We start from the raw sequence: 56,998 nt of genomic DNA on the forward strand, positions 1-56,998 counted from the left end.
GGACGACGCCGAGGCGGACGCCTGGTTCGAGAGCCACGTGGTCCGCTACGAGGCCGCCTGGCAGCTCTTCCCCGACGCGGTGCCCGTGCTCGACCTGCTGGCCGGCACCTGCCGGCACGCGGTCCTCTCCAACTCCTCGCTGCGCCACCAGGAGCGCAAGCTGCGCACCCTGGGCGTCCGCGACCGCTTCGAGGTGGTCCTGTGCGCCGTCGAACTGGGCGTGCACAAGCCGGCCCCCGAGGCCTTCCACGCGGCGTGCGACGCGCTGTCCCTGGCCCCGCACGAGGTCGCGTACGTGGGGGACCACCCCGACATCGACGCGGTGGGCGCGGTCGCGGCGGGTCTCACGGGCATCTGGCTGGACCGCCTCGACCAGGGCGGACGGCCCGAACTGACGCGCATCAGAGGGCTGGCCGAGCTGCCCGGAGTGCTCTGGCCCGATACCCGTTTTGGAGCCCCGGACACCTTCGGGTAATGTTCTTCCTGCGCCGAGGGGAGCGGGAAGAAAAGCCCTGAACCGAAAGCGCAAGCCGAACAAGATCTCTCATCGAGGGGTTGAGTTTTGGTGGCCTATGGTGTAATTGGCAGCACGACTGATTCTGGTTCAGTTAGTCTAGGTTCGAGTCCTGGTAGGCCAGCTCGCAGAGCTCATCTGCAAAGCCCCCGTTGTGTAGCGGCCTAGCACGCTGCCCTCTCAAGGCAGTAGCGCCGGTTCGAATCCGGTCGGGGGTACAGATCCAATCCTGCGGATCACCAGGGTCGCTCCCGGTGCAGCCGCGGTGACATCACCCGGCTCCTGCCGGGTGGGATCGCTAGGGCCCCCGTTGTGTAGCGGCCTAGCACGCCGCCCTCTCAAGGCGGTAGCGCCGGTTCGAATCCGGTCGGGGGTACAAGCTGGTTGACAGCCAGTGGTCTATGGTGTAATTGGCAGCACGACTGATTCTGGTTCAGTTAGTCTAGGTTCGAGTCCTGGTAGACCAGCAGATCTCCTCGGAGATCGCGCCCCCGTTGTGTAGCGGCCTAGCACGCCGCCCTCTCAAGGCGGTAGCGCCGGTTCGAATCCGGTCGGGGGTACAAGAGCGAGGTGAGGCCCTCCGCGTGTGACGCGGAGGGCCTCACCTCGTTTCGGCGTGCCGTGGCCGAGGTCCAACACCCGCGGGGGAGCGGTGAGTTGGCCCGCCGGATCGCGGAACCGGCCGCCGCGCGGGGCCGGTGGCCGGGGACCGCGCGCGAGTCCGGGCGCCCGTGCGGACGTGAGGGCGCCTCTCGCGCCCCCGCGGCCGCCCCGGCGTCCCGGAGGTCCGCACGGGTGCGTACGGCCTCCAGCGCGGCGCCCAGGGCGTTTTCCGGCCGTTGTGGCGGCGGTTTCCGGCCCCGTACGCGACCTCCCTCGTCCCGTACGCCCCCGGACATGCCTCCGGCCGGTCGCTGCGGCGTTGGAGCGACCGGCCGGGAAGGCACTTCGAAGGAGGGCGGGGGAGCGGATCAGCCGGAGCGGCGCAGGGCCTCGCTGAGCCGGGCGGCGGCGTCGATGACCGCCTGGGCGTGCATCCGGCCCGGGTGGCGGGTCAGGCGCTCGATCGGCCCGGAGACCGAGACCGCGGCGACCACCCTGTTGGAAGGGCCGCGCACCGGCGCGGACACCGAGGCGACGCCCGGCTCCCGCTCGCCGATCGACTGGGCCCAGCCCCGGCGCCGTACGCCCGAGAGGGCCGTCGCCGTGAACCGCGCGCCCTGCAGGCCGCGGTGCAGCCGCTCCGGCTCCTCCCAGGCCATCAGGATCTGCGCCGACGAGCCCGCCTTCATGGTCAGCGTGGAGCCGACCGGGACGGTGTCGCGCAGTCCGGAGAGGCGCTCGGCCGCCGCGACGCAGATGCGCATGTCGCCCTGGCGCCGGTAGAGCTGGGCGCTCTCGCCGGTGACGTCGCGCAGGTGCGTGAGCACCGGGCCCGCCGTCGCCAGCAGCCGGTCCTCGCCGGCCGCGGCGGCGAGCTCCGCCAGCCGCGGTCCCAGGATGAACCGGCCCTGCATGTCCCTCGCCACCATGCGGTGGTGTTCCAGTGCCACGGCGAGCCGGTGTGCCGTGGGTCGAGCGAGTCCCGTGGCCGCGACCAGACCTGCGAGGGTGGCCGGACCGGACTCCAGGGCGCTCAGGACAAGGGCTGCCTTGTCCAGAACGCCCACGCCGCTAGAGTTGTCCATGAAACGATACTCCCGTCTCACTCTGTGAAACGCAAGTTCAATTTTCCCGGGAAGTTGCGAACCTGTACGGACACGGCCCGCCGCTTGGCGGGACTTGCCGCGGACGTCCGGTACGTGGGGTACGGGCGCGGGCACTCACATCTCTAGTTGCGCCGGCGCGGTGCGCCGGCCGGAGGGAAAGCGATGGGTAGGACACTCGCGGAGAAGGTCTGGGACGACCACGTCGTCCGGCGCGCCGAGGGCGAGCCCGACCTCCTCTACATCGATCTGCACCTGCTGCACGAGGTGACCAGCCCGCAGGCCTTCGACGGTCTCCGCATGACCGGCCGCGCGGTGCGCCGCCTCGACCTCACCATCGCCACCGAGGACCACAACACCCCGACCCTGGACATCGACAAGCCGATCGCGGACCCGGTCTCGCGCGCCCAGTTGGAGACCCTGCGCAAGAACTGCGCCGACTTCGGGGTGCGCCTGCACCCGCTCGGCGATGTCGAGCAGGGCGTCGTCCACGTGGTGGGCCCCCAGCTGGGCCTGACCCAGCCCGGCACCACCGTGGTCTGCGGCGACTCGCACACCTCCACCCACGGCGCCTTCGGCGCGCTGGCGTTCGGCATCGGCACCAGCCAGGTGGAGCACGTGCTGGCCACCCAGACGCTGCCGATGGCCCGCCCGAAGACGATGGCCATCACCGTCGACGGCGAGCTGCCCGACGGCGTCACCGCCAAGGACCTGATCCTGGCCATCATCGCCCGCATCGGCACCGGCGGCGGCCAGGGCTACGTCCTGGAGTACCGCGGCTCCGCCATCGAGAAGCTCTCGATGGAGGCCCGGATGACCATCTGCAACATGTCCATCGAGGCCGGTGCCCGCGCGGGCATGATCGCCCCCGACGAGACCACCTTCGCGTACCTGAAGGACCGGGCGCACGCCCCGCAGGGCGAGGACTGGGACGCCGCCGTGGCGTACTGGAGCACCCTGCGCACCGACGACGACGCGGTCTTCGACGCCGAGGTGGTCATCGACGCCGCTGAGCTGTCCCCGTTCGTCACCTGGGGCACCAACCCCGGCCAGGGCGCCCCGCTGTCCTCGGCGGTCCCCGACCCCGCTTCGTACGAAGACGCTTCGGAGCGGTTCGCCGCCGAAAAGGCCCTGGAGTACATGGGTTTGACGGCCGGGCAGCCGCTGCGCGACATCAAGGTCGACACCGTCTTCGTGGGCTCCTGCACCAACGGCCGCATCGAGGACCTGCGGGCGGTCGCCTCGGTCATCGAGGGCCGCAAAGTCGCCGACGGCGTACGGATGCTGGTGGTCCCCGGGTCCGTCCGGGTGGCCCTGCAGGCCGTCGAGGAGGGCCTGGACAAGGTCTTCACCGGCGCGGGGGCCGAATGGCGGCACGCCGGCTGCTCCATGTGCCTGGGGATGAACCCCGACCAACTGGCTCCCGGCGAGCGCTCGGCGTCCACCTCCAACCGCAACTTCGAGGGCCGCCAGGGCAAGGGCGGGCGCACCCATCTGGTCTCGCCCCAGGTCGCCGCCGCCACCGCCGTGCTGGGCCACCTGGCCTCCCCGGCCGACCTGTCCGACACCGCCACCCGTACGCCCGCTGGAGTCTGATCAGCCATGGAAGCCTTCACCACGCACACCGGCCGGGCCGTCCCGCTGCGCCGCTCCAACGTCGACACCGACCAGATCATCCCCGCCCACTGGCTCAAGAAGGTCACCCGGGACGGGTTCGAGGACGGCCTCTTCGAGGCCTGGCGCAAGGACTCCGGCTTCATCCTCAACCAGCCCGAGCGCCAGGGCGCCACGGTCCTGGTGGCCGGCCCCGACTTCGGCACCGGCTCCTCCCGCGAGCACGCCGTCTGGGCGCTGCAGAACTACGGCTTCAAGGCTGTCATCTCCTCCCGCTTCGCCGACATCTTCCGGGGCAACTCCCTCAAGAACGGTCTGCTCACGGTGGTGCTCGACCAGGCCACCGTGGACGCGATCTGGGAGCTGACCGAGGCGGACCCGGCCGCGGGCGTCACCGTGGACCTCCAGGAGCGCCAGGTCCGGGCCGGCTCGATCACCGCCGACTTCGAGTTGGACGAGAACGCCCGTTGGCGGCTGCTGAACGGTCTGGACGACATCAGCCTCACCCTTCAGAACGAAGCGGAGATCGCCGCTTACGAGGCATCACGTCCGGCCTACAAGCCCCGTACAATTACCGCCTGAGCAGCGCTTTTCCAGTACTGCGCCCCCCACCGCCCGGTGGGGGGCGCAGTCGCTTGTTGAGACCCCGTCGGGCGACAACTCGCCCCAGATGGCACAATCGGTGCATGGAACGCGACAGCCAACTCAAGTTGTACGGGGCTCTCGCCGACCAATTGAAGGAAGCGCACACAAGGGTGCGCTTACTGCAAGTCCCGGAGGGCGTAAGGATGGCGCTGTCCCGGAAGCTGCTGGTCGTCACGGCCGCGGCGAAGCACGATCTCGCAGATGCCTCAAGGCGTCTGGACCGGTTGATGAAGGACCTCGATGAGGGTCGATTCCCCGAAGGCGACTGACACCTGGAACTCCGCGACGGGTTGGCATCGTTGCGGCACTAGGGTGATTAGACCGTTTCGTGTTTGATTTGCGGTATATATCTGCCTAACGTGCGAAATAGCTTGAACACTTTCGTTCTCGCTTATGTCTCCGAAGGGGAAGACGTGAACAAGGCGCAGCTCGTAGAAGCGATTGCCGACAAGGTCGGCGGCCGTCAGCAGGCCGCGGACGCGGTCGACGCGGTCCTGGACGCGATCGTCCGCGCGGTCGTGGCGGGTGACCGCGTTTCGGTCACCGGCTTCGGTTCGTTCGAGAAGGTCGACCGCCCGGCCCGTTACGCCCGCAACCCGCAGACGGGTGAGCGCGTGCGGGTCAAGAAGACCTCCGTTCCGCGCTTCCGTGCGGGCCAGGGCTTCAAGGACCTGGTCAGCGGCTCGAAGAAGCTCCCGAAGAACGACGTGGCCGTCAAGAAGGCGCCCAAGGGCAGCCTGACCGGTGGCGCTTCGGCGACCGTGAAGAAGGCGGCGGCCAAGAAGGCCACCACCGCCAAGAAGGCGGCCGCGAAGAAGACCGCCGTCAAGAAGACCACGGCCGCCAAGACCACTGTGGCGAAGAAGGCGACCACGGCGAAGAAGGCCGCCACCGCCAAGAAGGCCGCCCCGGCGGCCAAGAAGGCGGCCCCGGCGAAGAAGGCGACCACGGCGAAGAAGGCCGTCGCCAAGAAGACCGCGCCGGCGAAGAAGGCCACGGCGAAGAAGGCGCCCGCCAAGAAGACGACGGCGCGCAAGACCACCGCCAAGAAGGCCACCGCCCGCAAGAAGTAAGCGGCGCACGGTCCAAGGGCCACTCACACGCCGGGCCGGGCTCCCCCTCGTCGGGGAGCCCGGCCCGCGGCGTTTTCCCCGCTCTCGCGCACGTCCCGTGCACACGTTTGGGGCAGTGCTCCCGAGGAATTTCCCGCCACGGCGGGGACTTCGGGCCCGGGTACGGCTTTCGCGCGGTGCGAGCACGGTCTTTGGCCGGCGTGAGCACGGCCTTTGCGTGCCCCGGGTGCGGCCTTCGGGTGGCGCGAGCACGACCTTCGGCCGGCGCGAGCGGGGCCTTTGCGCGGCCTTCGGAAGGCCATTCGAAGCCCGAAAGGGCCTCCCGGAACCCCGAAAGACCCTCAGACCCCCGCGGGGCGCCCTCAGAACGTCTGGAGCGTCACCAGCGTGATGCGCATCGACGCGCCCTCGCCCTCCGCCTCGATCCGCACCCGCTGCCCCGGACGCAGCAGCCGCAGGCCCCCCGCGTCGAAGGCCGCGGACCCGAATTCCACCGGGGTGCCGTCGTCGAGCAGCACACTCCCGGTGCGGGTCTCGGATTCGTACGTGTACGCGGTCGCCTGCATGGCCCGCAGCCTACCCGTCCACGACCGGCGCACCGGCCGCCCGCAGCAGCGCCGTACGCGGCCCCACGCCCAGCCGCAGCGCCTCGCGCAGGTCCTCGCCCGTGTCCACGTCCCGGCGTACGGAATCCACGTCGTCCAGTGCGATTTCCACCGCGCCCGACGCCGAATGGCCCCGCCGCGAGGCCCCTCCGAAAGCGGGCCGCAATTCCACCCCCGGCGCCGCCGAAAGCAATGTCGTGCCGATTCCGGCGGCATCCGCCAGAAAAGCCCTCGGGAATTGCGCGCAGACCGCCAGGACCCGGCCCAATTCGCCCGGCCGCAGCGCGGGCAGGTCCGCGTTCAGCGCCGCCACCGCGGCCCCCGGACGCGCCGCCCGCACCGCCAGCGCCCCGTGCGCCAGGGCGGCGTTGAGTCCCGCCCCGGGCCGGTCGGGCACGATCCGGGCGCCCAGCGCCGCCAGCTCGGCCGACGCGCGCGGATCGTCCGTGACGACCGCCACATCGCGCACCGCCGCGCACGCCAGCGCCGCCGCCACCGTGTCCTGGGCGAACGCCAGTGCCAGGTGCGGGCGCAGCCCGCCCGCCGCCACCGCGGCGAGCCTGCTCTTGGCCAGCCCCAGGGGCTTCAGCGGAACGATCAGTGACCAGTGCACGCGCCCATTGTGGCGCGGCCCGCAACCGGGCCGGAGCGCCGGTGCCCGGGGCGGGGCGTACGGTGTTCTCGACAGACCAGGGGCCCGGGGCGACACTTGACCCCCGGCAATCCAGTCCAGAGGAAGGTGTCCGAGTGTCCCGCCGCAGAATCGGCTTCTGGTACCGCCTGGCGGCGGTCATCGCAAAACCGCCGCTGGTGGTTCTGTTCAAGCGGGACTGGCGGGGAACGGAGCACATTCCGGCCGACGGCGGATTCATCACCGCGGTCAACCACAACTCCTATCTGGACCCGCTGTCCTACGCGCACTACCAGTACAACACCGGGCGCGTCCCCCGCTTCCTCGCCAAGGCCGGGCTCTTCAAGGGCTCCTTCGTCGGCACCATGCTCCGCGGCACCGGGCAGATCCCCGTCTACCGCGAGACCACCAACGCCCTCGACGCCTTCCGCGCCGCCGTCGCCGCCATCGAGAAGGGCGAGTGCGTCGCCTTCTACCCCGAGGGCACCCTCACCCGCGACCCCGACATGTGGCCCATGGCCGGCAAGACCGGCGCCGCCCGCGTCGCCCTGCTCACCCGGGCGCCCGTCATCCCCGTCGCCCAGTGGGGCGCCAACCTCGCGATGCCGCCGTACGCCAAGGAGAACAAGCTCAGCCTGTTCCCCCGCAAGACGCTGATCGTGCAGGCCGGACCGCCCGTCGACCTCAGCCGGTTCCTCGACAAGGAGCCCACCCCCGAGGTCCTGCGCGAGGCCACCGAGACCATCATGGCCGCCATCACCGCCCTCCTGGAGGAGGTCCGCGGCGAGAAGGCGCCCGACGCACCGTACGACCACCGCAAGGCCCGCGCCGAACAGCGCCGCAGGGCCGCCGGGGAGGGCAGGAAGTGACCAGGGCAGCCGTCTTCGGAACCGGCTCGTGGGGCACCGCCTTCGCCATGGTGCTCGCCGACGCGGGCTGCGAGGTGACCCTGTGGGGCCGCCGACAGGAACTCGCCGACGCCGTCAACACCACCCGCAGCAACCCCGACTACCTCCCCGGCATCGAACTGCCCGGCTCGGTGCGCGCCACCACCGACCCCGCCGAGGCCGCCCGCGACGCCGAGTTCACGGTCCTCGCCGTGCCCTCCCAGACGCTGCGCGCCAACCTCGCCGCCTGGACGCCCCTGCTGGCCCCCGGCACCGTCCTGGTCTCCCTGATGAAGGGGGTCGAACTGGGCACCGCCAAGCGCATGAGCGAGGTCATCGAGGAGGTCGCCGGCGTGCCCGGCGACCGGGTCGCCGTCGTCACCGGACCCAACCTCGCCAAGGAGATCGCCAGCCGGATGCCCGCGGCCGCCGTCGTCGCCTGCCGCGACGAGGCCGTCGCCCAGCGGCTCCAGACCGCCTGCCACACCCCGTACTTCCGCCCGTACACCAACACCGACGTCGTCGGCTGCGAACTGGGCGGCGCCGTCAAGAACGTCATCGGGCTCGCCGTCGGCATCGCCGACGGCATGGGCCTGGGCGACAACGCCAAGGGCTCGCTCATCACCCGCGGCCTCGCCGAGACCACCCGGCTCGGCCTCGCCATGGGCGCCGACCCGCTGACCTTCGCCGGACTCGCGGGCCTGGGCGACCTGGTGGCCACCTGCTCCTCGCCGCTGTCGCGCAACCACACCTTCGGCACCAACCTCGGCCGCGGCATGACCCTGAGCGAGACGATCGCCGTCACCAAGCAGACCGCCGAGGGCGTCAAGTCCTGCGAGTCCGTACTGGACCTGGCCCGCCGCCACGGCGTCGACATGCCCATCACCGAGACCGTCGTCGGCATCGTCCACGAGGGCAAGCCGCCCGTGGTCGCGCTCAAGGAACTCATGTCCCGCAGCGCCAAGCCCGAACGCCGCTGACGACCGGGGTGACACGCGGGCGGGGGCGCCGCGGACGCGGCCCCTCCGCCCGGTCGAACACGCAGGGTACGCTCAACCCGATATGAGCGAGAACACCTCCCAGAGCCAGCGCAAGCCGCGCGTCGCCGTCGTCTTCGGCGGACGCAGCTCCGAGCACGCCATCTCGGTCGTCACGGCCGGCGCCGTGCTGCGCGCCATCGACCGGAACAAGTACGACGTGCTGCCCATCGGCATCACCACCGACGGCCGCTGGGCGCTGACCGCGGACGACCCGGAGCGGATGTCCATCGCCGACCGCAAGCTGCCGAGCGTCGCCGAACTCGCCGAGTCCGACGAGGGCACCGTCGTGCTGCCCGTCGACCCCGCCAGCCGCGAAGTCGTCTACAGCGAACCGGGATCGGTGCCCAAGGCGCTCGGCGAGGTCGACGTCGTCTTCCCGATGCTGCACGGCCCCTACGGCGAGGACGGCACCCTGCAGGGACTCCTCGAGCTCTCCGGCGTGCCCTACGTCGGCTCCGGCGTCCTCGCCTCCGCCGTCGGCCAGGACAAGGAGTACATGAAGCGGGTCTTCCTCTCCTACGGGCTGCCCGTCGGCCCGTACGAGGTGATCCGCCCGCGCGAGTGGGAGCAGGACCCCGACGCCGCCCGCGCCAGGATCGCCGACTTCGCCGGCGAGCACGGCTGGCCGCTCTTCATCAAGCCCGCCCGGGCCGGCTCCTCCATCGGCATCACCAAGGTCGACTCCTTCGAGGGCCTGGAGGAAGCGCTGGAGGAGGCCCGCCGCCACGACCCCAAGGTCCTCGTCGAGGCGCTGCTGCGCGGCCGCGAGATCGAGTGCGGCGTCCTGGAGTTCGAGGACGGGCCGCGCGCCAGCGTGCCCGCCGAGATCCCCCCGGTCACCGACCACGACTTCTACGACTTCGAGGCCAAGTACATCGACTCGGCCTCCGGGATCGTGCCCGCCCCGCTCACCCCCGAGCAGACCGCCGAGGTCCAGCGGCTCGCCGTCGAGGCGTTCGAGGCGGTGTCCTGCGAGGGCCTGGTGCGCGCCGACTTCTTCCTCACCGAGGACGGCGGCTTCGTCATCAACGAGATCAACACCATGCCCGGCTTCACGCCGATCTCCATGTACCCGCGCATGTGGCAGGAGACCGGCGTCGGTTACGCCGAGCTGGTCGACCGGCTCATCCAGGCCGCGCTGCGCCGCAGCACCGGCCTGCGCTAGGACCCGGGGGACGGACGGAACCTAGGGGCCCTTCGGCACGGTCCGTGCCACGGGCCCCGCCAGGTCCACCAGCGGGGCCACGTCGTGCGCGAACCGCTCGTCCAGCGTGACCTCCACGTACGCCTTGCGCAGCACCGTGGTGAACCGCGGCCCCTCGCCCGCGCGCTTCTCCAGCAGCCACTGCACGTCCCGGCCCGCGTCCACGCTGTCCGCCTGGGGATCGCTCATCCGCTCGGGCCGCGGCACCCCGCAGCGCAGTACGATCGCCGCGTCCCCCCACCCGGCGGTCAGCTCCGAATCCGGCTCCGGGTCGGAGCGCTCCAGGCCCGCCACGGTCTTCGGCAGCGCCGCGTGCAGGGCACGGCAGAGCGAGGTCTCCTGCTCGGAAGGGCGGGGAACCGCGACCGTCGCCCGCGCGTCGCTGCCCGTACAGCCCGTGACGGTCAGCAGCGCCGCGGCGGCGAGGACGGCGGACAGGCGCGGGAGCCGGTGGGAAGACATCACCGGCCAAGGGTAGACGGGGGCTACAGGTGCACGACCGGGCAGGTCAGGGTGCGGGTGATCCCGTCCACTTGCTGGACCTTGGCGACCACCATGCGGCCGAGTTCGTCGACCGTGTCCGCCTGGGCCCGCACGATCACGTCGTACGGCCCGGTCACGTCCTCGGCCTGGATCACCCCCGGGATCTTGGAGATGAGCTCGGCGACGGTCGACGCCTTGCCCACCTCGGTCTGGATGAGGATGTACGCCTGTACCACGGAACCTCCAGGGCGCCACGAGGATCATGTGGGGAGAAGAAGAAACACCGGAAAGGGCCGCCACGTTATCGCGTCGCCGCGGGCCGCGGGGAGACCCGCGCACTCCGAGGCGCCCGCAGCGCGGCACGAAGAGCACAGAAGTTGACGGTACCTACAGCAGTGACGGCTCGCGACCGCAAGCACACTGGGGCAGAAGGGGCACAGGGATGAAGGGCACCGTGGGCGAGTTGGGGGAGTTCGGGCTGATCAGGGAGCTCACCTCCCGGCTCACCACCACCCCGGCGGTACGCGTCGGACCCGGGGACGACGCGGCCGTCGTCTCCGCGCCCGACCGCAGGGTCGTCGCGAGTACGGACATCCTCCTGGAGGGGCGGCACTTCCGCCGCGACTGGTCCACGGCCTACGACGTCGGCCGCAAGGCCGCCGCCCAGAACCTCGCCGACATCGCCGCCATGGGCGCCGTGCCCACCGCGCTGCTGCTCGGCCTCGTCGTCCCCGCCGAGCTGCCCGTCACCTGGCCCACCGAGCTGATGGACGGCCTGCGCGACGAGTGCCAGGTCGCCGGGGCCGCCGTCGTCGGCGGCGACGTGGTGCGCGGCGACACCATCACCGTCTCCATCACCGCCCTGGGCGACCTGCGCAACCACGAGCCGGTCACCCGCGGCGGCGCCCAGCCCGGCGACGTCGTCGCCTACACCGGGTGGCTGGGCTGGTCGGCCGCCGGGTACGCCGTCCTCTCCCGCGGCTTCCGCTCCCCGCGCGCCTTCGTCGAGGCCCACCGCCGCCCCGAGCCGCCGTACCACGCGGGCCCGGCCGCCGCCGGACTCGGCGCCACCGCCATGTGCGACGTCTCCGACGGCCTGGTCGCCGACCTCGGGCACATCGCCGAGGCCAGCAAGGTCCGCATCGACCTGCGCTCCGGGCTGATCGACATCCCCACCCAGATGAACGACATCGGCCAGGCCGTCGGCGTCGACCCGCTGCAGTGGGTGCTCACCGGGGGAGAGGACCACGCCATCGTCGCCACCTTCCCGCCCGACGTGAAGCTGCCCGCCCGCTGGAAGGTCATCGGCGAGGTCCTCAACCCCTCCGCGCTGCCCCAGGTCACCGTGGACGGCGCCCCCTGGCACTCCACCGGCGGCTGGGACCACTTCGGGGAGGGCGAGTGAAGCCCCTCAAGCCCCTGGTCCTCACCGTCGCAGGGTCCGACTCCGGCGGCGGCGCCGGCATCCAGGCCGACCTCAAGACCATGCTCGCCCTGGGCACCCACGGCATGAGCGTCGTCACCGCCGTCACCGCGCAGAACTCCCTCGGCGTCCAGGGCGCCTGGGAACTGCCGCCCGAGGCCGTCCGCGCCCAGTTCCGCAGCGTCGTCGACGACATCGGCGTGCACGCGGTGAAGACCGGGATGCTCGCCTCCGCGCCCCTGGTGCGGACCGTCGCCGGACTCCTCGCCGGACTCGACGTGCCCGTCGTCGTCGATCCCGTGGGCGTCTCCAAGCACGGCGACGCCCTCCTGGCGGCCACCGCCCTGGACTCCGTACGGCAGGAACTGCTGCCCACCGCCACCGTCGCCACCCCCAACCTGGACGAGGTCGCCCAGCTCACCGGCGTCGTCGTGGAGGGCGAGGACGACCTGCGGGCCGCCGCCGCCGCGATCCTGGAGTTCGGGCCGCGCTGGGCCCTGGTCAAGGGCGGCCACCTGCCCGGCGGCGCCGACGCCGTCGACCTGCTCACCGACGGCCGGGAGGAGCACTGGCTGCGCGCCCCGCGCCACGACAACCGGCACACCCACGGCACGGGCTGCACCCTCGCCTCCGCCGTCGCCGCGTACCTCGCCCGGGGCCTGTCCGTGCCCGAGGCCGTCCGGGCCGCCAAGGAGTACGTCACGGGCGCCATCGCCGCCGGGTTCCCGCTCGGCTCCGGCCTGGGGCCGGTGGACCACGGCTGGCGGCTGTAGGAATTCCCCGGGGGGCCCAGGAGCCCCCCGGGCACGGCAAAAAGCCGGTCCACCGAGGTGGACCGGCTTTTCAAGGGCAACCCGAGGGCTGCACTACGACATGGCGTCGCGGGGAATGACGACCCCGCGTACGCGGGGAGGTCACCTTAGCGCGAGACCTTGCCGGCCTTGATGCACGAGGTGCAGACGTTGAGCCGCTTCGGCGTCCGACCGACCACGGCACGCACACGCTGGATGTTCGGGTTCCAGCGACGAGACGTACGGCGGTGCGAGTGCGAAATGTTGTTGCCGAAGCCCGGCCCCTTGCCGCAGACGTCGCAGTTGGCAGCCACGGGACACTCCAAAGACTTCAGATGCACTTACAGTGAAATCCGGCGTGCCGGATCAGATCGAAGTGACTGAGTTGGCTTGCCGGGGAATGGCCCGATTCTCATCGGGCAACCGGAGCAGCATACATCCGCTGCGTCCGGAGTACGAAACTACCACGGTCCGCCCCGCGCCCGCCCGGGCCCCTGGTCACAGGCGTCCCGGCCGCGGTCTACCCTGCGGACAGCCCGCCCGTCAGGCCCGCCCCGGAGGTTCACCAGGTGCCGCAAGCCCCCGAAGTCCTCGACGCCCGCGCGGTACGGGCCTGGAGCTCGCTGGCCCTGGAGGCCCTGGGCCGCGAGCGCGAGGAGATCGACGCGATCAACGTCTACCCGGTCGCGGACGGGGACACCGGCACCAACCTCTACCTCACCGCCGAATCGGCCGCCCAGGCCGTGGAGGCCGTCTTCGCCGCCGACGACCCCGACCCCGTCGACGCCGTCCGCGCCATGGCGCACGGCGCCCTCATCGGGGCCCGCGGCAACTCCGGCACGATCCTGTCCCAGCTGCTGCGCGGCATGGCCGGCGTCCTCGCCGACGGGCGTGACGGAGACCACCTGGCCCGCGCCCTGGCCCGGGCCGCCGACGCCGCCCGCGACGCCGTCGCCCACCCCGTCGAGGGCACCATCCTCAGCGTCGCCCGCGCCGCCGCCGACGCCTGCACGGGCGGCGGCACCCTCACCGACGTCGCCCGCGCCGCCCACACCGGCGCCCGCGCCGCCCTCGCCGACACCCCCGGCCAGCTCGCCGTCCTGGAGCGCGCCGGGGTCGTCGACGCCGGCGGGCGCGGCCTCGTCGCCGTCCTCGGCGCCCTCGTCCAGGCCGTCTCCGGCGAAGCCGTCGCCCCCACCGCCCGCGGCCCCCGGCCCGCCCCCGCACCCGAAGGACCCTGCGAGGACGGCGGACCCGCCTTCGAGGTCATCTACCTCCTGGAGGCCGACGAAGGAGCCGTCGCCCGCCTCAGGGGCCGCCTCGACGCGCTCGGCGACTCCCTCGTCGTCGTCGGCGGCGACGGCCTGTGGAACGTCCACGTGCACGTCGACGACGCCGGAGCCGCCGTCGAGGCCGGCATCGAGGCCGGCCGCCCCTACCGGATCCGCATCACCCACTTCGGCACCGACACCGCCGCGCCCCGCGAACTCCTCCAGCGCGCCGTCGTCTCCGTCGTCCCCGGCGACGGCCTCGCCGGACTCTGCGCCGAGGCCGGCGCCACCACCGTCCTGGCCCGCCCCGGCGAACCCCCCGCCAGCGGCGAACTCGTCGCCGCCATCCGCCGCGCCCACGCCCGCGAGGTGGTGCTGCTGCCCAACTCCGCCGACCTGCGCCACAGCGCCGCGGCCGCCGCCGAACAGGCCCGCGCCGAAGGCGTCCGGGTCGCCCTCATCCCCACCCGGGCCGCCGTCCAGGGCATCGCCGCGCTCGCCGTGCACGAACCCGACCGCCGCTTCGACGAGGACGTGGTCGCCATGACCGCCGCCGCCGGGGCCACCCGCTACGCCGAACTCGCCGTCGCCGAGCACCGGTCCTTCACCTCGGCCGGGGTCTGCCAGGCCGGCGACGTGCTCGGCCTCATCGACGGCGACGTCGCCGTCATCGGCCCCGACCTCGCCGCCACCGCTGCGGCCGTCCTGGACCGGATGCTCGCCGCCGGCGGCGAACTGGTCACCCTGGTCCTGTCCGACGACGCCCCCGGCGAACTGGCCGAGGAACTGGAGCGCCGGGTGCGCGAGGGCCACCTCGCCGTGGACACCGTCACCTACCGCGGCGGCCAGGACGCGCCGCTGCTCATCGGCGTCGAGTAGCGCACGCCCACCGGGGTCGTACGACACACCCCGCCCGCCGCCCCGGCGGCACCCGGCTGCCGGGTGCTGCCCGCGGATGTCAGTGACGTGGTGTGCAATGGACGGCGTGCCCGCGCTCGACGAACCCCTCAAGAAACTGCTCGGCGCCGCCACCGCGAAGGTGATGGCCGAGCACCTCGACCTGCACACGGTCGGCGACCTGCTGCACCACTACCCGCGCAAGTACGCGGAGCGGGGCGAGCTGACGACCCTGTCCGACCTGCCGCTCGACGAGCACGTCACGGTGGTCGCCCAGGTCGCCGACGCCCGCGTGCACACCTTCAACGGCGCCAAGGGGCGCGGCCAGCGCCTGGAGGTGACCATCACCGACGGCTACGGCCGCCTGCAACTGGTCTTCTTCGGCAAGGGCGTCCACAAGCCCCACAAGGACCTGCTGCCCGGCACCCGCGCGATGTTCTCCGGCAAGGTCTCCCTGTTCAACCGCAAGCTCCAGCTCGCCCACCCCGCCTACCAGTCCCTGCAGGGCGACGCGGACGGCGACGGCGGCGAGGCGGTCGGCGCCTGGGCCGGAGCGCTCATCCCGCTCTACCCGGCCACCACCAAACTGGAGTCCTGGAAGATCGCCAAGGCCGTCGACGCCGTCCTGCCCAGCGCCGCCGACGCCCTCGACCCGCTCCCCGGGGCCCTGCGCGAGGGCCGCGGCCTGCTCCCACTGCCCGACGCCCTGCACCACATCCACCGCCCGCGCACCAAGGCCGACGTCGAGCAGGCCCGCGACCGCCTCAAGTGGGACGAGGCGTTCGTCCTCCAGGTCGCCCTCGCCCGCCGCCGCCACGCCGACACCCAGCTGCCCGCCGTCCCCCGCCGCCCCGCCCCCGACGGCCTGCTCACCGCCTTCGACGCGAAACTGCCCTTCACCCTCACCGAGGGCCAGCGGAAGGTCAGCCGCGAGATCTTCGACGACCTGGCCGCCCCCCACCCCATGCACCGCCTGCTCCAGGGCGAGGTCGGCTCCGGAAAGACCATGGTCGCCCTGCGCGCCATGCTCGCCGTCGTCGACTCCGGGGGACAGGCCGCCATGCTCGCCCCCACCGAAGTGCTCGCCCAGCAGCACCACCGCTCCGTGGTCGAGATGATGGGCGAACTCGCCGAGGGCGGCATGCTCGGCGGCGCCGAGCGCGCCACCAAGGTCGTGCTGCTCACCGGGTCCATGGGTGCCGCCGCCCGCCGCCAGGCCCTGCTCGACCTGGTCACCGGCGAGGCCGGGGTCGTCATCGGCACCCACGCGCTGATCGAGGACAAGGTCCAGTTCCACGACCTGGGCCTGGTCGTCGTCGACGAGCAGCACCGCTTCGGCGTCGAGCAGCGCGACGCCCTGCGCTCCAAGGGCAAGCAGCCGCCCCACCTGCTCGTGATGACCGCGACGCCCATTCCCCGCACCGTCGCCATGACCGTCTTCGGCGACCTGGAGACCTCCGTACTGGACCAGCTGCCCGCCGGGCGCTCCCCGATCGCCAGCCACGTCGTGCCCGCCCAGGACAAGCCGCACTTCCTGGCCCGCGCCTGGGAGCGGGTGCGCGAGGAGGTGGAGAACGGCCACCAGGGGTACGTGGTGTGCCCGCGCATCGGCGACGGCGAGGACGAGCCCAAGAAGAAGCAGGCCGCCGAGGACGAGGGCAAGCGCCCGCCGCTCGCCGTCGTCGAGGTCGCCGAACAGCTGGCCAGGGGGCCGCTCGCGGGCCTGCGCGTGGAGGTGCTGCACGGCAGGATGCAGCCCGACGACAAGGACGCCGTGATGCGCCGCTTCGCCGCCGGCGAGGCCGACGTACTGGTCGCCACCACGGTCATCGAGGTCGGCGTCAACGTCCCCAACGCCACCGCCATGGTGATCATGGACGCGGACCGGTTCGGCGTCTCCCAGCTGCACCAGCTGCGCGGCCGCGTCGGCCGTGGCTCCGCCCCCGGGCTGTGCCTGCTGGTCACCGACGCGCCCGAGGCCAGCCCGGCCCGCCAGCGCCTGGGCGCCGTCGCCGCCACCCTCGACGGCTTCGAACTCTCCCGCATCGACCTGGAACAGCGCCGCGAGGGCGACGTGCTCGGCCAGGCCCAGTCCGGCGTCCGCTCCAGCCTGCGGATGCTCGCCGTCATCGACGACGAGGAGATCATCGCCGCCGCCCGCGAGGAGGCCGCCGCCGTCGTCGCCGCCGACCCCGACCTTGAGAACCTGCCCGCCCTGCGCACCACCCTGGACGCCCTGCTGGACGAGGAGCGCGAGCAGTACCTCGACAAGGGCTGAGACACTGGCAGCCTCACGTCACACACCCGTACCCCGACCCCGTACACCGACAAGGACCGAGATGACCCGCGTGATCGCCGGAGCGGCCGGCGGACGCCGCCTGGCCGTGCCCCCGGGCGGCGGCACCCGCCCCACCTCCGACCGCGCGCGCGAGGGACTCTTCTCCACCTGGCAGTCCCTGCTCGGCACCCTGGACGGCATCCGCGTCGCCGACCTGTACGCCGGGTCCGGCGCCGTCGCCCTCGAAGCGCTCTCCCGCGGCGCCTCGCACGCCCTGCTCGTCGAGGCCGACGCCCGGGCCGCCCGGGTCGTCCGCGACAACGTCCGCACCCTCGGCCTGCCCGGCGCCGACGTGCGCACCGGCCGCGCCGAGCAGGTCGTCGCCGGACCGCCGCCGGGCGAGCCCTACGACGCGGTCTTCCTCGACCCGCCGTACGCCGTCTCCGACGACGATCTTCGGGAGATCCTGCTCACACTCCGCTCCCAGGGCTGGCTCGCCGAGGAGGCCCTCGTCACCGTGGAGCGCAGCACCAGAGGCGGTCCGTTCGGCTGGCCCGACGGCTTCGAGGCCCTACGGGCCCGTCGCTACGGCGAGGGGACCTTTTGGTACGGTCGCGCCGCCTCTACGTGCGAAGACGCACGATGACCGGACCGGAGAGCGAGGGACTTCAGTTGCGCCGCGCCGTCTGTCCGGGGTCATTCGACCCCATCACCAATGGACACCTCGACATCATTGCCCGCGCCTCCCGCCTGTACGACGTCGTACACGTCGCGGTGATGATCAACCAGGCCAAGCAGGGCCTGTTCACCGTCGAAGAGCGCATGGACCTGATCCGCCAGGTCACCAGCGAGTACGCGAACGTGGTGGTCGAGTCCCACCACGGCCTGCTCGTCGACTTCTGCAAGCAGCGCGACATCCCCGCCATCGTCAAGGGCCTGCGGGCGGTCAGCGACTTCGACTACGAGCTGCAGATGGCCCAGATGAACAACGGGCTCTCCGGCGTCGAGACCCTGTTCGTGCCGACCAACCCCACCTACAGCTTCCTGTCCTCCTCCCTCGTGAAGGAGGTCGCCACCTGGGGCGGGGACGTGTCCCACCTGCTCCCGCCGCAGGTGCACGACGCCCTGACCGAGCGCCTGGGCCGCAAGTGAGCGCCCGGGCGGGCCGCTGACGGTCCGTCACCCGGTGTCGGACGGGAGCCGACTGCCCTTACAGTCGTCCCGTCCGTCTCCAACCCGGCTGTAGTGACTGTAGGAAGTGGCGAGCACACGGTGGACGTGCAGAAGAAGCTCGACGACATCGTCGAGGTGGTCGGCAGCGCCCGGTCCATGCCCATGTCGGCGTCCTGCGTGGTCAACCGCGCCGAACTCCTGGCCCTGCTCGAAGAGGTCCGTCAGGCCCTGCCCGGCTCCCTCGCCCAGGCCCAGGAGCTGATCGGCGGGCGCGAGCAGCTCGTCGAGCAGGCCCGCCACGAGGCCGACCGCATCGTCGAGGCCGCCCACGCCGAGCGCGGCTCGCTGATCTCCGACACCGAGGTCGCCCGCCGCTCCCAGGACGAGGCCGACCGGATCCTCACCGAGGCCCGCCGGGAGGCCGAGGAGATCCGCGCCGAGGCCGACGACTACGTCGACTCCAAGCTCGCCAACTTCGAGGTCGTCCTCACCAAGACCATCGGCTCCGTCGACCGCGGCCGCGAGAAGCTCCTCGGCCGCGGCCCGGGCGACCCCGGCGACGAGGACGCCCCCGACTACAGTCCCGATCCGGCCACCCTGATCTCCCGCGCCGACGAGTACGTGGACGCCAAGCTCGGCGCCTTCGAGGCGGTCCTCTCCAAGACCCTGGACGCCGTCGGCCGGGGCCGCCAGAAGCTGCACGGCCGCATCGCCACCGACGACCTCGGCGCCCACATGGCCGCCCAGGACGCGGCCGGCGAGCAGGGCCTGACCAGCGACGCCGACTACCTGGCCGGGCTCGCCGACCCGCAGGCGCAGCTGCCGCGGCCCGACCAGGCCGCGCCCCTGGCCGCCGAGGTCCCGGCGCAGGCCGACCCGTACGCGTACCAGCCCCAGGACGCCTACGCGTACCAGCAGGACCCCTACGGCTACCCGCAGCAGTCCTACGAGGCGCACGCCGGGTACGACCCCCAGCAGGGCTACTACGGCTACCAGCAGCCCGCCGCCGACCAGGGCTACCAGGACCACCACCAGCAGCAGCACGCCCAGCAGCAGCCCGCCGCGGCACTGGACGAGACCAGCCTGTTCGACACCAGCATGATCGACCTCGAACAGCTCCGCCGCTACGAGCAGGGACGCTAGGCGCCGCTAGGCCGGAAGAGCGGATTGGGCCCAGAGCGAAGCGTCCAGTATCCTGGCTCTTCGGTCGCGCGTACGTCCGCGATCCTTGCTGCCCTCTTCGTACGGAAACGTGCGGGGACGCGGCGGCGCTCGACGATTTCGAAAGCAGGAAGAACCCTGAGCACGCGCCTCGACCACCGCAACCCCCTCGTGTTCGACACGCACGAGCTGGGGCGGCGGCCCGGTGCCCTGCAGCGGGTGTCCCGCACGGTGGAGGCGCCCGGCGCCCCCGCCTTCGGCATCGAAGGGGTCATCGGAGTGCCGCAGGGCGCCCCGGTGGTCATCGACCTCCGCCTGGAATCGGTCATGGAAGGGGTGCTTGTCACAGGCACCGCCCGTGCATCGGTCGAGGGGGAGTGCGTAAGGTGTCTGGAGCCGGTCGAGCGCGAGCTCGACGCGGACTTCCAGGAGATGTTCTCGTACCCCGACACCGACGACCGCGGCCGCCAGACGGCCGCGGGCGACGATGCCGAGGACGACGAGGACATGGTTCCCCTCGAGGACGGCATGTTCGACCTCGAACCCGTGCTGCGGGATGCGGTGGTGCTCGCACTGCCCATGCAGCCGGTGTGCCGGGAGGACTGTGCAGGCCTGTGTCCCGACTGCGGGATCAACCTGAACGACGCCCCGGACCACCACCACGAAGCCGTCGACATCCGTTGGGCGGCTCTGCAGGGACTCTCCGGTTCACTCGGGACCGGTGAGAAGGACAACATGGGCGGCGCCGATGCTGGCGTCGACGAGAAGCAGGAGAAGTAGCCGTGGCTGTTCCGAAGCGGAAGATGTCGCGCAGCAACACGCGCCACCGCCGGTCGCAGTGGAAGGCTGCGGTCCCCACCCTGGTTGCGTGCGAGCGCTGCCAGGAGCCGAAGCTGCAGCACATCGCGTGCCCGAGCTGCGGCACCTACAACAAGCGCCAGGTCCTCGAGGTCTGAGCGGCTGGTGAGAGGCGCAATGTCTGAGTCCCCCAAGACGGACAACAAGACGGACCATGCCTCGTCCCACACGATTCTGGAAGGGCGGCTCGGGTATCACCTTGAGTCCGCCCTTCTGGTGCGTGCGCTGACCCACCGCTCGTACGCGTACGAGAACGGCGGTCTGCCGACCAACGAGCGCCTGGAGTTCCTCGGGGACTCCGTCCTCGGCCTCGTGGTCACGGACACGCTGTACCGAACCCACCCCGACCTGCCCGAAGGCCAGCTGGCCAAGCTGCGGGCCGCGGTGGTCAATTCGCGTGCGCTTGCGGAGGTCGGTCGCGGACTCGACCTGGGCTCCTTCATCCGGCTCGGCCGGGGTGAAGAGGGCACGGGCGGCCGGGACAAGGCGTCCATCCTCGCCGACACCCTCGAAGCGGTGATCGGCGCGGTCTACCTCGACCAGGGCCTCGACGCGGCGTCCGAGCTGGTGCACCGGCTCTTCGACCCGCTCATCGAGAAGTCCTCCAATCTGGGCGCGGGCCTCGACTGGAAGACCAGCCTGCAGGAACTCACCGCGGCCGAAGGCCTCGGCGTTCCCGAGTACCTGGTCACCGAGACCGGTCCGGACCACGAGAAGACCTTCACTGCTGCCGCCCGCGTCGGTGGTGTCTCGTACGGCACCGGCACCGGCCGCAGCAAGAAGGAAGCGGAGCAGCAGGCCGCGGAGTCCGCCTGGCGCGCCATCCGCGCCGCCGCGGACGAGCGCGAGGCGGCCGCCAAGGCCGCCGCCGAAGCCGGGAGCACCGAAGAGGACGCCGACTCCTCTCCGTCCCGGCCGACCCCGGCCGTCTGAACCGTTTCCGGCCCCCGTCAGCGCCCCGGCGCCGGCGGGGGCCCACCCATACCCAGGCACGACAGGAGAAGCCCGCGATGCCCGAGCTGCCCGAGGTCGAAGTGGTCCGCCGTGGCCTGGAGCGCTGGGTCGCCGGACGCACCGTCGCCGCCGTCGAGGTCCTCCACCCGCGCGCCGTCCGCCGCCACCCGGCCGGCGGCGCCGACTTCGCCGCCCGGCTCACCGGCCACCGCATCGGCACCGCCCGGCGCCGCGGCAAGTACCTGTGGCTGCCCCTGGACGACGCCGGCGCCTCCGTCCTCGGCCACCTCGGCATGAGCGGCCAGCTCCTGGTCCAGCCGCACGACGCCCCCGACGAGAAGCACCTGCGCGTCCGCGTCCGCTTCGCCGACGACCTCGGCACCGAGCTGCGCTTCGTCGACCAGCGCACCTTCGGCGGCCTGTCCCTGCACGACACCGCGCCCGACGCCGAGGACGGACTGCCCGACGTCATCGCGCACATCGCCCGCGACCCCCTGGACGGCCTGTTCGACGAGCCGGCCTTCCACACCGCGCTGCGCCTGCGCCGTACGACCGTCAAGCGCGCCCTGCTCGACCAGTCGCTGATCAGCGGCGTCGGCAACATCTACGCCGACGAGGCGCTGTGGCGCACCCGGCTGCACTACGACCGGCCCACCGCCACCCTCACCCGCCCCCGCTCCACCGAACTGCTCGGGCACGTGCGGGACGTGATGAACGCGGCCCTCGACCAGGGCGGCACCAGCTTCGACAGCCTGTACGTGAACGTCAACGGCGAGTCCGGCTACTTCGACCGGTCCCTGGACGCCTACGGGCGCGAGGGCGAGCCCTGCCGGCGCTGCGGCACCCCGATGCGCCGCCGCTCCTGGATGAACCGCTCCAGCTACTTCTGCCCGCGCTGTCAGCGCCCGCCGCGCGACGCGTCGTAGCGCTCGCGGGCGGCCAGCACCTCGGGCATCCGCCCCTCCACCAGGCCGATCAGCGCGAGCAGCCGGCCGGCCACGTCCCGGCCCAGCGGCGTGAGCTCGTAGTCCACCCGCGGCGGGTTCACCGGCTGCGCCTCGCGGTGCACCAGCCCGTCGCGCTCCAGGGCGTGCAGGGTCTGCGACAGCATCTTCTCGCTGACCCCGTCCACCCGGCGGCGCAGCTCGTTGAAGCGCAGGCTCCCCTCGTGCAGCGCGCCCAGGGTCAGGCTGCCCCAGCGGCCGGTGACGTGTTCGAGGGTGGTGCGCGAGGGGCACGCCCGGGCGAAGACGTCGAAGGCGAGCGCGGCGTCGTCGGCGGTCTCGTCCGGGGTGGGGGCGGGCGGGGTGCCCGGGGTGGTGGTGTCCATGGCTTCCACCATACGACGGAGAGCGCTAACCGATGGTTAGCGCTCTCCGTCGTATGGTGCCGGGCGTTCCGGGCCCCTCAGGCGTCCCAGGCTTCCCGGGCGTCTCAGGTATCCCAGGCTTCCCGGGCGCCTCAGAAGCCGAAGTCCTGCGTCCACCAGGGGCCGCCGTCACCGAACTGCACGCCCACGCCCAGCGACTTGTAGTCGCAGTTCAGGATGTTGGCCCGGTGCCCTTCGCTGTCCATCCACGCCTTCATGACCGCCGCCGCGTCCGCCTGCCCGCGCGCGATGTTCTCGCCGCCCAGGCCCTTGACGCCCTGCGCGTCCGCGCGGTTCCAGGGGGTGCGGCCGTCGGGGTCGGTGTGGTCGAAGAAGTTCCGGTCGGCCATGTCCGCGCTGAACGCGCCCGCGAGGGCCGCCAGCCGCGAGTCGGCCCGCACCGGGGTGCAGCCGACCTTGGCCCGCTCCTGGTTGACCAGGTCCAGCACCGCCGACTCGGCCTTCGCCTCCCGGTCCGACGCCGTCGAGGCGCCGCCCGTCACCCGGGCGGACTCGGACGCGGGGGAGGAGGGGGTGGCCGAAGGGCTCGCCGCGTCCTTGACCGTCTCGTCCCCGCGGCCCGCGTCCTTCTTCGCCCCGCCCGGGGCGGCCGGCTTCGAGGGGGACGGCTTCGCCCGCTCCGTACCGGCCGGAGCCGACGGCGAGGGGCGCGGACCGGGCGCCTTCGCGCCGCCCTGGGAGGGCGAGGGCGTTTGCGAGGGATTCGCACTCGCACTGCCCTGGGCGCGCAGATCGGCCGAGCCCTCGGCCTGCACGCGCTCCCGGGCGCCGCCGCCGCTGATGGTGTACGTGTCCCCGCCGGGCAGGATCCCGGACGCGACCGCCACCACGCCGACGGCCACCGCGGCCGAAGCGCCGAGCAGACCCGTGCGCACGGGCACCACGGGGCGCCTGCCGCGGTGGGCACCACCCCGGCGACGGCCCGTGGTGCCCGTTCTGTACTGTTCTGCGGCGGGGGCCTCGCCGGAGCGCCGATGGCGACCCATCTGCTCTGCCTTTCGTGCGTCTGACAACAACGCGACTCGCCCTTACGGGTGAAGCGCATCGTTTCGCGACTGTACGCGATGACACGTGAGGGTGAAGTGCTCCGTGTGCAATTGGCCGGTTAGCGTGCTCGCATGAAAGAAGATGCACGACTCACCGCGTGGGTGCGCGGCCGAGTACAGGGAGTGGGCTTCCGCTGGTTCACCAGGGCAAACGCTCTGGAGATCGGGGGGCTCACCGGATTCGCCCTCAACCTCGACGACGGCCGGGTCCAGGTCGTGGCCGAGGGCCCGAGTGACCATTGCCACCGTCTGCTCGACTGGCTCCGCTCCGGGGACACGCCCGGGCGCGTGGACGGCGTGACTGAGATCTGGGACACGCCCCGCGGGGGTTACGAGGGCTTCGCCATCCGCTGACCGGACCCCTTCCGGACCCGCGGACGGACCCTCCGGGACCGTCCGCACCGGGGCCCCGCACGTGCCGCAGGAATGTGCGAGAGGCGAAAACGTCCTGGTGGTTGCCAAGGACGTCGTGCCGTGCCAGGCTGCGCCGGTAAGGATGATCTCCACACCCCCTGGGTGCCGCGCGCGAGGCGCCGCCGCGAGGTTCAGCGGCCGCAAGCCCCCCGGTTGCCCGTCGATACGGGGTGTGATCGTGTTGACCGTCAAACTTTTTGGTGAGACTCTGGAATCCCCGCGCACCTTAGCTGTCCGGCAGTAAGAACCGCAGCGAAGTACACGCACTGCCGAACACCGCGGGTGCGAATCCCTCACGACCCACACCGCTTCGGTCGGTCACTCAGTGTGGAGGACCATCCATCATGGCAAAGGCGCTTCTCGGTTACGTCGGCGGTTCCGACCCGCGACTCCTCGCCGAGATGCGACGGCTTCAGCAGCGCGTACAGGACCTCGAGTCCGAACTCGTACGGATCCAGTCCGAGAACGACGCGCTGAACGAGGCCGCCGCACAGCACCACGAGTCGTCGCTGCTGGAAGGCATCGACATCGACGTTCCCCAGGCGGAGCCCGCGCTCACCTGATCCCGGCCCCCACGGGCCCGGGTGATCCCGGCCCCCACGGGCTCGGGCGGGCAGCACTCACGCTCGCAGGAAGACATGCAAGGGACGCTCCGGCGTCCCTTCTTTCTGCCCGCTCCCGGTGCCGCCGCCGGTTCCGCTCCACCCCTTCCCCCGCCGGACCCCGAAGGGTCCCGCCCCGTTCACCGGCTCCTCACCGCATGATGTGCCCTGCACGTTCACGGGTGAAACCGCAGCTCCCCGGTAGAGTCCGGGGGCGTGCACCTCAAGGCCCTCACCCTGCGCGGGTTCAAGTCGTTCGCCTCCGCCACCACGCTGAGGTTCGAACCCGGCATCACCTGTGTCGTGGGCCCCAACGGTTCCGGCAAGTCCAACGTCGTCGACGCGCTGTCCTGGGTCATGGGCGAACAGGGCGCCAAGTCCCTGCGCGGCGGCAAGATGGAGGACGTCATCTTCGCCGGGACCACCGGCCGGCCCCCGCTGGGCCGCGCCGAGGTCTCCCTCACCATCGACAACTCCGACGGCGCGCTGCCCATCGACTACGCCGAGGTCACCATCACGCGGATCATGTTCCGCGGCGGCAGCAGCGAGTACCAGATCAACGGCGACACCTGCCGCCTCCTGGACATCCAGGAACTCCTCTCCGACTCCGGCATCGGCCGCGAGATGCACGTCATCGTCGGCCAGGGCCAGCTCGACTCCGTCCTGCACGCCGACCCCGCCGGACGCCGCGCCTTCATCGAGGAGGCCGCCGGCGTCCTCAAGCACCGCAAGCGCAAGGAGAAGGCGCTGCGCAAGCTGGACGCCATGCGGGCCAACCTCGCCCGCGTCCAGGACCTCACCGACGAACTGCGCCGCCAGCTCAAACCGCTGGGCCGGCAGGCCGCCGTCGCCCGCCGCGCCGCCGTCATCCAGGCCGACCTGCGCGACGCCCGGCTACGCCTGCTCGCCGACGACCTCGTCCGGCTGCGCGAGGCACTGGGCGCCGAGATCGCCGACGAGGCCGCGCTCAAGCAGCGCAAGGAGGCCACCGAGGCCGAACTGAAGGCCGCCCTGGCCCGCGAGGCCGACCTCCAGGACGAGGTCCGCCGCCTCGCCCCGCGCCTCCAGCGCGCCCAGCAGACCTGGTACGACCTCTCCCAGCTCGCCGAACGCGTCCGCGGCACCGTCTCCCTCGCCGACGCCCGCGTGAAGTCCGCCACCGCCCAGCCCCCCGAGGAGCGGCGCGGCCGCGACCCCGAGGACATGGAGCGCGAGGCCGCCCGCATCCGCGAGCAGGAGGCCGAGCTCACCGCCGCCCTCGAAGCCGCCGAGCACGCCCTCGAGGACACCGTCGAGCACCGCGCCGCCCTGGAGCGCGCACTCGCCCAGGAGGAGCGCCGCCTCAAGGACGCCGCCCGCACCATCGCCGAGCGCCGCGAACAGCTCGCCCGGCTCGGCGCCCAGGCCGGCGCCGCCCGCTCCCGGGCCGCCGCGGCCCAGGCCGAGATCGAGCGCCTGGCCGCCGCCCGCGACGAGGCGCGGGAACGCGCCGCCGCCGCACAGCAGGAGTACGAGGAGCTCGACGCCGAGGTCCGCGGCCTGGACGCCGACGACAGCGAACTCGCCGACCGCCACGACGCCGCCAAGCGCGCCCTCGCCGACGCCGACACCGCCCTCACCCGCGCCCGCGAGGCCGCGACCGGAGCCGAGCGCCGCCGCGCCGCACTCGCGGCCCGCCACGAGACCCTCGCCCTCGGCCTGCGCCGCAAGGACGGCTCCGGGGCGCTGCTCGCCGCCCGCGACACCCTCGAAGGGCTCCTCGGCCCGGCCGCCGAACTCCTGGACGTCGCCCCCGGCCACGAGGTCGCCGTCGCCGCCGCGCTCGGCTCCGCCGCCGACGCCCTCGCCGTCAGCGGGCCCGCCGCGGCCGCCGAGGCGATCCGGCTGCTGCGCAAGCAGGACGCGGGCCGCGCGGTCCTGCTCACGGCGGGCACGGCGGACGGTGCGCAAGGTGGTACGCGCGCCGGGGGAGCGGGCGCCGGTTCGGGCCCCGGCGCCACCCGCGTACCCGGGCAGGCCGGCGGATCCGTACCCGCCCACGCCCTGGCCACCGCACCCGGCGCGCCCGGCTCCACCGGCGGACCGGCCCCGGCCGCCGCCGCGCCGTCCGCCCACGCGGCCGGCGCCCCCGACGGGCCGCCGCGCGTCATCGACCTCGTGCGCGGCCCGGCCGAACTGGTGGACTCCGTACGCGCGCTGGTGCGGGACACCGTCGTCGTCGCCACCCTGGAGGACGCCGAGGACCTGGTCACCTCCACCCCCGGCGCCACCGCCGTCACCGCCGAGGGCGACGTCCTCGGCGCCCGCCTCGCCCACGGCGGCTCCGCCGCAGCCCCCAGCCTCCTGGAGGTCCAGGCCTCCGTCGACGAGGCCGCCGCCGAACTCGCCTCCCTCGCCGTCCACTGCGAGGAACTCGCCGCCGCCCAGCAGGAGGCCACCGAACGGCGCGCCCACCACGCCGCGCTCGTGGAGGAGCTCGGTGAGCGGCGCCGCGCCGCCGACCGCGAGAAGTCCCAGGTCTCCGGGCAGCTCGGCCGCCTCTCCGGACAGGCGCGCGCCGCCGTCGGCGAGGCCGAGCGCGCCACCGCGGCCGCCGCCCGCGCCCAGGACGCCCTGGACCGCGCCCTGCAGGACGCCGAGGAACTGGCCGAACGCCTCCTGGTCGCCGAGGAGACGCCCGTCGAGGAGGAGCCCGACACCTCCGCCCGCGACCGGCTCGCCGCCGACGGCGCCAACGCCCGCCAGACCGAGATGGAGGCCCGGCTGCAGGCCCGTACCCACGAGGAGCGGGTCAAGGCCCTGGCCGGCCGCGCCGACTCCCTGGACCGGGGCGCCCGCGCCGAGCGCGAGGCCCGGGCCCGCGCCGAGCGGCGCCGCGCCCGGCTGCGCCACGAGGCCGACGTCGGCGCGGCCGTCGCCGCCGGGGCCCGCCAGCTGCTCGCGCACGCCGAGGTGTCCGTCGTACGGGCCGAGGCCGGGCGGGCGGCGGCCGAGGCCGCCAAGGCGGCCGGGGAGACGGAACTGGACCGGGCGCGCGGGCACGGCAGGGACGTGAAGGCGGAACTCGACAAGCTCACGGATTCGGTCCACCGCGGCGAGGTACTGGGAGCGGAGAAGAGGCTGCGGATCGAGCAGCTGGAGACCAAGGCCCTCGAAGAGCTGGGCGTCGAGCCGGACGCGCTGGTCGCCGAGTACGGACCCGGCCAGAGCGTGCCGCCGTCGCCGCCCGCGGAGGGAGAGGAGCTTCCCGATGACCCCGAGCACGAGCGCAACCGGCCCCGCCCGTTCGTACGTACGGAGCAGGAGAAGAGGCTGAGGTCGGCCGAGCGGGCCTACCAGCAGCTGGGCAAGGTCAACCCGCTGGCCCTGGAGGAGTTCGCGGCCCTGGAGGAGCGCCACCAGTTCCTGTCCGAGCAGCTCGCGGACCTGCGCAAGACCCGGGCCGACCTCCTTCAGGTCGTGAAGGAGGTCGACGAGCGGGTCGAGCAGGTCTTCACCGAGGCGTACCGGGACACGGCGCGCGAGTTCGAGGGCGTGTTCTCGCGGCTCTTCCCGGGCGGCGAGGGCCGTCTGGTGCTCACCGACCCCGACGACATGCTGAGCACCGGCGTGGACGTCGAGGCCCGGCCGCCGGGCAAGAAGGTCAAGCGCCTCTCGCTGCTCTCGGGCGGCGAGCGGTCGCTGACGGCCGTGGCGCTGCTGGTGTCCATCTTCAAGGCGCGGCCCAGCCCGTTCTACGTGATGGACGAGGTCGAGGCGGCGCTGGACGACACCAACCTGCAGCGGCTGATCCGGATCATGCAGGAGCTCCAGGAGTCCTCGCAGCTGATCGTGATCACGCACCAGAAGCGGACCATGGAGGTCGCGGACGCCCTGTACGGCGTGTCCATGCAGGGCGACGGCGTCTCGAAGGTGATCAGCCAGCGGCTGCGCTGAGCCTCTCTGCCTGTTCAAGTCTTGAATGGAAAGTGGTCTTCTGTGCCTTCAGGGCGGAAAGTACCCCGGTGTTGACTTCGAAACTTGAAGGCATAGTCTCTGCAACGTTGTCTTTACCTTCAAGTGGTGGGCGGCACGAAGTTGTGCGCCACTGGAAGGGCTCGCCCCCCACTCCCGGCGACGCTGCCGGGCGGCCCCAGGAGTACATGTGACGACCACAGAGAAGGCGTCCGCGTCCGGCGGACGCGACGCGGTCCCCGACCACCTCGGGCACGTCATCTTCATCACGGCCGCCGCGGCCATGGGCGGATTCCTCTTCGGCTACGACAGCTCCGTCATCAACGGCGCCACCGTCGCCATCCAGCACCGCTTCGCCGTCGACGCCAACACCCTCGGCTGGATCATCGCCACCGCCCTGCTCGGCTGCGCCGTCGGCGCCGCCGTCGCCGGACGCCTCGCCGACCGCATCGGCCGCATCAAGGTCATGAAGATCGCCGCACTGCTCTTCGCGGCCAGCGCCATCGGGTCCGCCCTGCCCTTCGCCGCCTGGGACCTCACCGTCTGGCGCCTCATCGGCGGCATCGGCATCGGCATGGCCTCCGTCATCGGCCCCGCCTACATCGCCGAGGTCGCCCCGCCCGCCTACCGGGGACGCCTCGCGTCCTTCCAGCAGGCCGCCATCGTCATCGGCATCGCCATCTCCCAGCTGGTCAACTGGGCCATCCTGAACATGGCCGACGGCGACCAGCGCGGCAAGCTCATGGGCCTGGAAGCCTGGCAGTGGATGCTCGGCGTCATGGTCGTCCCCGCGCTCCTCTACGGACTGCTGGCCTTCGCCATCCCCGAGTCCCCCCGCTTCCTGATCTCCGCCGGCCGCGAGACCGAGGCCAAGAAGGTCCTCGCCGAGGTCGAGGGCACCGGCGTCGACCTCGACGCCCGCGTCCGCCAGATCGAGTCCGGCATGCGAAGCGAGCACGCGTCCTCCTTCAAGGACCTGCTCGGCGGCACGTTCGGCTTCCTGCCGATCGTCTGGATCGGCATCGGGCTCTCCGTCTTCCAGCAGCTCGTCGGCATCAACGTGATCTTCTACTACTCGAACCAGCTGTGGCAGTCCATCGGCAAGGACCCCTCCAGCTCGTTCCTGTACTCCTTCGAGACGTCCATCGTGAACATCGTCGGCACCGTCATCGCGATGGTCCTCGTCGACCGCATCGGCCGCAAACCGCTCGCCCTCATCGGCTCCGCCGGCATGGCCGCCGCCCTGTTCACCTGCGCCTGGGCCTTCTCGTACCGCAGCGGCACCGGCGACGACGTCTCCCTGCCGCACGCCCAGGGCCTCGTCGCGATCATCGCCGCCAACGCCTTCGTGCTCTTCTTCGCGCTCTCCTGGGGCGTCGTCGTCTGGGTCTTCCTCGGCGAGATGTTCCCCAACAAGATCCGCGCCGCCGCGCTCGGCGTCGCCGCCTCGGCCCAGTGGCTCGCCAACTTCGCCATCACCAAGACGTTCCCGAGCATGTCCGAGTGGAGCCTGACCGGCTCGTACGTCATCTACGGCGCGTTCGCCGCGCTCTCGATCCCCTTCGTCCTGAAGTTCGTCAAGGAGACGAAGGGCAAGACCCTGGAGGAGATGGGCTGATCCCCGCTGCCCCCTCCTCCAGCCACACCGCCCCGGCCCGGACCCCCGAGCCGGGGCGGTGCGTGTCCAGGGGCCGCCCGGACCGGCGGCGCGGCCCTCAGGCCGACGGCGACAGCGCCGGCAGCACCTGCTCCGCCAGCAGCCGCAGCGACCGCCAGCCCTCCTCCACCGGCATCCCCCCGCACAGCGGGTGCAGCACCAGCGAGTCCGCGCCCGACGACGCCAGCTCCACGCACTCCCGCGGCGTCACGATCCGGTACACGCCCTCCGCCCGCAGCTCCTCCACGCTGCCCGCCGCCGACCGCACCGCCGAACGGATGTCCTTGGACTGCCACGACGCGTACGTCCGCGCCTCGTGCAGGAAGAACCGCCCGTACTCGGCCCACGCCCGGTCCGGATCCTCCGCCACGTGCAGCAGCGGCGTCTTCTCCGCCGGCATCATCGTCCAGCCCTGCGTCCCGTGCTCCACCAGCTGCCGCTCGTAGTACTCCGCCACCTCCGGCAGGTGCGCGCTGGGGAAGAACGGCAGCCCCAGCCGGGCCGCCCGCCGCGCCGCCGCCCGCGACGACCCGCCCACCAGCAGCAGCGGGTGCGGCTGCGTGAACGGCCGGGGTGTCACCCGCACCGTCCGTCCCTCGTACGTGAACGGCTCACCGCTCCACGCCTTCAGCAGCGTCTCCAGGAGCAGGTCCTGCAGCTTGCCCCGCCGCCCCCAGTCCACCCCGTGCGCCTCGTACTCCTCCGGCCGGTAGCCGATCCCCGCCACCGTCACCAGGCGTCCCGCGCTCAGCAGGTCGAGGACCGCGATCTCCTCCGCCAGCCGCAGCGGGTCGTGCAGCGGGCCGATCACCGCCGACACCGTCACCGAGATCCGGCGCGTCGCCCCGAACACCGCGCCCGCGAACGCGAACGGCGAGGGCAGCCAGTTGTTCTCCGCCCCGTGGTGCTCCTCGGTCTGCACCGTGTCGATGCCGTGCTCGTCGGCGTACGCGGCCATCTCAAGGGCCGCGCGGTAGCGCTCCGACAAGGACTGCGGGGTCGCCTCGGGGTCGACCAGGTTGAACCGTACGACCGTGAACGGCACGGGAACGTCCCCCTTCGCGCTCGATGGGGCCCGATGGGCCCTTGATCCGGCGAAGGGGGACGGTAGTTGACGAGGCGTCAGATATCCAGGGTCATGCCCGCACCGGCCTCAGCGGCGCGCCGCCCCCACCGGCTCGCGCACCGCCGCCGGCCCGGCCGCGGCTACCGGGGCCGACCGCGGCAGCACCGCGTACAGCAGCGCCGCCACCACGATCGTCACCGCCCAGCCCAGACCGTTGCGCCCCACCCACGACGACGCCAGCGGACCCGCGAACCAGTCCACCTTCGTCAGCAGCAGACCCGCCACCAGCGCCACCGCCCACGCCGCCATCGCCTGCCACGCGAACCCGCCCCGGTACCAGTACGCACTCGTGCGGCCCGTGTCCATCAGCGCCGTCGCGTCGTACGACCGCCGCCGCAGCATGTCCACGCCGAACACCCCGATCCACGCCGAGAACGCCACCGCCAGCAGCGTCAGGAACGAGATGAACGACCCGATGAAGCTCGTCGCCACCACCATCAGCAGGAACCCGAACACCAGGCTGATCACCGCGTTCACGCTCACCGCCCACGCGCGCGGCACCCGGATCCCCAGCGTCTGCGCCGTGAACCCCGCCGAGTACATCGACATCGAATTGATCAGCAGCATCCCCACCAGCGCGATCAGCAGGTACGGGACCGAGATCCACGCCGGGAGCAGCTCGCCGATGAACGACACCGGGTCCTGCGCCGACGCCAGGTCCGGCGTCGAGACCGCCATCACCGCACCCATCAGCACCATCGGCACCACCACGATGCCCGCACCGCCGACCGTCGTACCCACCAGCGCCCGCGACGACGCCGCCCGCGGCAGGTAGCGCGTGAAGTCCGGACCCGACGGCACCCAGCTGATCCCGCCCGCCGCGATCGTCCCGATCCCCGCCACCATCATCGCCGTCGAACCCGCCGGCTTCGCGAACACCGCCGACCAGTCCGTGTTCGCCACCAGGTACACCAGCACCAGCACCGAGAACGCGCCGAACAGGTACGTCGACCACGTGCTGCACCTGCGCAGCGCGTTGATCCCCAGGCCCGACACCACGAACGTGCACGCCACGAACAGCAGCAGCGTCACCACGATCAGCGCCGTGTTCGACCTGATCCCGAACAGCAGGTCCAGCACCGTCAGCAGCGCGTACGCGCCCGTCACCGCGTTGATCGTCTCCCAGCCCCAGCGGGCCACCCAGATCAGCGCACCCGGGAACAGGTTGCCCCGCTGCCCGAACACCGCCCGCGACAGCGCCATGCCCGGCGCCCCGCCCCGCTTGCCCGCGATCGAGATCACGCCCACGATCCCGTACGACACCACCGGTGCCACCAGCCCCACCACCAGCACCTGCCAGAAGTTCAGGCCGTTGAACACCACCAGGCCCGCGCCCATCGTCAGCAGCAGCACACTGATGTTCGCCGCCACCCAGGTCGGGAACAGCTCCCGCACCCGACCCGTGCGCTCGGCATCGGGAACGGGTTCGAGACCGCGCGTCTCCACGGCGGAATCGGCAGTGACATCAGGCATGAAACAGCTCCGTGCAGAGGTGGGGGCTCCGGGGAAGGCGTCCCGCAGGGGATGGGGGTCCCGTACAGGCGTACGGTGGGCGTAAAAGCGCTCCAGACCCACCAGCATCGTACGAACCACCCGAAACCTCCAAATAGAGGCCTAGGGCCTTGGACGATCCTCCGGCTCCACGCCCCCGCGCCGCGCGTGGCCGATACTGGGTCCGTTATGGAAATCCTGATTCTTGCTGTCGTCATCGCCCTGGTCGCGGTCGGCGCGATCAGCGGGCTCGTGGTCAGCAGCCGCAAGAAGAAGCAGCTGCCGCCCCCCGAGGCGCCGTCCAGCACGCCGACCATCACCGCACCGCCCGCCGAACCCCGTGTCGGCGACGAAGCGGAAACACCGCGGGACGAACCCCGCCGCACCATCGAGGAGGTGGACCTCCCCGAACCGGCCGCGGACACCCCCGCCGCCGTCGAGGACCCCGTCGTCGCCGAACCGGCGCCCGCACTCGAGGTCCCCGAGCCCACCGCCGGCCGCCTGGTCCGCCTGCGCGCCCGGCTCGCCCGCTCCCAGAACTCGCTCGGCAAGGGCCTGCTCACCCTGCTCTCGCGCGAACACCTCGACGAGGACACCTGGGAGGAGATCGAGGACACCCTCCTCACCGCCGACGTCGGCGTCGCCCCCACCCAGGAACTCGTCGACCGCCTGCGCGAACGCGTCAAGGTCCTCGGCACCCGCACCCCCGACGAGCTGCGCACCCTGCTGCGCGAGGAACTCCTCGCGCTCGTCGGCACCGACTTCGACCGCGAGGTCAAGACCGGTAGCCCCGACGACGCCCCCGGCGTCGTGATGGTCGTCGGCGTCAACGGCACCGGCAAGACCACCACCACCGGCAAGCTCGCCCGCGTCCTGGTCGCCGACGGCAAGACCGTCATCCTCGGCGCGGCCGACACCTTCCGCGCCGCCGCCGCCGACCAGCTCCAGACCTGGGGCGAGCGCGTCGGCGCCCGCACGGTCCGCGGGCCCGAGGGCGGCGACCCGGCCTCCATCGCGTTCGACGCGGTCAAGGAGGGCATCGCCGACGAGGCGGACGTCGTCCTCGTCGACACCGCGGGCCGGCTGCACACCAAGACCGGGCTGATGGACGAGCTCGGCAAGGTCAAGCGCGTCGTCGAGAAGCACAAGCCGCTCGACGAGGTGCTGCTGGTGCTCGACGCCACGACCGGTCAGAACGGTCTGGTGCAGGCCCGCGTCTTCGCCGAGGTCGTCGACATCACGGGCATCGTGCTCACCAAGCTGGACGGCACCGCCAAGGGCGGCATCGTGGTGGCGGTCCAGCGCGAGCTGGGCGTCCCGGTGAAGCTGGTCGGCCTGGGAGAGGGTGCCGACGACCTGGCGCCGTTCGAGCCGGAGGCGTTCGTGGATGCGCTGATCGGGGAGTAGGCGCTGACGGATAACAGCTGACGGATGACACATGACGGATGGCAGATTTCACCGTCTGTCATCCGTCAGCTGTTTTTCTGCCGCCTGTCAGCGGTCAACTGTCTTTCCGTCGCCTGTCAGCTGTCAACGCTCACCCATGCGACCGATGCGAGATGAACGCCAGCGTCCCCAGCAGCAGCCGTGCCTGCGGAGGCCCGCCCGCCATGTCCAGTGACGGTGCCCGCAGCCAGTGCACCGGACCGTGGCCGCCCAGGTCCGACGGGGGAGCGGTGAGGTACGACCCCGGGCCCAGGCAGTGCAGGTCAAGTCCCGCGTCGTCCCAGCCCATCCGGTACAGCAGCTGCGGCAGCTCCACCGAAGCGCCCGGCGCCACGAAGAACTGCGCGCGGCCCGTCGGCGTCGCCAGCACCGGGCCGACCGGCAGCCCCATCCGCTCCAGGCGCACCAGCGCCCGGCGTCCGGCCGGCTCCGCCACCTCGATCACGTCGAACGCACGCCCCACGGGCAGCATCAGCGCCGCCCCCGGGTAGTCCGTCCACGCCTTGGTCGCCTCGTCCACCGTGGCGCCCGCCGACACCTCCGGGGCGAACGCGAGCGGATGCGCGCCCGGAGCCGTACAGCCGTGGGCGCCGCAGGAGCAGTCCGGGGGGCCTCCCTGCGCGCCCGCCGTCCGTCCGGTGGGGACGGCCGCCCGCGCGCCGGGCACCACGTCCCATCCCCACAGCCCTGTGTACTCGGCCACCGCTGTGCACTCCGTGGTGCGGCCGCGGCGGCGTGAGCCGGACCGCAGTTCCCGGATGCCGCCGATCGTGAAGCCCATGCCCCCTCCAACGGGTCGAACTCGCCGGTGGTTACGACCCGGAGTCCCCCGGTGACACTCCGTCGGCATCCCCTCGGGACGCCGGGCCGACTCCGGCGGCCGCGTCGGCGCGAGGGGGTGAACGGGGTGGTGCGGCGTGCCGTGCGCGCCCGTACGCGCACCGCTCCGCCGACTCCTGATCGTCGTATGTCAAGTGAATCGCGCCCGGCCGCAACGGAGTTCATTCGAAGGGGTGGCGAATGGTGGCGTTTCTGGAATCGCCCTCGCGGGAGGGGTGATCGTAGGATTACTTTCAGTGCACGGACCTTGGGCACGAGTGCACGCGCGGGTATGCCAAAGGCAAGTCGGTTTCCTGTTCGATGGAGTCCAACCTGCGGACGGCTGGCAGGAGTTCAGTGCATTCTGATAGAGGTTCGCGCAACGGGTCGCAGTGACACGGGCAGGGTCACGGACACGCGGGCACGGACCGGGCACGGACCGAGCGCGGACAGAGACACACGGGCAGACCGGGCTTGAGACACAGGCTTCAGCGGGATGGGGGCGTTCCAGTGGGCGGCAGCGGCGCAGACGGTACGAATGCCGGCAAGCGCCCGAACGAGCAGCTGAGCTCGTGGTTCGTGCGCAGCGGCTGGTCCAAGGGCGAGCTGGCGCGACAGGTGAACCGCCGGGCGCGCCAGATGGGCGCACACCACATCAGCACCGACACCTCACGGGTGCGGCGCTGGCTCGACGGCGAGCAGCCGCGCGAGCCGATCCCGCGCATCCTCTCCGAGCTGTTCTCCGAGCGCTTCGGCAGCGTCGTCGCCGTCGAGGACCTCGGGCTGCGCACCGCCCACCAGTCGCCCTCCGTCTCCGGCGTCGACCTGCCCTGGGCCGGACCCCAGACGGTCTCCCTGCTCAGCGAGTTCTCCCGCAGCGACCTGATGCTCGCCCGGCGCGGCTTCCTCGGCACCTCGCTCGCCCTGGCCGCGGGCCCCGCCCTCATCGAGCCCATGCAGCGCTGGCTGGTGCCCACCCCGGGCGGCGACGCCGGCCGCGCCGACCCGCCCGGCTCCTCCCGCAGGCCGTCCCGGCTCTCCCGCCCCGAGCTGGACCTGCTCGAGTCCACCACCGCGATGTTCCGCCAGTGGGACGCCCAGTGCGGCGGGGGACTGCGCCGCAAGGCCGTCGTCGGCCAGCTCCACGAGGTCACCGACCTGCTCCAGGAGCCCCAGCCGTCCGCCACCGCCCAGCGCCTGTTCACCTGCGCCGCCGAACTGGCCCAGCTGGCCGGCTGGATGAGCTACGACGTGGGCCTGCAGCCCACCGCGCAGAAGTACTTCGTCCTCGCCCTGCACGCCGCCAAGGAGGCCGGGGACAAGTCCCTCGGGTCGTTCATCCTCTCCTCCATGAGCCGCCAGATGATCCACCTCGGCCGCCCCGACGACGCCCTGGAGCTCGTCCACCTCGCCCAGTACGGAAGCCGCGACTGCGCCACCCCCCGCACCCAGGCCATGCTGTACGCGGTCGAGGCCCGGGCCTACGCCAACATGGGCCAGCCCAGCAAGTGCAAGCGCGCCGTGCGCATGGCCGAGGACACCTTCTCCGACGCCGTCGAGGGCCGCGAGCCCGAGCCCGACTGGATCCGCTTCTTCAACGAGGCCGAGCTCAGCGGGGAGAACGCCCACTCGTTCCGCGACCTGGCCTACGTGGCCGGGCGCTCGCCGACGTACGCCTCCATGGCCGAACCCATCATGGAGCGCGCCGTGGAACTCTTCGGCCAGGACGACGAGCACCAGCGGTCCTACGCCCTCAACCTCATCGGCATGGCCACCGTGCACCTGCTCAAGCGCGAACCCGAGCAGTCCACCGCCCTCGCCGAGCGCGCCCTCGCCGTCGCCAAACGGGTGCGCTCCGAGCGGGTCAACACCCGTCTGCGCAAGACCGTCGACACGGCCGCCCGCGACTTCGCCGACGTCCCCGAGGTCGCCCACCTCACCGACATCCTCACCGCCCAGCTGCCCGAGACCGCCGAAGCCGTCTGACCGGGTCCGGTCGGTCCGGCCCGGACGGACCGGGCCCGCCCCGCCCGAGCCCCCTGATCCGGCCACCGCCACCCCCGGACCGCCGCACCCACGCCCCCCACGACGCCCCCGCGGTCCGCACGCGACCGCACACGGCCCGTACACACCGCGCCGTACGCAGACCCCGGCCGCGACGCCCGCCCCGGAAAGCCCGACTCGGCTCCCCACGCCAGGTCAACCGGGTGGCCGTCGCGGCCGGTCCACCCCACCCGTACGGACGCCCGTTACGCGCCCGTGACCGGGCCGTTCATAACGGCGTAACACCCGCGCCCCCTTCGTCACTGCCGCGAAACACCGGGCAGCACCACCGGAAACCGGCCTGCGCCAACCTCAGGGCCCATAACCGGCCCGCCCAGGCTCCCGCCCCCACACCCCGAGCCGCGCACCGACGAGGAGACGCCGATGCCTCCAGGCATCACGCTTGCCGCCGACACACCCACCCTGTCGGCCGCCAACACCGGCTTCATGCTGATCTGCTCCGCCCTGGTGATGCTCATGACCCCGGGCCTCGCCTTCTTCTACGGAGGCATGGTCCGCGTCAAGTCCACCCTCAACATGCTGATGATGAGCTTCATCAGCCTCGGCATCGTCACCATCCTGTGGGTGCTGTACGGATTCAGCCTCGCCTTCGGCACGGACAGCGGCTCCGTCATCGGCTGGAGCTCCGACTACGTCGGACTCAGCGGCATCGGACTGACCGAGCTCTGGGACGGCTACACCATCCCCGTCTACGTCTTCGCCGTCTTCCAGCTGATGTTCGCCATCATCACGCCCGCCCTGATCAGCGGCGCCCTGGCCGACCGCGTCAAGTTCACCGCCTGGGCGCTGTTCATCACCCTGTGGGCCACCATCGTGTACTTCCCCGTCGCCCACTGGGTCTGGGGCACCGGCGGCTGGCTCTTCGACATGGGCGTCATCGACTTCGCCGGCGGCACCGCCGTCCACATCAACGCCGGAGCCGCCGCCCTCGGCGTCATCCTCGTCATCGGCAAGCGCGTCGGGTTCAAGAAGGACCCCATGCGCCCCCATAGCCTCCCGCTCGTCATGCTCGGCGCCGGACTCCTCTGGTTCGGCTGGTTCGGCTTCAACGCCGGCTCCTGGCTCGGCAACGACGACGGCGTCGGCGCCGTCATGTTCGTCAACACCCAGGTCGCCACCGCCGCCGCCATGCTCGCCTGGCTCGCCTACGAGAAGATCCGGCACGGCTCCTTCACCACCCTCGGCGCCGCCTCCGGCGCCGTCGCCGGACTCGTCGCCATCACCCCCTCCGGCGGCTCCTGCTCCCCGCTCGGCGCCATCGCCATCGGCGTCATCGCCGGCCTGCTGTGCGCCATGGCCGTCGGCCTCAAGTACAAGTTCGGCTACGACGACTCCCTCGACGTCGTCGGCGTCCACCTCGTCGGCGGAGTCGTCGGCTCCCTCCTCATCGGCCTCTTCGCCACCGGCGGCGTACAGTCCGACGCCAAGGGCCTCTTCTACGGCGGCGGCCTCGAACAGCTCGGCAAGCAGGCCATCGGCGTCTTCGCGGTCCTCGGCTACTCCCTCGTCGTCTCCGCCCTGCTCGCCCTCGTCCTCGACAAGACGATCGGCATGCGCGTCAGCGACGACGACGAGATCACCGGCATCGACCAGACCGAACACGCCGAGACCGCCTACGACTTCAGCGGCGCCGGCGGCGGAACCGGCTCCCGCAAGGCCGTCCCCACCCCCGCCGTCGCGGACTCGGCCGCCCCGACCAAGAAGGTGGACGCATGAAGCTCATCACCGCGGTCGTCAAGCCCCACCGGCTCGACGAGATCAAGGAAGCCCTCCAGCACTTCGGCGTACAGGGCCTGACCGTCACCGAAGCCAGCGGATACGGACGCCAGCGCGGCCACACCGAGGTCTACCGCGGAGCCGAGTACACCGTCGACCTCGTACCCAAGATCCGCATCGAGGTCCTCGTCGAGGACGCCGACGCCGAACAGCTCATCGACGTCATCGCCAAGGCCGCCCGCACCAACAAGATCGGCGACGGCAAGGTCTGGAGCGTCCCCGTCGACACCGTCGTCCGCGTCCGCACCGGCGAACGCGGCCCCGACGCCCTCTGACGAGGCCGAACCGCATGACCGACGACCGACGAACCGAAAACTGAACAGAACCGAGGAGCCCCAGGGTGACCAGTACCGAAGCGACCCCCGCCGACGACACGGCACCCGACGGCTACGCGGCGGCCCGCCTGCGCCTGCTCAACGACAGCGGCCAGAGCGGGCCGACCCGCCGCACCACCCTCGCCCGGCTCACCGACACCTGGCTCGCCGCCCTCCACACCGCCGCCGCACCCCCGCGCGGCACCGCCCTCGTCGCCGTCGGCGGCTACGGCCGCGGCGAACTCTCCCCCCGCAGCGACCTCGACGTCCTCCTGCTCCACGACGGCAGCGCCCCGGCCGCCGACATCGCCGCGCTCGCCGACCGCATCTGGTACCCCGTCTGGGACCTCGGCCTCGCCCTCGACCACTCCGTACGCACCCCCGGCGAAGCCCGCACCACCGCCGCCGACGACCTCAAGGCCCACCTCGGCCTCCTCGACGCCCGCCACCTCGCCGGCGACCTCGGCCTCACCACCCGGCTGCGCACCACGATCCTCGCCGACTGGCGCAACCAGGCCGCCAAACGCCTCCCCGAACTCGGCGAACTGCGCCGCGAACGCACCGACCGCGCCGGCGAACTGCGCCACCTCCTCGAACCCGACCTCAAGGAGGCCCACGGCGGCCTGCGCGACACCACCGTCCTGCGCGCCATCGCCGCCTCCTGGATCGCCGACGCCCCCCGCCAGGGCCTCGACGCCGCCCGCCGCACCCTCCTCGACACCCGCGACGCCCTCCACCTCACCACCGGCCGCGCCACCGAACGGCTCGCCCTGCAGGAACAGGACGCCGTCGCCGAGGAACTCGGCCTCCTCGACGCCGACACCCTCCTGCGCCACGTCTACGAAGCCGCCCGCACCATCGCCTACGCCAGCGACGTCACCTGGCGCGAGGTCCACCGCGTCCTCAAGGCCCGCACCACCCGCCCCCGGCTGCGCGCCCTCATCGGCAAGGCCCCCCGCCAGCCCGAACGCACCCCCCTCGCCGACGGCGTCGTCGACATGGACGGCGAAACCGTCCTCGCCCGCACCGCCCGCCCCGAACGCGACCCCGTACTGCCCCTGCGCGCCGCCGCGGCCGCCGCCCAGCACGCCCTGCCGCTCTCCCCGCACGCCGTACGCCACCTCGCCACCACCGCACCGCCCCTGCCCGTCCCCTGGCCCGCCGAAGCCCGCGACGCCCTCGTCAGCCTCCTCGGCGCCGGCGAAGCCACCCTCCCCGTCTGGGAAGCCCTCGAAGCCGAAGGGCTCGTCACCCGGCTCATCCCCGACTGGGAACGCGTCCGCTGCCGCCCCCAGCGCAACGCCGTCCACACCTTCACCGTCGACCGCCACCTCGTCGAGACCGCCGTACGCGCCGCCCACCTCACCCGCCGCGTCCACCGCCCCGACCTCCTCCTCATCGCCGCCCTCCTGCACGACATCGGCAAGGGCTGGCCCGGCGACCACAGCGTCGCCGGACAGACCATCGCCCGCGACGTCGCCACCCGCATCGGCCTCACCCCCCACGACACCGACACCGTCGCCACCCTCGTACGCCACCACCTGCTGCTCATCGACACCGCCACCCGGCGCGACCTCGACGACCCCGTCACCATCCGCACCGTCGCCGACGCCGTCACCCACCCCGACACCCTGGAACTCCTGCACGCCCTCACCGAGGCCGACGCCCTCGCCACCGGCCCCGCCGCCTGGTCCACCTGGCGCGGCAACCTCGTCGCCGACCTCGTCAAACGCGTCGCCGCCGCCCTCGCGGGCGACCCGCCCCCCGACCCCGAGGACACCGCCCCCGGCGCCCACCACGAACGCCTCGCCGTCGAAGCCCTGCGCACCGGCGGCCCCGTCCTCACCCTCCACACCCACCACGAGCCCGCCGACGGCGACGCCCCCGACGCCGACGACACCCCCGAGGCCATCGGCGCCACCCTGCGCATCGCCGTACCCGACCAGCCCGGCATCCTCCCCGCCGCCGCCGGCGTCCTCGCCCTCCACCGCCTCACCGTCCACGCCGCCGACCTGCGCACCCTCCACCTGCCCGAAGGACTCGGCACCGCCCTCGTCCTCGACTGGCAGGTCGCCGCCGCCTACGGCAGCCTCCCCGACGACACCCGGCTCCGCGCCGACCTCGTACGCGCCCTCGACGGCACCCTCGACATCCCCCAGCGCCTCGCCGAACGCGAAGCCGCCTACCCCCGCCGCCACGGCCTCACCGCACCGCCCCCGCGAGTCACCCTCGCCCCCGCCGCCTCCCGGCGCGCCACCGTCATCGAGGTGCGCGCCCACGACGCCCCCGGCCTCCTGCACCGCATCGGCCACGCCCTGGAGAGCCACGGCGTCCACGTCCGCAGCGCCCGCGTCTCCACCCTCGGCGCCAACGCCGTCGACGCCTTCTACGTCACCGGACCCGACGGCGCGCCCCTCGCCCCCGACGAGGCCACCGACGCCGTCCGCGCCGTCGAGAAGGCCCTGCGCGACTGACACCCGCCGCCGTCCGCCCCACCCCGGGCACGCCCCCGCGACCACCGGGACCGATCCGGTACGACCACCGGGACCGATCCGGTACGACCGCCGGAACCGATCCCGTACGACCGCCGGGGTCGGCTTCCCGGCAGGGCCGGATACCCTGGAGGGCGACCCAGACCCGTACCCGACCCGAGGACCGACGAGCGACGTGTTCGATACTCTCTCCGACCGCTTGGCGAATACCTTCAAGACCCTGCGCGGCAAAGGAAGGCTCAGCGAGGCGGACATCGACGCCACGGCGCGCGAGATCCGTATCGCACTGCTCGAAGCCGACGTCGCCCTGCCGGTCGTCCGCGCCTTCATCAAGCAGGTCAAGGAGCGCGCCACCGGCGCCGAGGTCTCCCAGGCGCTGAACCCCGCCCAGCAGGTCATCAAGATCGTCAACGAGGAGCTCGTCGGCATCCTCGGTGGCGAGACCCGACGGCTCCGCTTCGCCAAGAGCGGCCCCACCGTCATCATGCTGGCCGGCCTCCAGGGTGCCGGTAAGACCACCCTCGCCGGAAAGCTCGGCCACTGGCTCAAGGGCCAGGGCCACTCCCCGCTGCTCGTCGCCTGCGACCTCCAGCGCCCCAACGCCGTCAACCAGCTCAGCGTCGTCGCCGAGCGCGCCGGCGTCGGCATCTACGCCCCCCAGCCCGGCAACGGCGTCGGCGACCCCGTCCAGGTCGCCCAGGACTCCATCGAGTACGCCAAGACCAAGCAGTACGACGTCGTCATCGTCGACACCGCGGGCCGCCTCGGCATCGACGCCGAACTCATGCAGCAGGCCGCGGACATCCGCGACGCCGTGCGCCCCGACGAGGTCCTCTTCGTCGTCGACGCCATGATCGGCCAGGACGCCGTCAACACCGCCGAGGCCTTCCGCGACGGCGTCGGCTTCGACGGCGTCGTCCTGTCCAAGCTCGACGGCGACGCCCGAGGCGGTGCCGCGCTCTCCATCGCGCACGTCACCGGCCGCCAGATCATGTTCGCCTCCAACGGCGAGAAGCTGGACGACTTCGACGCGTTCCACCCGGACCGCATGGCGTCCCGCATCCTCGGCATGGGCGACATGCTCTCGCTCATCGAGAAGGCCGAGCAGACCTTCAGCCAGGAAGAGGCCGCCAAGATGGCCTCCAAGCTGGCGTCCAAGAAGGGCCAGGACTTCACGCTCGACGACTTCCTGGCCCAGATGGAACAGGTCCGCAAGATGGGCTCCATCTCCAAGCTGCTCGGCATGCTCCCCGGCATGGGGCAGATCAAGGACCAGATCAACAACATCGACGAGCGCGACGTCGACCGCACCGCCGCCATCATCAAGTCCATGACGCCCGGCGAGCGCCAGGACCCCACCATCCTCAACGGCTCCCGCCGCGCCCGCATCGCCAAGGGCTCCGGCGTCGAGGTCAGCGCCGTCAAGAGCCTCGTCGAGCGCTTCTTCGAGGCCCGCAAGATGATGTCCCGCATGGCCCAGGGCGGCGGCATGCCCGGCATGCCCGGGATGCCCGGCATGGGGGGCGGCGGCTCCCGCCAGAAGAAGCAGGTCAAGCAGGCCAAGGGCAAGCGCAAGAGCGGCAACCCCATGAAGCGCAAGGCCGACGAGCAGGCCGCCCAGGCCCGCCGCGACCAGGCCCAGCAGGGCGGCAACGCCTTCGGGCTGCCCGCCGGCGAGCCCGGCAAGGACTTCGAGCTCCCCGACGAGTTCAAGAAGTTCATGGGCTGACGGCCCGGAACACCGTACGGATCCGTACGCGCGCTTGCGCATCCGTACGGGGAATCCGTACGGGGAATCCGTACGAGGAAGGGGCCCGCGGCCGGCAACGGCGGCGGGCCCCTTCCTCGTCCCCGCCCACCCCTCCCTCCGCCCCTCCGTCCGCGCCCTCCGCCGTCCTCCGCCCGGCCTCCCCGACTGGCGGACCCGCCCCGTCCATGGACTGATGGGAACGAGGTCCGACAGCCGACGCAGGGTGGAGGAGACACAGCGTGCCCAGTTCCGTACCCCCGCGCGACCGGACCGACCAGCCCTGGCGCTCCGAGGGCGCGCCCCCGCCACCCCCGCCCAAGCGCAAGATGCCCGGCGGCTGGGGCAGCCTGATCCTCACCGCCCTGGTCGTCTACCTCATCGCCAACCTCGTGCTGTCGTTCTTCAACGAGGGCGACGAGCCGACCATCTCGTACACCGAGTTCAGCAAACAGGTCACCACGGGCAACGTCTCCAAGATCTACGCCACCGGCGACGCCATCCAGGGCCAGCTCAAGAACAAGCAGCCCGTGCCCTCCGGCGAGGGCAAGGGCGACTACACCAAGTTCACCACCCAGCGCCCCACCTTCGCCGACGACGACCTGTGGGAACAGCTCACCAAGCAGAGCGTCACCGTCACCGCCGAACCCGTCGTCCAGCACCGCAGCTTCCTCGCCAACCTGCTGCTGTCCCTGGCGCCCATGCTGCTCCTGGTCTTCCTGTGGATCTTCATCGCCCGCCGGATGAGCCAGGGCATGGGCGGCGGCGCCGGAGGCATGCTCGGCCGCAAGCAGCCGCCCAAGCCGGTCGCCCTCGAAGAGGGCAAGCGCACCACCTTCGAGGACGTGGCCGGCATCGACGAGGTCGAGGGCGAGCTCAACGACGTCGTCGACTTCCTCAAGAACCCCGACGCCTACCGCAAGATGGGCGCCAAGATGCCCCGCGGCGTCCTGCTCGCCGGGCCGCCCGGCACCGGCAAGACCCTGCTCGCGCGGGCCGTCGCGGGAGAGGCCGGCGTGCCGTTCTTCTCCGCGTCCGCCTCCGAGTTCATCGAGATGATCGTCGGCGTCGGCGCCTCCCGGGTCCGCGAACTCTTCGCCGAGGCCCGCAAGGTCGCCCCCGCCATCATCTTCATCGACGAGATCGACACCATCGGGCGCGCCCGCGGCGGCGGCGCCGGCATGGGCGGCCACGACGAACGCGAGCAGACCCTCAACCAGATCCTCACCGAGATGGACGGCTTCTCCGGCTCCGAAGGCGTCATCGTCATCGCCGCCACCAACCGCGCCGACGTCCTCGACCCCGCCCTCACCCGCCCCGGCCGCTTCGACCGGGTCGTCAACGTCTCCCCGCCCGACCGCGGCGGCCGCGAGGCCATCCTGCGCATCCACACCCGCGAGATCCCGCTCGCCGACGGCGTCGACCTCGCCCAGGTCGCCCGCACCACCCCCGGCATGACCGGCGCCGAACTCGCCAACCTCGCCAACGAGGCCGCCCTCCTCGCCGTCAAGCGCCAGCAGAGCCAGGTCACCCAGTCCGACCTGTCCGACGCCCTGGAGAAGGTCCAGCTCGGCGCCGAACGCCCCCTGGTCATGCCCGAGGAGGAACGCCGCCGCACCGCCTACCACGAGAGCGGCCACGCCCTGCTCGGCATGCTCCAGCCCGGCGCCGACCCGGTCCGCAAGATCACCATCGTGCCGCGCGGCCGCGCCCTCGGCGTCACCCTCTCCACCCCGGACGCGGACAAGTACGCGTACACGGAGGAGTACCTGCGCGGCCGCATCATCGGCGCCCTCGGCGGCATGGCGGCCGAGCAGGTCGTCTTCGGCGTCATCACCACGGGCGCGGAGAACGACCTCGAACAGGTCACCAACATCGTGCGCGGCATGGTCGGCCGCTGGGGGATGAGCGAGGTGGTGGGCCGGCTCACCGCCATCCCCGCCGACGCCCAGCAGGCGTACGGACTCTCGGCGGCCCCGGCCACCCTGGACACGGTGGACGGCGAGATGCGCCGGATCGTGGACGAGTGCTACGACGACGCGTGCCGCCTGCTCCGCGAGAACCGCGACAAACTGGACGCCCTGTCGGAAGCCCTCCTGGCCGCCGAGACGCTGGAGGAGGCGGAGGCGTACCGGGCGGCGGGGATCACGCGGCTGACGAAGGAGGACGGATAGCGGACGGCCGGTTGACGGATGTCGGGGTGACAGATGACGGATGACGGATTTCAACATCCGTCATCCGTCACTCGTTTATGCGTCATCCGTCATCTGTCATCTGTCAGCTGACACCCAGGCATTCGTCATCTGTCCGCTGTCCGCTGTCCGCTGTCCGCTGACATCTGTCTGCTGTCATCTGTCACTTGTCCGGACGGATTACGGATTACGGATGACAGCCGACAGCCGACAGCCGGCAGCTGACACCTCACGGCGTACGCGCGATCAGATACCGGAAGACGTTCGGCATCCACACCGTTCCGTCCCGCCGCACATGCGGATGCAGAGCCTCTGTCAGCTCCTTCTCCACCTGCGCCTGGTCCGTCGCGCGTACCGCCCCGTCGAACAGGCCCGTCGACAGCAGCCCCCGGACCGCGCTCTCCGTGTCCGAGTACCCGAACGGGCACGCCACCCGCCCCGAGCCGTCCGGCTTCAGGCCGGCCTTGGACGCCACGTCCTCCAGGTCGTCACGCCGCGCGGGCCGCCAGACGCCCGGCGCCCGCAGCCGTTCCGTCAGCCGCGTCGCCACCCGCAGCACCGCCGAGGTGGCGCAGCGCTCGGGCGGGCCCCAGCCGACGAGCACCACCGGGGCGCCCCGCTCGGCCAGCGGCACGGTCGCCTCCAGCGCCGGTGTGAGGCCCTCGGAGTCACCCGCGGCGCAGCCGATCGGGGTGAAGGCCGTCACGAGGTTGTACGCCGCGCGGGCGGGGTCCGCTGCCCGGCCAGGGCCGCCCTCGAGGAGCCGGGCGCCGCGCGGGCAGCCGGCCCAGGGGGTGGCGGGCGTGAGGCGTTCGCGGGCGAGCTCCACGCGCGCGTGGTCGCTGTCGACGCCGGTGACCCGGGCGCCGCGGGAGGCGGCCATCAGCAGGGCCAGCCCGGAGCCGCAGCCGAGTGCCAGCAGTCGCGTACCGGCTCCCACCTCAAGGCGCTCGTACACCGCTTCGTACAGCGGTACCAGCATCCGTTCCTGGATCTCGGCCCAGTCACGCGCGCGTGCGCACGCGTCCGCGACGGGCGGTGCCGAAGCCGGGTGGGGGTGGTGCCGGACGAGCGTAGGTGTCATCGAAAGCGCCCCATTCCGCCGAGAGGTCCATCTGTGCGTCCGTGCCCTGATTGACAGCCCCCGTGTGCGTGCGCTCGCACTCTCCCCCGTATGCCAGGGAACTCCGCATCCGTCCGCAAGTCCAGAGGGCGGACGAAGCCCGGACGATTCACGCCCGGGGGTCGCCGGGCCGTACGATGCGCGCCATGGCAAAGGCACCTGTTCTCACGCCCCAGGCGGAAGACTTCCCCCGTTGGTACCAGGACCTGGTCTCCAAGGCCGAGCTGGCCGAGAACGGACCGGTGCGGGGCACCATGGTCATCCGACCGTACGGCTACGGCCTGTGGGAGCGGATGCAGCAGGACATGGACGCGCGGATCAAGGCGACGGGCACGCAGAACGCGTACTTCCCGCTGTTCATCCCCCAGTCGTACCTGACGAAGGAGGCGGAGCACGTCGAGGGCTTCGCCCCCGAGCTCGCCGTCGTCACGCACGGCGGCGGCAAGGAGCTGGAGGAGCCGGTCGTCGTCCGCCCCACCTCCGAGACGATCATCAACGACTACTTCTCGAAGTGGGTGCAGAGCTACCGCGACCTGCCCCTGCTCATCAACCAGTGGGCCAACGTGGTCCGCTGGGAGATGCGGCCCCGGCTGTTCCTGCGCACCTCCGAGTTCCTGTGGCAGGAGGGGCACACCGCGCACGCCACCTACGAGGACGCGCGCGACTTCGCGGCGCGCATCCACCGGGACGTGTACGCGGACTTCATGGAGAACGTCCTCGCCATGGACGTGGTGCTGGGCCGCAAGACCGCCAAGGAGCGCTTCGCCGGCGCCATCAACACCCTCACCCTCGAAGGCATGATGGGCGACGGCAAGGCCCTGCAGATGGGCACGAGCCACGAGTTGGGCCAGAACTTCGCCAAGGCCTTCAACACGCAGTACCTGTCCAAGGACAGCAAGCAGGAGTACGTCTGGCAGACCTCCTGGGGCTCCACCACGCGCATGATCGGCGCCCTGGTGATGATGCACGGCGACGACAACGGCCTGCGGGTGCCGCCGCGCCTGGCGCAGGTCCAGGTCGTCGTGATGGCCATCAAGGGCGACGAGGCGGTCGCCAAGGTCCGCGAGCTCGGCGACCGGCTGCGCGCGGCCGGCCTGCGGGTGCAGGTGGACGACCGCGTGGACACCCCGTTCGGCCGCCGAGCGGTCGACTGGGAGCTGAAGGGCGTACCCGTACGGGTGGAGATCGGCCCGCGCGACCTGGAGAACGGTACGGCGATGCTGGCGCGCCGGATCCCCGGCGGCAAGGAGCCGGTGGCGATCGACGCGCTCGCCGAGCTGCTGCCCAGGGCGCTGGAGGAGGACCAGGCGCTGCTGCTGACGCAGGCGCGCGAGCGCCGGCTGTCGCGGACCGTGGAGGTGTCGACGATCGAGGAGGCCGCGGAGGCGGCGGCGACCGGCTGGGCGCGCATCCCGTGGTCGGTGCTGGGCCCGGAGGGCGAGGCGAAGCTCGCCGAGAGCTCGGTGTCCGTGCGCTGCCTGGTCGCCGAGGACGGGTCGGTGCCGGAGGCGGACGACGCCCCCGGTACTGTCGCCGTGGTGGCCCGCTCCTACTGAGCCGTTCCACACCTCTGGTTCAACGGGCGCCCCGGCGCGGCGAGTTCGCCTACGCGCCGGGGCGTACGCTCCACTACGTACCGGCTTGGTGCGAGCTGTGAGGCTTCTCCGCAGATCAGCGCACTGGCCCTCGTCGGCGCGCATCATCGCCGACTGACGGGTACGTGCAAAATATTTGGGATGCCCCGGAATGGAACCCGGGGGCGTCCCGGCTCGTTATCACGACGTGAGCACGACACCACCTGTTCTCGCCGCAGAGCTGGCACAGGCGTGGGCCGACATTCAGCGGCACCACCCCGAGCTGCCCGATCTTGCCGCGCCCGAGTCCCTGATCGGAGAGTCGTCGTCCGCCTGTGGCGCCGAGCTCTCCTTCGAGCGACTGCTGCACGAGGCAGTCCACGGCATCGCCGCCGCGCGAGGTGTCCGAGACACCTCGCGCGCCGGCCGCTACCACAACCGACGCTTCCTGGCGATCGCCGAGGAGATGGGCCTGGACCATCCCGAGGAGCCGCACCCCAGCAGCGGCTTCTCCCTGGTGACGCTGAACGCGGAAGCCAAGCGGCGGTACCGACCGACGATGGAGAGACTCCAGCGCGCCCTCAAGGCGCACACGGTCGCGACGGCGGCGGACACCAAGCGGTCCTTCCGCGGTCCGGCCGCCCGGCACGGTTCGTCCGGCGGGGGCGTACGCGTGAAGGCGGTCTGCGACTGCGGGCGCAACGTGCGCGTGGTGCCGTCCGTCCTGGCGCAGGCGCCGATCGTCTGCGGCGGCTGCGGCAAGCCCTTCCGGATCCCGGAGACGGTCGGCGCGGCCGGCTGAGGCTGTCCGGGCGGCGACGCGGGGCGGCCCCCCGAGGCCCCGCGCCGCTGACCCGGCCGGCTGTCGCACCGGCCCCGGTTCCCCATCACCTGGCGCTCGCCCGCGCGTACCGCCGTACGGCTGCCCGGGCGGGACCGGGCCGCGTCCCGGTACGGCCCGGCGTACGTACACCGGCCTGCCCTCCGGCTGCCGCCGGGTCCGTACTCCGATGCGGCCGGTGCGCCGTCGGCCGTCGTACGGTTGGCGTGCGGGCCCGTGTCACTCCGCGGAGCACCCGCCGGTCACTCCGTGCCGCACCCTTCGGCTCCCGGCCGGGTCACGGCCCGCCTTCCGGTCGGCCTCCCGCCTGCCGTGATATCGGCCCCCGAGGTCGGGTGTGCCGCGCGTCTGTGGCACAATGGCTAGCTGTACTCGACAGTCGCACAGGACCCCTCTCTCCTCCGGCTGACGCGTCCATCGGGCACTCGGGTACCGCAACCCCACGCGGCAACCGCCCGTGCCCAACCACGTCAACTCCAGGAGACACCACTCCCGTGGCAGTCAAGATCAAGCTGAAGCGTCTCGGCAAGATTCGCCAGCCCCACTACCGCATCGTCGTCGCCGACTCCCGTACCCGCCGTGACGGCCGGGCCATCGAGGAGATCGGTCTGTACCACCCGACGTACAACCCGTCTCGCATCGAGGTCGACTCGGAGCGTGCGCAGTACTGGCTGTCCGTCGGCGCCCAGCCGACCGAGCCGGTCCTCGCCATCCTGAAGCTCACCGGCGACTGGCAGAAGGTCAAGGGCCTGCCGGCCCCGGAGAAGGCCCTGCTCTCCCCGGCGACGAAGGAAGACAAGCGTCGCTCCTTCGACGAGTTCGCGAAGGCCCTCGAGGGTGACGACGCCAAGGGTGAGGCCATCACCCCGAAGGCGAAGAAGTCCGAGAAGAAGGCGGACGAGGCCGAGGCCGAGTCCACCGAGTCGACCGAGGCCTGAGCATGCTCGAGGAGGCTCTCGAGCACCTCGTGAAGGGCATCGTCGACAACCCCGACGACGTGCAGGTCGCCTCGCGCAACCTGCGCCGCGGGCGCGTTCTCGAGGTCCGGGTCCACCCGGACGACCTCGGCAAGGTGATCGGCCGCAACGGCCGCACCGCGCGCGCCCTGCGCACCGTCGTGGGTGCCATCGGCGGCCGCGGAATCCGCGTCGACCTCGTCGACGTGGACCAGGTCCGCTGACGAAGTCGTAAGGCAGTTTCTTTACAGATAACGCCGGCAACGGGCCGGGGAGGGCTCCAGCGGCCTTCCCCGGCCCGTCGTCGTTCCGACAGGAGAGTCGAGTGCAGCTGGTAGTCGCGCGGATCGGCCGCGCCCACGGCATCAAGGGCGAGGTCACCGTGGAGGTGCGGACCGACGAGCCGGAGCTGCGGCTCGGCCCGGGCGCCGTCCTGACGACCGACCCGGCCTCCGCCGGGCCGCTGACCGTCGAGACCGGCCGGGTGCACAGCGGACGGCTGCTGCTGCGCTTCGAGGGCGTACGGGACCGCAACGGGGCCGAGGCGCTGCGCAACACCCTCCTGATCGCCACCGTCGACCCGGACGAGCGCCCGGACGAGGACGACGAGTACTACGACCACCAGCTCGTCGACCTGGACGTGGTCACCGTCGACGGCGTCGAGGTCGGACGGATCACCGAGATCACGCACCTGCCGTCGCAGGACCTGTTCATCGTGGAGCGCCCGGACGGCACCGAGGTGATGATCCCGTTCGTGGGGGAGATCGTCACGGAGATCGACCTCGACGAGCAGCGCGCGGTGATCGACCCGCCGCCGGGCCTGATCGACGACCGTGCCGAGATCGCCTCCTCCCGCGAGGACGACGAACCCTCCGACGAGGACCCCTCCGGCGCGGACGGCGAACCCTCCGACGAAGAGCCCTCCGGTGCGGACCGCGGTGGCGAGAACGGCGCGGGCGGGTCCACGGCATGAGGCTCGACGTCGTCACGATCTTCCCCGAGTACCTGGAGCCGCTGAACGTCTCCCTGGTCGGCAAGGCCCGCGCGCGCGGACAGCTGGACGTACGGGTGCGGGACCTGCGGCAGTGGACGTACGACCGGCACAACACGGTCGACGACACCCCCTACGGCGGCGGCCCCGGCATGGTCATGAAGACCGGGCCGTGGGGCGACTGCCTGGACGAGCTGCTCGCCGAGGGGTACGAGGAGGGGGCCTCGGCGCCCGCCCTGGTGGTCCCCACGCCCAGCGGACGCCCCTTCACCCAGGAACTGGCCGTGGAGCTCTCCGAGCGCCCCTGGCTGGTCTTCACGCCCGCGCGCTACGAGGGCATCGACCGGCGGGTGATGGACGAGTACGCGACCCGGATCCCGGTCTACGAGGTGTCCATCGGCGACTACGTGCTCGCGGGCGGCGAGGCCGCCGTGCTGGTGATCACGGAGGCCGTGGCGCGGCTGCTGCCCGGGGTCCTCGGCAACGCGGAGTCGCACCGCGACGACTCGTTCGCGCCGGGAGCCATGGCCAACCTGCTGGAGGGGCCCGTCTACACCAAGCCGCCGTCCTGGCGCGGCCGGGACATCCCGGACGTCCTGGTGAGCGGCCACCACGGCAAGATCGCGCGGTGGCGCCGGGACGAGGCACTGCGCCGTACGGTCGCCAACCGTCCGGACCTGATCGAGCGCTGCGAGGCATCCGCGTTCGACAAGAAGGACCGCGAACTCCTGTCGATCCTGGGCTGGGCGCCGACGGCCGACGGCCGATTTTGGCGCAGGGCCCACGACGTGGAAGAATAGGACGCTGCTGTACGTCCGGCGTGCGCCCCTGCCACAGGGGGACACGACGTCCGCCCGACGCGATCAGCGCCTTCGAACTCCCATCTCGAATGTCCGTCGATGACCTGTGGCATCGGCGAGGAAGCAGAAAACATGGCCAGCCTGCTCGACTCCGTCAACTCGGCGTCCCTGCGCACCGACGTCCCGGCCTTCCGCCCGGGTGACACCGTCAACGTGCACGTCCGCGTCATCGAGGGCAACCGCTCCCGTATCCAGCAGTTCAAGGGTGTCGTCATCCGCCGTCAGGGCTCGGGCGTCTCCGAGACCTTCACGGTCCGCAAGGTCTCCTTCTCCGTCGGCGTCGAGCGCACCTTCCCCGTGCACTCCCCGATCTTCGAGAAGGTCGAGCTGGTCACCCGCGGTGACGTCCGTCGCGCCAAGCTGTACTACCTCCGTGAGCTGCGCGGCAAGGCCGCGAAGATCAAGGAGAAGCGCGACAACTGAGCCCCGGCTCACCAGCGCGCACGCTCGGTCCACAGGCAGTCCGGCTAGGCTCTGCCCGCGATGGACACCGAAGCACAGCACCCGGAGCGCGACCGCACCTCCCCGTCCGACGAGACGGCGGGGGAGCGGTCGCGCTCCGCGCGTGTGAGGGGCGCCGCCCGCCGCGGACGGCTGCCGATATCCGGGCGCACGGCCGCGCTGATCGGTGCGGCCTGCGCGGTGTTCCTGCTGCTGTTCAGCCACTTCGTCGTACAGCCCTTCCTGATCCCCAGCACCTCCATGCAGCCCGCGCTCCAGGTCGGTGACCGGGTGCTCGTCAACAAGCTCGCCTACCGCTTCGGCGAGCAGCCCCGCCGCGGCGACGTGGTCGTCTTCGACGGCACCGGCTCCTTCGTGCGCGAGGGTCCCCGGGAGAACCCGGTGTCTGCGGCCGCACGGTGGGTGGGCTCCGGCCTCGGCCTGGCCGAACCCTCGGACACCGACTTCGTGAAGCGCGTCGTCGGCGTCGGCGGCGACCGGGTGACGTGCTGCGGCAAGGGCGGTCGCGTCGAGGTGAACGGCGTTCCCGTCGACGAGCCGTACCTGTACCGGGGCGACAGCCCCTCCAAGGTGGCCTTCGACATCGTGGTGCCGCGGGGCGCCCTGTGGGTGATGGGCGACCACCGTGCGAAGTCCCGCGACTCGCGCGACCACCTGGGCGAGCCCGGCGGCGGGATGGTGCCCGTGGACAAGGTCGTGGGCCGTGCCGACTGGATCGGCTGGCCGGCGGGACGCTGGCAGTCCCTGGCGGAAACGGACGCCTTCGCGCGCGTACCCGAGCCGGACGCCACGCGCGCGCACGCGCGAGGTGGCCGTGGGTAGCCGCGGGCGGCGGGCCGGGCAGGACGTGCCCCTGCCGACCGGTACGCGTCCCACCGACCCGGAACGTCCGCTGCCGGGACGCGCGGAACGGCGCCGGCTGGCCCGCAGGGTCAAGCGCCGCAGACGCCGCTCGGCCGTCAAGGAGATACCCCTCCTGATCACGGTGGCGCTGCTCATCGCACTCGTACTGAAGACGTTCCTGGTGCAGGCGTTCGTCATTCCCTCGGGATCGATGGAACAGACGATCAAGATCCAGGACCGGGTGGTCGTCGACAAGCTCACGCCCTGGTTCGGGTCGAAGCCCGCGCGCGGGGACGTGGTGGTCTTCAAGGACCCCGGGAACTGGCTGCCCAGCGAAGAGGCGCGGAAGAAGGCCGACCCGGTGGGGGTCAAGCAGGCCAAGCAGGTGCTGACGTACATCGGCCTGCTGCCCTCCAGCGACGAGCGGGACCTGATCAAGCGGGTCGTCGGCGTCGGCGGGGACACCGTGAAGTGCTGCGGGAAGGACGGCCGGATCACCGTCAACGGGGTCCCGCTGGACGAGCCGTACCTGCATCCGGGGAACGCGCCGTCCACGATCCCCTTCGAGGTGAAGGTCCCGCCGGGACGGCTGTTCGTCCTGGGCGACCACCGGGCCAACTCGGCGGACTCGCGGTTCCACCTGGCGGAGAAGGACCACGGCACGGTGTCCGAGGACCAGGTGGTGGGCAGGGCCGTGGCGATCGTCTGGCCGTTCTCCCACTGGCGCAGGCTCACCGAGCCGGACACCTTCGCCTCCGTACCCAACGCGCGCCCGGTATCGGCCACCGCGCGCGGTGCGTCGCATAGTGTGTCCTCTCGACACGGTCGTCCCGGTGGCGACCACACGTATTCCGACGGAATGACCCGGCTCCCGACCCCTGCGGAACTCCCGCTCGTTATGGGAGTGGTGGGCCTGCCCCTGTCCTGGGGCGGGCGGTTGCACGGAGTGAGGAGTGGATGTGGGGGATTTGGCTGTCGGCGCACGGTCCGGCCACGACGAGCCCGAGAAGAGGCCCGAGCTGCCCGCCGAGTCGCCCGTGACGGCGGACACCGCGGTGGCGGCTGACGGGGCGGACGACGCCTCGCAGCAGCACGAGGAGGAGCGCGAGCCCAAGAAGCAGCGTTCCTTCTGGAAGGAACTGCCGCTGCTGATCGGTGTCGCGCTGGTCCTGGCGCTGCTGATCAAGACCTTCCTGGTGCAGGCCTTCTCGATCCCGTCGGATTCGATGATGAACACCCTCCAGCGCGGGGACCGCGTGCTGGTCGACAAGCTCACCCCGTGGTTCGGCTCGAAGCCCGAGCGCGGCGAGGTGGTCGTCTTCCACGACCCGGGCAAGTGGCTGGAGGGCGAGCCCACGCCCGACCCGAACGCGGTGCAGAAGTTCCTCAGCTTCATCGGCCTGATGCCGTCCGCCGAGGAGAAGGACCTGATCAAGCGGGTCATCGCGGTCGGCGGCGACACCGTGGAGTGCAAGCGCGGCGGCAAGGTCCACGTCAACGGCAAGGCGCTGAACGAGCAGGACTTCATCGCGCCAGGCTCGACGCCCTGCGACGACCAGCCGTTCGGTCCGATCAAGGTGCCCGAGGGCCGGATCTGGGTGATGGGCGACAACCGCCAGAACTCGCTGGACTCCCGCTACCACCAGTCCCTGCCGGGCAACGGCACGGTCTCCGAGGACGACGTGGTGGGCCGCGCGATCGTGGTGGCCTGGCCGGTCAACCGCTGGGCGACGCTGCCGGTCCCGCCGACCTTCGACCAGCCGGGGCTGAACGCCGCCGCGAAGGCCGCGACCTCGCCGGCCGCGCTGGGCCTCGTGGGCGCGGTGCCGATCGTGTTGTGGCGCAGGCGCCGGGTGGCCGCGCCGGCCTGACCCGAGCTGTCCCGTGTGCGGCCCGCCGAGATCCTCGGCGGGCCGCACGGCCGTTCCCGGGGCTTCGCGCGGGCCCGGCGGCACGGTGTGCCGACGGGCATACCGCCGAGTAGGGACCCGCGGGTAGGGTGCCGTCCCAGATCTTCGACTCCGGCCGCGGGCCCGTGCGCCCGTGGTGGCGGGGACGTTCCCTGAGCGGGGAGGGCACTGGGATGACCGGAAAGACAACGGCGGGAGGCAGCCGCCTGGGCGGTGTGCTGTCGGGAGTGGCGGTGGCCCTCGGCTGCGTGCTCTTCCTCGGCGGCTTCGCCTGGGGCGCCGTGCTGTACAAGCCGTACACCGTGCCGACCGACTCGATGACCCCGACCGTCGGCGCGGGGGACCGGGTGCTCGCCCAGCGGATCGACGGCGCCGACGTCCGGCGCGGCGACGTGGTGATCTTCAAGGACCCGGCGTGGGGCGACCTGCCGATGGTCAAGCGCGTGGTGGGGGTCGGCGGCGACAAGGTCGCCTGCTGCGACGCCGGAGGGCGCCTCAGCATCGACGGAAAGGTGGTCCAGGAGCCGTACGTGCGCGCTCCCGCCGCCTCGCCGATCGGTTTCACCGCCACCGTGCCCAAGGGGCAGATCTTCCTCCTCGGCGACGAGCGCACGGGCTCCCTGGACTCCCGTTCGCACCTCCAGGACGCCGGACACGGCTCGGTGCCCCTCAGCGCCGTCAGCGGCCGCGTGGACGCCGTGGTGTGGCCCCTGGGGTCCATGGTGGACCGGCCCGCGGCGTTCGAGGGGATGCCGGGCGGCGTCTCCAGCCCCGGGCCGGTGACGCTGGTGGCCTGGACCGTGGTGGCCGGGGCGGTGCTGATCCTGGGCGGGGCGGCTTACGGGCCGCTGGCCAAGAGGCGGGGGAGGCGCACGCGCGCGCGCGAGGCCGTCGCGCATGGCTGAGGAGGTACGCAGGGTCGCGCGGGTGGTCGTGCTCGACCCCGACGACCGGATCCTGCTCATCCACGGCTTCGAACCGGACGATCCCGGGCAGCGCTGGTGGTTCACGCCCGGGGGCGGTGTCGAGGGCGAGGAGAGCCGGGAGCAGGCCGCGCTGCGGGAACTGGCCGAGGAGACCGGCCTCACCGGCCTGGAACTGGGGCCGTTGCTGTGGCGGCGGCTCTGCTCGTTCCCGTTCGACGGGCGCCGCTGGCACCAGGAGGAGTGGTTCTACCTGGTGCGCACCGGGCAGGTGGCGGCCGAGGAGATGGTCCCGGCGGCGCTGACGGACCTGGAGGCGCGCAGCGTCGCGGGTCTCAGGTGGTGGACCTCCGCCGAACTGTCGGTGGCCCGTGAGACGGTGTACCCGACCAGGCTCGCTGAGCTGCTGCGTACGCTGCTCGACGAGGGGCCTCCGAGTGCGCCGCTGGACCTGGACCCCGAATTCGGCTGAAGCCCGCCATGGCTGGGGCCGAAATCGCCGGGGGTCGCCGGGGGCTGGCGCACAATGGGGGGACGCACGGCTGAAGGGGAACATGCCATGAGCTCCGAGGACCTCGAGAAGTACGAGACCGAGATGGAGCTGAAGCTCTACCGGGAGTACCGCGACGTCGTCGGCCTGTTCAAGTACGTGATCGAGACCGAGCGCCGGTTCTACCTCACCAATGACTACGAGATGCAGGTGCACTCGGTGCAGGGTGAGGTGTTCTTCGAGGTGACGATGGCGGACGCCTGGGTCTGGGACATGTACAGGCCGGC

The 56,998-nt window shown here is 72.0% G+C and carries 55 protein-coding genes and 5 tRNA genes (1 of these 60 cut by a window edge); 48 read left to right on the plus strand and 12 right to left on the minus strand.

The features are described from left to right. The 6 genes from ABT160_RS26200 to ABT160_RS26225 form a co-directional block, all read left to right on the plus strand. Positions 1-475 (plus strand): HAD family hydrolase (locus ABT160_RS26200; protein ID WP_351650254.1); only part of this gene is annotated, 475 nt, incomplete at its 5' end. Between the two features lie 91 nt (positions 476-566). After that, a tRNA-Gln gene (locus ABT160_RS26205) sits at positions 567-638 on the plus strand. A gap of 21 nt (positions 639-659) precedes the next feature. Continuing rightward, a tRNA-Glu gene (locus tag ABT160_RS26210) sits at positions 660-732 on the plus strand. Positions 733-817: 85 nt separating this feature from the next. Continuing rightward, positions 818-890, plus strand: a tRNA-Glu gene (locus tag ABT160_RS26215). 19 nt (positions 891-909) lie between these two features. Continuing rightward, positions 910-981, plus strand: a tRNA-Gln gene (locus ABT160_RS26220). Positions 982-1,001: 20 nt separating this feature from the next. Next, positions 1,002-1,074: transfer RNA gene (locus ABT160_RS26225), tRNA-Glu, on the plus strand. A 411-nt stretch (positions 1,075-1,485) separates the two neighbouring features. On the opposite strand, the gene ndgR is transcribed toward ABT160_RS26225, so the two are convergent. Then, a complete protein-coding gene (gene ndgR, locus ABT160_RS26230; protein ID WP_026278050.1) occupies positions 1,486-2,202 on the minus strand; it encodes an IclR family transcriptional regulator NdgR in 717 nt (238 codons plus the stop codon). Between the two features lie 183 nt (positions 2,203-2,385). Here ndgR and leuC point away from each other — a divergent pair, with 183 nt between their 5' ends. The 4 genes from leuC (at position 2,386) to ABT160_RS26250 (ending at position 5,552) form a co-directional block, all read left to right on the plus strand. Further along, on the plus strand, positions 2,386-3,816 hold the full coding sequence (gene leuC, locus ABT160_RS26235; protein WP_351650255.1) for a 3-isopropylmalate dehydratase large subunit: 1,431 nt from the start codon (positions 2,386-2,388) through the stop codon (positions 3,814-3,816). Between the two features lie 6 nt (positions 3,817-3,822). Continuing rightward, positions 3,823-4,416 (plus strand): 3-isopropylmalate dehydratase small subunit, encoded by a 594-nt coding sequence (gene leuD / locus ABT160_RS26240; RefSeq protein ID WP_351650256.1) that lies wholly within the window; start codon positions 3,823-3,825, stop codon positions 4,414-4,416. 104 nt (positions 4,417-4,520) lie between these two features. Further along, positions 4,521-4,748, plus strand: a complete 228-nt coding sequence (locus ABT160_RS26245; protein WP_351650257.1) for an SCO5555 family protein — start codon at positions 4,521-4,523, stop codon at positions 4,746-4,748. A gap of 144 nt (positions 4,749-4,892) precedes the next feature. Then, positions 4,893-5,552 (plus strand): HU family DNA-binding protein, encoded by a 660-nt coding sequence (locus ABT160_RS26250; protein WP_351650258.1) that lies wholly within the window; start codon positions 4,893-4,895, stop codon positions 5,550-5,552. 362 nt (positions 5,553-5,914) lie between these two features. Here the strand turns inward: ABT160_RS26250 and ABT160_RS26255 are convergent, their stop codons facing one another. Together ABT160_RS26255 and cofC are read right to left on the minus strand one after the other, a co-directional pair. Continuing rightward, positions 5,915-6,118 carry a hypothetical protein gene (locus ABT160_RS26255; RefSeq protein ID WP_351650259.1) on the minus strand — a complete coding sequence of 68 codons (204 nt, stop codon included), beginning with the start codon at positions 6,116-6,118 and terminating at the stop codon, positions 5,915-5,917. A 10-nt stretch (positions 6,119-6,128) separates the two neighbouring features. Continuing rightward, positions 6,129-6,770 carry a 2-phospho-L-lactate guanylyltransferase gene (gene cofC / locus ABT160_RS26260; protein WP_351650260.1) on the minus strand — a complete coding sequence of 214 codons (642 nt, stop codon included), beginning with the start codon at positions 6,768-6,770 and terminating at the stop codon, positions 6,129-6,131. 134 nt (positions 6,771-6,904) lie between these two features. Between cofC and ABT160_RS26265 the strand changes: the two genes are divergently transcribed. The 3 genes from ABT160_RS26265 (at position 6,905) to ABT160_RS26275 (ending at position 9,880) form a co-directional block, all read left to right on the plus strand. Beyond that, complete coding sequence (locus ABT160_RS26265; RefSeq protein WP_351650261.1) at positions 6,905-7,657, plus strand: lysophospholipid acyltransferase family protein; 753 nt, start codon at positions 6,905-6,907, stop codon at positions 7,655-7,657. Beyond that, positions 7,654-8,655 (plus strand): NAD(P)H-dependent glycerol-3-phosphate dehydrogenase, encoded by a 1,002-nt coding sequence (locus ABT160_RS26270; RefSeq protein ID WP_351650262.1) that lies wholly within the window; start codon positions 7,654-7,656, stop codon positions 8,653-8,655. The genes ABT160_RS26265 and ABT160_RS26270 overlap by 4 nt, the downstream gene beginning before the upstream one ends. An 82-nt stretch (positions 8,656-8,737) precedes the next feature. Then, the gene (locus tag ABT160_RS26275) at positions 8,738-9,880 is read left to right on the plus strand and encodes a D-alanine--D-alanine ligase family protein (protein WP_351650263.1); all 1,143 of its coding nucleotides are present in this window, start codon (positions 8,738-8,740) and stop codon (positions 9,878-9,880) included. Between the two features lie 21 nt (positions 9,881-9,901). On the opposite strand, the gene ABT160_RS26280 is transcribed toward ABT160_RS26275, so the two are convergent. Both ABT160_RS26280 and ABT160_RS26285 read right to left on the minus strand, forming a co-directional pair. Further along, entirely contained in the window at positions 9,902-10,381 is a 480-nt protein-coding gene (locus ABT160_RS26280) for a DUF3515 domain-containing protein (RefSeq protein WP_351650322.1), read from the minus strand. A gap of 23 nt (positions 10,382-10,404) precedes the next feature. Beyond that, the gene (locus tag ABT160_RS26285) at positions 10,405-10,638 is read right to left on the minus strand and encodes an Lrp/AsnC family transcriptional regulator (protein ID WP_329877812.1); all 234 of its coding nucleotides are present in this window, start codon (positions 10,636-10,638) and stop codon (positions 10,405-10,407) included. Between the two features lie 206 nt (positions 10,639-10,844). Between ABT160_RS26285 and ABT160_RS26290 the strand changes: the two genes are divergently transcribed. Beyond that, on the plus strand, positions 10,845-11,807 hold the full coding sequence (locus tag ABT160_RS26290; RefSeq protein ID WP_351650264.1) for a thiamine-phosphate kinase: 963 nt from the start codon (positions 10,845-10,847) through the stop codon (positions 11,805-11,807). Continuing rightward, positions 11,804-12,598: a bifunctional hydroxymethylpyrimidine kinase/phosphomethylpyrimidine kinase gene (gene thiD / locus ABT160_RS26295; protein ID WP_351650266.1), complete on the plus strand. Its 795-nt coding sequence runs from the start codon at positions 11,804-11,806 to the stop codon at positions 12,596-12,598. Before ABT160_RS26290 ends, thiD begins: the two co-directional genes overlap by 4 nt. A gap of 146 nt (positions 12,599-12,744) precedes the next feature. Here the strand turns inward: thiD and rpmB are convergent, their stop codons facing one another. Further along, positions 12,745-12,930: a 50S ribosomal protein L28 gene (rpmB, locus tag ABT160_RS26300; protein ID WP_003957616.1), complete on the minus strand. Its 186-nt coding sequence runs from the start codon at positions 12,928-12,930 to the stop codon at positions 12,745-12,747. A 255-nt stretch (positions 12,931-13,185) separates the two neighbouring features. Here rpmB and ABT160_RS26305 point away from each other — a divergent pair, with 255 nt between their 5' ends. The 9 genes from ABT160_RS26305 (at position 13,186) to mutM (ending at position 22,134) form a co-directional block, all read left to right on the plus strand. Then, positions 13,186-14,766 carry a DAK2 domain-containing protein gene (locus ABT160_RS26305; RefSeq protein WP_351650267.1) on the plus strand — a complete coding sequence of 527 codons (1,581 nt, stop codon included), beginning with the start codon at positions 13,186-13,188 and terminating at the stop codon, positions 14,764-14,766. 97 nt (positions 14,767-14,863) lie between these two features. Beyond that, on the plus strand, positions 14,864-17,062 hold the full coding sequence (recG, locus tag ABT160_RS26310; RefSeq protein WP_351650268.1) for an ATP-dependent DNA helicase RecG: 2,199 nt from the start codon (positions 14,864-14,866) through the stop codon (positions 17,060-17,062). A gap of 61 nt (positions 17,063-17,123) precedes the next feature. After that, complete coding sequence (gene rsmD, locus ABT160_RS26315) at positions 17,124-17,708, plus strand: 16S rRNA (guanine(966)-N(2))-methyltransferase RsmD (RefSeq protein WP_351650269.1); 585 nt, start codon at positions 17,124-17,126, stop codon at positions 17,706-17,708. Between the two features lie 26 nt (positions 17,709-17,734). Further along, entirely contained in the window at positions 17,735-18,214 is a 480-nt protein-coding gene (gene coaD, locus ABT160_RS26320; RefSeq protein WP_351650323.1) for a pantetheine-phosphate adenylyltransferase, read from the plus strand. 120 nt (positions 18,215-18,334) lie between these two features. Then, positions 18,335-19,378 carry an ATP synthase subunit B family protein gene (locus tag ABT160_RS26325; RefSeq protein WP_351650324.1) on the plus strand — a complete coding sequence of 348 codons (1,044 nt, stop codon included), beginning with the start codon at positions 18,335-18,337 and terminating at the stop codon, positions 19,376-19,378. Between the two features lie 156 nt (positions 19,379-19,534). Further along, positions 19,535-20,176 (plus strand): YceD family protein, encoded by a 642-nt coding sequence (locus ABT160_RS26330; RefSeq protein ID WP_351650325.1) that lies wholly within the window; start codon positions 19,535-19,537, stop codon positions 20,174-20,176. 2 nt (positions 20,177-20,178) lie between these two features. Continuing rightward, a complete protein-coding gene (gene rpmF, locus ABT160_RS26335; RefSeq protein ID WP_030753522.1) occupies positions 20,179-20,352 on the plus strand; it encodes a 50S ribosomal protein L32 in 174 nt (57 codons plus the stop codon). Positions 20,353-20,371: 19 nt separating this feature from the next. Next, on the plus strand, positions 20,372-21,187 hold the full coding sequence (rnc, locus tag ABT160_RS26340) for a ribonuclease III (RefSeq protein ID WP_351650270.1): 816 nt from the start codon (positions 20,372-20,374) through the stop codon (positions 21,185-21,187). A gap of 77 nt (positions 21,188-21,264) precedes the next feature. Then, positions 21,265-22,134: a bifunctional DNA-formamidopyrimidine glycosylase/DNA-(apurinic or apyrimidinic site) lyase gene (gene mutM / locus ABT160_RS26345; protein WP_351650271.1), complete on the plus strand. Its 870-nt coding sequence runs from the start codon at positions 21,265-21,267 to the stop codon at positions 22,132-22,134. Here mutM and ABT160_RS26350 read toward each other — a convergent pair. Both ABT160_RS26350 and ABT160_RS26355 read right to left on the minus strand, forming a co-directional pair. Continuing rightward, complete coding sequence (locus ABT160_RS26350) at positions 22,107-22,538, minus strand: winged helix-turn-helix transcriptional regulator (RefSeq protein ID WP_351650272.1); 432 nt, start codon at positions 22,536-22,538, stop codon at positions 22,107-22,109. The genes mutM and ABT160_RS26350 overlap by 28 nt on opposite strands. 131 nt (positions 22,539-22,669) lie before the next feature. Continuing rightward, positions 22,670-23,584 (minus strand): CAP domain-containing protein, encoded by a 915-nt coding sequence (locus ABT160_RS26355; RefSeq protein ID WP_351650273.1) that lies wholly within the window; start codon positions 23,582-23,584, stop codon positions 22,670-22,672. A gap of 132 nt (positions 23,585-23,716) precedes the next feature. On the opposite strand from ABT160_RS26355, the gene ABT160_RS26360 reads away from it, so the two are divergent. The 4 genes from ABT160_RS26360 to ABT160_RS26375 all read left to right on the plus strand — a co-directional run bounded on the left by ABT160_RS26360 (position 23,717) and on the right by ABT160_RS26375 (position 30,232). Then, positions 23,717-23,998, plus strand: a complete 282-nt coding sequence (locus ABT160_RS26360; protein ID WP_351650274.1) for an acylphosphatase — start codon at positions 23,717-23,719, stop codon at positions 23,996-23,998. A gap of 404 nt (positions 23,999-24,402) precedes the next feature. Next, positions 24,403-24,621, plus strand: a complete 219-nt coding sequence (locus ABT160_RS26365) for a hypothetical protein (protein ID WP_351650275.1) — start codon at positions 24,403-24,405, stop codon at positions 24,619-24,621. A 255-nt stretch (positions 24,622-24,876) separates the two neighbouring features. Further along, complete coding sequence (locus tag ABT160_RS26370) at positions 24,877-28,596, plus strand: AAA family ATPase (RefSeq protein WP_351650276.1); 3,720 nt, start codon at positions 24,877-24,879, stop codon at positions 28,594-28,596. Between the two features lie 208 nt (positions 28,597-28,804). Continuing rightward, positions 28,805-30,232 carry a sugar porter family MFS transporter gene (locus tag ABT160_RS26375; RefSeq protein ID WP_351650277.1) on the plus strand — a complete coding sequence of 476 codons (1,428 nt, stop codon included), beginning with the start codon at positions 28,805-28,807 and terminating at the stop codon, positions 30,230-30,232. A gap of 97 nt (positions 30,233-30,329) precedes the next feature. On the opposite strand, the gene ABT160_RS26380 is transcribed toward ABT160_RS26375, so the two are convergent. Further along, positions 30,330-31,316 (minus strand): LLM class flavin-dependent oxidoreductase, encoded by a 987-nt coding sequence (locus tag ABT160_RS26380; RefSeq protein WP_351650278.1) that lies wholly within the window; start codon positions 31,314-31,316, stop codon positions 30,330-30,332. A gap of 108 nt (positions 31,317-31,424) precedes the next feature. Further along, positions 31,425-32,870: a cytosine permease gene (locus tag ABT160_RS26385; RefSeq protein ID WP_351650279.1), complete on the minus strand. Its 1,446-nt coding sequence runs from the start codon at positions 32,868-32,870 to the stop codon at positions 31,425-31,427. 207 nt (positions 32,871-33,077) lie between these two features. On the opposite strand from ABT160_RS26385, the gene ftsY reads away from it, so the two are divergent. Beyond that, positions 33,078-34,295: a signal recognition particle-docking protein FtsY gene (ftsY, locus tag ABT160_RS26390; protein WP_351650280.1), complete on the plus strand. Its 1,218-nt coding sequence runs from the start codon at positions 33,078-33,080 to the stop codon at positions 34,293-34,295. A 130-nt stretch (positions 34,296-34,425) separates the two neighbouring features. On the opposite strand, the gene ABT160_RS26395 is transcribed toward ftsY, so the two are convergent. Next, entirely contained in the window at positions 34,426-35,115 is a 690-nt protein-coding gene (locus ABT160_RS26395; RefSeq protein ID WP_351650281.1) for a bifunctional DNA primase/polymerase, read from the minus strand. A gap of 548 nt (positions 35,116-35,663) precedes the next feature. On the opposite strand from ABT160_RS26395, the gene nsdA reads away from it, so the two are divergent. The 6 genes from nsdA (at position 35,664) to ftsH (ending at position 45,720) form a co-directional block, all read left to right on the plus strand. Next, positions 35,664-37,139: a transcriptional repressor NsdA gene (gene nsdA / locus ABT160_RS26400; protein WP_351650282.1), complete on the plus strand. Its 1,476-nt coding sequence runs from the start codon at positions 35,664-35,666 to the stop codon at positions 37,137-37,139. 441 nt (positions 37,140-37,580) lie between these two features. Next, complete coding sequence (locus ABT160_RS26405) at positions 37,581-38,933, plus strand: ammonium transporter (protein WP_351650283.1); 1,353 nt, start codon at positions 37,581-37,583, stop codon at positions 38,931-38,933. After that, positions 38,930-39,268 carry a P-II family nitrogen regulator gene (locus ABT160_RS26410; protein WP_351650284.1) on the plus strand — a complete coding sequence of 113 codons (339 nt, stop codon included), beginning with the start codon at positions 38,930-38,932 and terminating at the stop codon, positions 39,266-39,268. Before ABT160_RS26405 ends, ABT160_RS26410 begins: the two co-directional genes overlap by 4 nt. Positions 39,269-39,333: 65 nt before the next feature. Further along, complete coding sequence (locus tag ABT160_RS26415; protein ID WP_351650285.1) at positions 39,334-41,781, plus strand: [protein-PII] uridylyltransferase; 2,448 nt, start codon at positions 39,334-39,336, stop codon at positions 41,779-41,781. A gap of 193 nt (positions 41,782-41,974) precedes the next feature. Continuing rightward, the gene (gene ffh / locus ABT160_RS26420; protein ID WP_351650286.1) at positions 41,975-43,528 is read left to right on the plus strand and encodes a signal recognition particle protein; all 1,554 of its coding nucleotides are present in this window, start codon (positions 41,975-41,977) and stop codon (positions 43,526-43,528) included. 347 nt (positions 43,529-43,875) lie between these two features. Next, positions 43,876-45,720, plus strand: a complete 1,845-nt coding sequence (ftsH, locus tag ABT160_RS26425; protein WP_502984302.1) for an ATP-dependent zinc metalloprotease FtsH — start codon at positions 43,876-43,878, stop codon at positions 45,718-45,720. A 247-nt stretch (positions 45,721-45,967) separates the two neighbouring features. Here ftsH and ABT160_RS26430 read toward each other — a convergent pair whose 3' ends face one another. Then, the gene (locus ABT160_RS26430; RefSeq protein WP_351650288.1) at positions 45,968-46,822 is read right to left on the minus strand and encodes a methyltransferase domain-containing protein; all 855 of its coding nucleotides are present in this window, start codon (positions 46,820-46,822) and stop codon (positions 45,968-45,970) included. Positions 46,823-47,007: 185 nt separating this feature from the next. Between ABT160_RS26430 and proS the strand changes: the two genes are divergently transcribed. The 13 genes from proS to ABT160_RS26495 all read left to right on the plus strand — a co-directional run. Then, entirely contained in the window at positions 47,008-48,417 is a 1,410-nt protein-coding gene (proS, locus tag ABT160_RS26435; protein WP_351650289.1) for a proline--tRNA ligase, read from the plus strand. 226 nt (positions 48,418-48,643) lie between these two features. Then, positions 48,644-49,237, plus strand: coding sequence for a hypothetical protein (locus ABT160_RS26440; protein ID WP_351650290.1), 594 nt, complete (start codon positions 48,644-48,646; stop codon positions 49,235-49,237). A 533-nt stretch (positions 49,238-49,770) separates the two neighbouring features. Then, entirely contained in the window at positions 49,771-50,214 is a 444-nt protein-coding gene (gene rpsP, locus ABT160_RS26445; protein ID WP_351650291.1) for a 30S ribosomal protein S16, read from the plus strand. Positions 50,215-50,216: 2 nt separating this feature from the next. Then, a complete protein-coding gene (locus tag ABT160_RS26450) occupies positions 50,217-50,456 on the plus strand; it encodes an RNA-binding protein (protein WP_005311361.1) in 240 nt (79 codons plus the stop codon). Positions 50,457-50,557: 101 nt separating this feature from the next. After that, positions 50,558-51,205: a ribosome maturation factor RimM gene (gene rimM, locus ABT160_RS26455; RefSeq protein ID WP_351650292.1), complete on the plus strand. Its 648-nt coding sequence runs from the start codon at positions 50,558-50,560 to the stop codon at positions 51,203-51,205. Next, the gene (trmD, locus tag ABT160_RS26460) at positions 51,202-52,023 is read left to right on the plus strand and encodes a tRNA (guanosine(37)-N1)-methyltransferase TrmD (RefSeq protein WP_351650293.1); all 822 of its coding nucleotides are present in this window, start codon (positions 51,202-51,204) and stop codon (positions 52,021-52,023) included. The genes rimM and trmD overlap by 4 nt, the downstream gene beginning before the upstream one ends. A 132-nt stretch (positions 52,024-52,155) precedes the next feature. Further along, positions 52,156-52,506 (plus strand): 50S ribosomal protein L19, encoded by a 351-nt coding sequence (rplS, locus tag ABT160_RS26465; protein WP_351650294.1) that lies wholly within the window; start codon positions 52,156-52,158, stop codon positions 52,504-52,506. A gap of 60 nt (positions 52,507-52,566) precedes the next feature. Further along, complete coding sequence (gene lepB / locus ABT160_RS26470; RefSeq protein WP_351650295.1) at positions 52,567-53,367, plus strand: signal peptidase I; 801 nt, start codon at positions 52,567-52,569, stop codon at positions 53,365-53,367. Continuing rightward, complete coding sequence (lepB, locus tag ABT160_RS26475; RefSeq protein ID WP_351650296.1) at positions 53,360-54,454, plus strand: signal peptidase I; 1,095 nt, start codon at positions 53,360-53,362, stop codon at positions 54,452-54,454. The genes lepB (ABT160_RS26470) and lepB (ABT160_RS26475) overlap by 8 nt, the downstream gene beginning before the upstream one ends. Further along, entirely contained in the window at positions 54,444-55,259 is an 816-nt protein-coding gene (gene lepB, locus ABT160_RS26480) for a signal peptidase I (protein ID WP_502984303.1), read from the plus strand. Before lepB (ABT160_RS26475) ends, lepB (ABT160_RS26480) begins: the two co-directional genes overlap by 11 nt. Before the next feature lie 212 nt (positions 55,260-55,471). Then, positions 55,472-56,203 (plus strand): signal peptidase I, encoded by a 732-nt coding sequence (gene lepB / locus ABT160_RS26485; protein ID WP_351650298.1) that lies wholly within the window; start codon positions 55,472-55,474, stop codon positions 56,201-56,203. Further along, positions 56,196-56,693, plus strand: coding sequence for an NUDIX hydrolase (locus tag ABT160_RS26490; protein WP_351650299.1), 498 nt, complete (start codon positions 56,196-56,198; stop codon positions 56,691-56,693). The genes lepB (ABT160_RS26485) and ABT160_RS26490 overlap by 8 nt, the downstream gene beginning before the upstream one ends. A gap of 87 nt (positions 56,694-56,780) precedes the next feature. After that, positions 56,781-56,998 carry the 5' portion of a DUF2469 domain-containing protein gene (locus tag ABT160_RS26495; RefSeq protein WP_351650300.1) on the plus strand. The gene runs 91 nt beyond the window's last position, so 218 of the gene's 309 nt are visible here — the first part of the coding sequence; it begins with the start codon at positions 56,781-56,783; the stop codon falls past the right edge of the window.

The sequence above is a fragment of the Streptomyces sp. NPDC001941 genome (assembly GCF_040296945.1).
In the GTDB taxonomy this organism is placed as follows: Bacteria; Actinomycetota; Actinomycetes; order Streptomycetales; family Streptomycetaceae; genus Streptomyces.

Excerpts from the sequence above, each read along its gene's own strand:
- ABT160_RS26385 (WP_351650279.1), bottom strand. The coding sequence starts at position 32,870 with ATGCCTGATGTCACTGCCGATTCCGCCGTGGAGACGCGCGGTCTCGAA.
- leuD (WP_351650256.1), top strand. The coding sequence starts at position 3,823 with ATGGAAGCCTTCACCACGCACACCGGCCGGGCCGTCCCGCTGCGCCGC.
- ABT160_RS26490 (WP_351650299.1), top strand. The coding sequence starts at position 56,196 with ATGGCTGAGGAGGTACGCAGGGTCGCGCGGGTGGTCGTGCTCGACCCC.
- rsmD (WP_351650269.1), top strand. The coding sequence starts at position 17,124 with ATGACCCGCGTGATCGCCGGAGCGGCCGGCGGACGCCGCCTGGCCGTG.
- ftsY (WP_351650280.1), top strand. The coding sequence starts at position 33,078 with ATGGAAATCCTGATTCTTGCTGTCGTCATCGCCCTGGTCGCGGTCGGC.
- ABT160_RS26430 (WP_351650288.1), bottom strand. The coding sequence starts at position 46,822 with ATGACACCTACGCTCGTCCGGCACCACCCCCACCCGGCTTCGGCACCG.
- rplS (WP_351650294.1), top strand. The coding sequence starts at position 52,156 with ATGGCCAGCCTGCTCGACTCCGTCAACTCGGCGTCCCTGCGCACCGAC.
- lepB (WP_351650295.1), top strand. The coding sequence starts at position 52,567 with ATGGACACCGAAGCACAGCACCCGGAGCGCGACCGCACCTCCCCGTCC.
- ABT160_RS26275 (WP_351650263.1), top strand. The coding sequence starts at position 8,738 with ATGAGCGAGAACACCTCCCAGAGCCAGCGCAAGCCGCGCGTCGCCGTC.
- leuC (WP_351650255.1), top strand. The coding sequence starts at position 2,386 with ATGGGTAGGACACTCGCGGAGAAGGTCTGGGACGACCACGTCGTCCGG.
- recG (WP_351650268.1), top strand. The coding sequence starts at position 14,864 with ATGGACGGCGTGCCCGCGCTCGACGAACCCCTCAAGAAACTGCTCGGC.
- ABT160_RS26365 (WP_351650275.1), top strand. The coding sequence starts at position 24,403 with ATGGCAAAGGCGCTTCTCGGTTACGTCGGCGGTTCCGACCCGCGACTC.
- ABT160_RS26405 (WP_351650283.1), top strand. The coding sequence starts at position 37,581 with ATGCCTCCAGGCATCACGCTTGCCGCCGACACACCCACCCTGTCGGCC.
- trmD (WP_351650293.1), top strand. The coding sequence starts at position 51,202 with ATGAGGCTCGACGTCGTCACGATCTTCCCCGAGTACCTGGAGCCGCTG.
- ABT160_RS26255 (WP_351650259.1), bottom strand. The coding sequence starts at position 6,118 with ATGCAGGCGACCGCGTACACGTACGAATCCGAGACCCGCACCGGGAGT.
- ABT160_RS26245 (WP_351650257.1), top strand. The coding sequence starts at position 4,521 with ATGGAACGCGACAGCCAACTCAAGTTGTACGGGGCTCTCGCCGACCAA.
- ABT160_RS26360 (WP_351650274.1), top strand. The coding sequence starts at position 23,717 with ATGAAAGAAGATGCACGACTCACCGCGTGGGTGCGCGGCCGAGTACAG.
- proS (WP_351650289.1), top strand. The coding sequence starts at position 47,008 with ATGGCAAAGGCACCTGTTCTCACGCCCCAGGCGGAAGACTTCCCCCGT.
- ndgR (WP_026278050.1), bottom strand. The coding sequence starts at position 2,202 with ATGGACAACTCTAGCGGCGTGGGCGTTCTGGACAAGGCAGCCCTTGTC.
- ABT160_RS26280 (WP_351650322.1), bottom strand. The coding sequence starts at position 10,381 with ATGTCTTCCCACCGGCTCCCGCGCCTGTCCGCCGTCCTCGCCGCCGCG.
- ftsH (WP_502984302.1), top strand. The coding sequence starts at position 43,876 with ATGCCCGGCGGCTGGGGCAGCCTGATCCTCACCGCCCTGGTCGTCTAC.
- ABT160_RS26290 (WP_351650264.1), top strand. The coding sequence starts at position 10,845 with ATGAAGGGCACCGTGGGCGAGTTGGGGGAGTTCGGGCTGATCAGGGAG.
- ABT160_RS26395 (WP_351650281.1), bottom strand. The coding sequence starts at position 35,115 with ATGGGCTTCACGATCGGCGGCATCCGGGAACTGCGGTCCGGCTCACGC.
- ABT160_RS26410 (WP_351650284.1), top strand. The coding sequence starts at position 38,930 with ATGAAGCTCATCACCGCGGTCGTCAAGCCCCACCGGCTCGACGAGATC.
- mutM (WP_351650271.1), top strand. The coding sequence starts at position 21,265 with ATGCCCGAGCTGCCCGAGGTCGAAGTGGTCCGCCGTGGCCTGGAGCGC.
- rnc (WP_351650270.1), top strand. The coding sequence starts at position 20,372 with ATGTCTGAGTCCCCCAAGACGGACAACAAGACGGACCATGCCTCGTCC.
- ABT160_RS26450 (WP_005311361.1), top strand. The coding sequence starts at position 50,217 with ATGCTCGAGGAGGCTCTCGAGCACCTCGTGAAGGGCATCGTCGACAAC.
- ABT160_RS26350 (WP_351650272.1), bottom strand. The coding sequence starts at position 22,538 with ATGGACACCACCACCCCGGGCACCCCGCCCGCCCCCACCCCGGACGAG.
- ABT160_RS26355 (WP_351650273.1), bottom strand. The coding sequence starts at position 23,584 with ATGGGTCGCCATCGGCGCTCCGGCGAGGCCCCCGCCGCAGAACAGTAC.
- lepB (WP_351650298.1), top strand. The coding sequence starts at position 55,472 with ATGACCGGAAAGACAACGGCGGGAGGCAGCCGCCTGGGCGGTGTGCTG.